This window comes from Streptomyces sp. NPDC017936 (assembly GCF_044328485.1).
Lineage (GTDB): Bacteria > Actinomycetota > Actinomycetes > Streptomycetales > Streptomycetaceae > Streptomyces.
Map to the genome: position 1 here is coordinate 1 of NZ_JBIRHK010000028.1, position 52,896 is coordinate 52,896.

Below are 52,896 nucleotides of genomic sequence, written 5' to 3' on the forward strand. Positions count from 1 at the left end.
GGGGTGCGCTTCCAGGACCCCGGCGAAAAAGACGAGGTCAACCCGGGCGGGGGTGAAGGTGTACCGCCTGTACCCCCTACTCCGGTTAACGGTGAAATCGGCTCTCGTATAGGGGTAACCGGAGCACACGGTACAGGCGGTACACGTCCTCAGACCGACCCCGGGGCGGACCCGTTCGCGGGTGATCCTTTCGCGGAAGCGGAACCCGATCACGCGCCCGTGGCCGCCGTCCCCGCCCCGTCCCCCGCGCCCGAGGCGGAGACCGCCCCGCCGCGCGCCGGCGGCTGCGTCGGGTTCGACCTCGAGACCCACTCCGCCGGCCGCCTGCACACGCACACCGACCTCGGAGGCGACCCGTACGTCCGCCTGTCCGGCTACGTCACCGAGGACGGCGAGGAGGTCGTGGTCAACTCTCCGGCGGAGCTGATCAAGCGGCTGGAGGACGCGGACGAGATCTACGGGCACAACCTGCTCGGGTTCGACCTGATGGCTCTCGCCCGGCACCACGGCGCCGATTACGACAGGCTGGCCGCCAAGACGGTGGACACCATGCGCTGGGCCATGACCGTGGACCCGCCCGGCGCCAAGGGTGAGAAGCCGTGGTCCGTCAAGGGTTACTACTCCCTGGACGGCCTCGCCGCCCGGCTCGGCCAGCCGGGCAAGACGGACAACCTGCGGGCCCTCGCCATCAAGCACGCCCCGGAGGAGGTCGACGGCCGCAAGCTGACCGACGACGAGCGTGCGGAGATCGGGTACGGCCGGATCCCCGCCGACGATCCGGAGTACCGCGCGTACTTCAGCGGCGACCTGAAGGCGACCCGGGGCGTGCGGCGCGCTCTGGGCGAGCCCTCGGACTACGTCCGGCGCGAGATGCGGGTGGCCCACCTCCAGCACCGCATGACGTTCAACGGCTGGCGTGTGGACGTCCCCGAGCTGTCCCGGCTGGTGCAGGCCGAGGCGGACAAGCGGCAGGAGTCGCTGGAGTGGCTGCACGAGAACTGCGGCGTGCCGCTGACCGAGACGGTCGGCCGGGGCCGGGGCAAGAACCGCGTCTTCACCGAGGTACCGCGCAAGTCCCCGCTGTCCTCCAACGAGGGCCGTGAGGCCATCATCCGGGCGTTCGCCGACCGGGGCCTGCCGTACTACCTCAAGACGTCGTCCGGGGTGCTCAGCACCAGCAAGGAGGCGATGGGTGAAGGCGCGTACCTGGTGGGCAAGGGCAAAGAGACCCGCGAGGTGCCCGCCCTGCTCAACCCGAACCGCCGCCCCTTCCACCCGGACGCGGACTGGGCCGCCATCGAGGAGATGGCCGGTCACATCGTCACCGTGACGTCCTCGGTGCAGAAGTACGCGGAGATCCAGAAGCACCTCGTCGGGGACCGGGTGCACCCGAAGGTCGGCGATCTTCAAGCGTCGGGCCGGTGGGCGTACATCAACCCGTCGGTGACCAACATGGGCAAGCGCGGCGGCAAGGTCCACCAGCGGCGCCCGATGATCGCCGACGACGGCACGCTGCTGATCGCATTCGACCTGGACCAGGTCGACATGCGCGCGGTCGCGGGACACAGCCAGGACCCGGCGTACATGGCGCTGTTCGCCCCGGGCATGGACGCGCACAGCATGGTCACCGATGCCGTGTTCGGCCGGGGCAACTGCGGGTGCACCGGACCGAAGCACACCTGCGAGTGGCGGGACAAGGCCAAGGCGTCCGGCCACGGCTGGAACTACGGCATGGGCGTCGACAGCCTTGTCCTCCGCCAGGGTGTCGAGCGGACGGTGGCCCAGCAGTTCGACGACCAGATGAACAGCCAGTTCCCGGGACTGTGCGCCTGGCGGACCGAGATCCGTGAGCGGGGCAAGGCCGGCCAGTTGCTGGACAACGGGTTCGGCCGGCTCATGCGCTGCAACCCCGACCGGGCGTGGACGCAGGCGCCAGCGCTCATGGGCCAGGGCGGCGCCCGGGACATCATGTGCGAGGCCCTGCTGCGGCTGGTGGACATGATCCCCGAGGCGACCGAGTGGCTGCGCTGCGTCGTGCACGACGAGGTGGTCCTGTGCGTCCCCGACCACATGGCAGACGGCGTGAAGGACGCGGTGCTGGAGGCGTTCACGTTCGAGTTCAAGGGCGTGCCGATCACGGCCGGGGCGAGCAAGGCGGCCTGGTCGTGGGACGCCTGCTACGAGAAGTGAGGCAGCCGTGACCACGATCGGACAGGAGCTGTGCCCGGCGTGCGGCCGGGTGGTGTGGCTGGTCAGGCTGCACACCGGGCCGGCGTACTGGCACGGGCCTGACCGGCAGTCCGACTGCCTCGAGCCCGGATTCGTCCGGCCGGACGAGGCCGAGGCGGTCCGGCGCATCCGGGAGCGCGAGCCGGACCTGGTGGCGAGGGCCCACCCGTGACGCGGCGCCGGGACAGCTCCCGAGGGGTTGTCCCGGCACCCTGGCCGTGGTTTAATTAAATCGAATGTCCCGGCGGTCGCCCGGGGCACGACCAAGGAAGGCAGGACCGGATGACGGACGAGGAGTACGAGGCCGCAGCGCGCGGCATCGACCGCATCGAGCGGGCCCGGCGGAGCATCGACCGCCGCCGGTACACCGACCGGGTCGGCAACGACTGGAAGCCGGGCGAGCAGGGTGAGGCGCACCCGGAGGTCGTCGGCACCTACGGCAAGGCCGTGCTGGACTACAGCGACGACGGCCTGCGGTTCCAGGTGAACGGCTACACCTACGACGGTCACGCCCTGTACCGGCGGGAGTTCGCGTCGCTGGACGCGGCGCTGCGCAACGGCTCCCGCGTCGCCAACGAGGGTCCGACGCCGGCCGAGCACGTGGAGGCCTGGAACGCGCACCACTCCATCGGTCGGGCGGTCCGCTACTGGACCGGCTTCCGGGAGGGCGCCGGCATCAAGGGGCGCACCCGCAGCGCGGCCACGGTCCTCGGCGGGCACACCGCTGTCGTCTGGGTCACCGGGCATGACGCCTGCATCGCCCTCACCCACGTCAAGCCGATCCCGGAGACGGAGGCCTGAGCCATGGCGAAGCAGAGTGAGGTCATCGGCCCCCGCACTCACGAGAGCAAGAGCTGGTTGCGGAAGATCGGGCGGTCCACCTACCGGTTCCGGCTCTGGGACAACGGCACGCACAAGCGCATGGAGGTCCACCGTTCCATCGGCGGCCGGGGCCGCCACTGGGAGCCCGTGCACGAGTGGATCCAGACGAAGGAGACGAGCCGGTGAACGCTCTGACCCCGAAGACCTTGAGCGAGCTGAGGCTGAGGCACGCTCAGCTCACCGACCGGGCCGAGACCCTGCGCGGAGCGCAACGGGCCTGCCTGCCGACCGCGCCCCGGTTCACCGCGCTGGGCCGGGAGATACGCGACGTGCAGGCGAGGGCCGACGACTACGCGGCCATCCTGGCCGCCGTCCAGACCAAGGAACTGAGGAAAGCGTCATGACCACCACGCTGGAGCGCCTGGCCACCGGGGAGAGGCACGACCCGGAGATCCTGCTGCCGAACACGTACAGCACCCTGCTGCACACCGTGGAGACGCGGTGCCCTTGCGGCAGCACGGCGTCCGTCCGTGACGGCCTGCTGGGCACCCACGAGCCGAGGAAGGTGTGGGACGCGAACGGAACCCAGATGCGCGCGGTCATCCGGGACGCCTACGGCGTCGGGGCCACCTGCCGCTACAGCGGCCGGACCGTCACCCTGGCCGCAGCCCTGGAGCGCGACAACGCCCTGACTCCGGCGGAGCGGCACGCCCGGGACGTCACGGTGGCCTGGCTGGAGGCGGGCATCGTGAACAAGGCGCCGGCCGGCTACGCCCTGCCCAAGCCGGTCGCCGCCCTGTTCGCCCTGGCGGAGGCCAACGGCTGGACCACGGCGCAGGCGTGGGCGCCCGGGGACGACGGGTTCCTCTTGAACCTCCGGGTGGGCCGGCCGGGCGGCTGGCAGTACGACCTTTCCTACTTCGTCGCCCCCGGCGTCGCGCGCCGGACCCGGTTCGGGCTGTGCCACACCCCGGAGCGGCTGAGCCCGCATGACACCCCGTCGCTCAAGGCCATCACGGCCGCGATCCGGGCCAACCCGGTGGAGGGCTGAGCGGTGAATAGGCGTGAGGCCCGGCGAGAGGCCAACTTCCGGGCAGGGCTCATCCTGGAGTCCGTGTTGGCGGCCGGCTGGTCGTCCGACCCGGACGTGGTGGAGCGGTACGGCCAGGATGTCGCGGATGTCATCGCGGAGGAGATGGAGAGCATCGCGCAGTCCCTGCGCAACCGGGGAGGGCGGGAGTAGTGGGCCGGGCCAGCGGCGGCGGCACCTGCCCCCTGTGCGGCAACTACGCCTCGTTCACCACCCGGGGCGCCCTGTACGTGCACCGGGGCGACGTGCGCGTGATGATCGGCCGGCGGATCCCGGAGGCGACGGCATGAGCGTCCATCTGGAGTGCGACCGCTGCGGGCAGCAGGAGCAGACGTCCAGCGTGATGCTGTTCGCAGGCACCTGCGGACCGGGGATCCCGACGGCGCGGCCCGAGTTGCCGGCCGGCTGGGTCCGGCCGCGACTGCCCAACGAGGACGGGTCGGCGGACTACCGGGAGCTGTGCCCCGGGTGCCGGACTGACCTGCTCAACTTCATGAAGGGCGTCGCCCTCCCCGGCCGGACGTTCCCGGCGGAGGAGGAGGAGTCATGAGCCGGCGGCCGGGGCCGCCCTGCGGCAACAACCCGAACGTCCGGCTCACCCCGGGCGACAGGGCGGTGGTGGAGGAGTTCCGGGCGTACCTGGCCGCGCGGAGCCGGCCGTGCCCCGGCTGCGGCCACCGGGGCCACAAGGGCATGGTCTGCCGGGCGCCCGGCGACGTGGACGAGTGCGGTTGTGAGGGGAGAACGGACGATGCTCAGGGATGAACGGCGCGGGACAGCGGTTCCGCCCCGGATACAGCCGACCGCCGTGTCCTGTGCGCTGTGCGGCAGCGTGGTGCGGGTGGGCGACGGCGGGCTGCTGGCCGTTCACCCGGGGAAGGAACTGGCGGCCGACGGCCTCCGGGTCGTCATCTGCAAGGCGTCGCGGTTCACCCCGGACGGGGCCCGGACGCTGGCCGTGCGCGAGGCGGCGGACCTGGACGCCCTGCGGATGCGTGCACACCCCTGACCCGTCGGCAGGCGAAGCCCCGGAGCCTTCCCGGCCCGGGGCTTCGCCGTGCTCCGGAACGATCATGGTCTGTTGCGGATCTACCATCGCCGCGACGTCGGACCATGAACGAAGGGGTGCGGATGACGGCGCGCTACGTGGAGACGAGGGACGTCCCGCTCACCGACCTCGCCCCGTTCCCCGGCAACGCGAGGCGCGGGGACGTCGCCCGCATCACGGAGTCCGTGGAGCGCAATGGCCAGTACCGCTCCCTGGTCGTCCGGCAGGGCGACGACGGCACGCTGGTCGTCCTCGCCGGAAACCACACACTCCAGGCACTTCAACGCCTCGGACACACGGCGGCCAGGTGCGAGATCGTCCAGTGCGACGACGGCACCGCCACGCGGATCAACCTGGTGGACAACAAGGCCGCCGACGAAGGCGACTACGACTCCGAGGCCCTGGCCGTGCTGCTCGCGTCCATGGACGACCTCGCCGGCACCGGGTACGACCCGTACGACGTGGACTCGGTCGCCACCGACGCGGCGGGCCCGGCATGGGAGGCGGGCCAGGCACGGGAGCTGGAGCAGGCGAGGGACGTACTATCCGCCGAACCGCAGGCGGCGCCATCGGGCCGCACACTCGCCCGGCACGTTCCGCTGGACGTGATCTTCTCCAACTCCCGGTTCTTCTGCGCGACCATGGCCGGGTACGAGATGGGGTTCCAGCCGGGCATCATCTCCACCGCCCTCAGCGCGGCGCGACTGCTGAACCGCCGCATGCCGAACCTGCGCCTTGGCTTCATGGACAACGAGTGGCATGACTACGACCACGCCAAGCACGTGGCAGCCGTGGCGGAGACGAAGCCGAAGTACGCCACCGTGCGCGATGTGATGACGAAGGCGCAGTGCGAGGCCGCAGGCGTCGAGTTTTACCCGCTGGAGCGGATCCTGGAGATGGCCTCCGAGGTCGCCGAGCACGCGGACCACGTGATCATCATCCCCAAGTACGACTGTCTGGACCGGATCCCCGAGGAGTACGTGGTCGGCTTCTCTGTGCCCACGTCCTACGGCGGCACCCCGATGCCCGCCGAGGCGCTGGCCGGCCGGCGCGTGCATCTGCTGGGCGGGTCCTGGGCCAACCAGCGCAAGTATCTCGCCATCCTCGGCGATGACGTGGTGTCCCTGGACAACAACCACCTTGGCCGCATCGCCGAGTTCGGATCCTTCTACCTGCCCAGCGGACAGGTGGCCCGCCTGCCCGACTTGCACCCCGACATGCCGCGCACCTGGCAGGCCGCGTGTGTCCTGTCGCTCGCGTCCATGCGTGACGACCTGAACGCCACTTTCGCCACCCGCATGGAGCCGCTGGTGGACGACGGCGCGCCCGAAGCCCCGCGACCGCGACCCGAGGAGTCCGCCGCATGACCAGGTACCTGGGCCGCAGCCACACCGCGCCGATCGACGCTGCGGACGTGGACGTCGTGGACGTCCACCCGGAGACGGGCGACGTGGAGTTTGCCACGGAAGAATTCCAGGCCGTGTGCCCGGTGACGGGCCAGCCGGACGTCTACGCCTTGACGATCCGGTTCGTGCCCGACGGCCGGTCGCTGGAGTCCAAGTCCCTGAAGCTGTACCTCTGGTCGTTCCGGGACCGGGGCCTGTACGCCGAGGATATCGCCGCGACGATCGCCCGGGACCTGTCGGGTGTCCTCGGGCGGGCCGTGCAGGTGAGGGCTGTGCAGCGCCCGCGCGGCGGCCTGACCCTCACCGCCTCCGCCCTCGTCGGCCCGCCCGCCTGAACCGACACGCACCGGAACGATCATGGTCTGTTCCGGTCTTAACATCGCCGCGACGTCGGACCATGGAGGGTGCAGCGATGCTCACGACCGTTGGAACCGAGCGGGTTCCCCTGGAAGACCTCGAGCCGTTCCCGGGCAACGCGCGCCGGGGCAACGTGGAGCTGATCCTGGACTCCCTGCGCGCGAACGGCCAGTACAAGCCGCTCACCGTGCGCCGCAAGGACGGGACGTTCACGATCCTCGCCGGGAACCACACCTTCCTCGGGCTGCTCCGCCACGAGGAGGACGGCCGCGACGCCTGCGCGGACTGGGAGCTGTCCAACGACCGGCCGTGCCAGCTCTGCATCGCCGTGGACAAGGACGACCCGACCGCGCTCGCCCACCTCATCGAGTGCGACGACGCCACAGCCCGGCGCATCAACGTGGTGGACAACAAAGCCTCCGACGAGGGCGACTACGACCAGCAGGCCCTCGACGCCATCCTCGCCACATTCGACGGCGACCTGGTGGGCACCGGCTACAGCGCCAGCGAGGCCGACCTGTTCGCCGCCACGCCGGCGGTGCCCGAGGCACCTCCGTCCCTGGACGACCTCGCCGAGCAGTACGGGGAGCCGCAGGAGACCGACCTGTGGCCGGTCATCCGAGTGCGCGTCCCGCCGGCCGTGCGCGACGACTTCATGGAGCTGACCAAGGACTGCGAGGACCCGTCCGACGACTCGGTGCGCTTCATGGCGCTGGTGCAGCGGGTGAGGAACGCCGCGTGACACCGCTGCGCTGCCTGCTCTCCTACGCCTTCTTTCGCAGCGTCGACCTGGCGGAGCTGGTGGGCGAGCTGCGCGCGGCCTACGGCGGGCCGGTGGAGGTGTTCGCCGACTCGGGTGCGTTCTCCGTCGCCACCACCGGCGCCACGGTGCGCCTGAAGGACTACGCGGCCTGGCTGGAGGAGTGGTCCCCGGTCATCACCACGGCGGCCACCCTGGACGTCATCGGCGACCCGGACGCCACGGCCCGCAACACCGAGGCCCTGCTAGGCGCTGGACTGCGCGTCCTGCCCACCTTCCACGTTGGCACGCCCTGGTCCGTCCTGGAGCGGCTGTGCAGGGCGTACCCGTACCTGGCCCTGGGCGGCATGGTCCCGCACACGAAGTATCCGCAGGAGGTGATGCGCTGGCTCATCCGGGCATTCCGCATCGCCGCCGACCACGGCGCCGTCTTCCACGGCTTCGGCCAGACGCGGGCGGCCACCCTCGCGGCCCTGCCGTTCTACAGCGCGGACTCCTCCACGTGGATAACCGGGGCGAAGTACGGGGGCATGGCCTTGTGGGACCCACGGCACACGGTGGTGATGCGGCTTCAGACCGGCGTGCCGGCGGAGGCCCGGAGGCACGCCCGACTGCTGCGCGACCACGGCGCGGACCCGGCGGTCGTCGGCCGGCCGGGCTTCGCCCACACCAGTCACCGCACCGCCGAGGAGCACCGGGTCGAGTACGACATGATGCGGGCGACGTCCATGCGTGCCTTCCAGCGCCTCGGGCAGTGGCTGGAGCAGCGGCACGCAGTCCCGGCCCCGCCCGGCTGGACGACCACCGGCACCTGCCTGTTCCTCGCCTTCGTGGACCGCAAGCAGCTCGTCCTCGCCGCGCGCACCCTCGGGGGTGAGCTGTGTTCCGTTTCCTGATGTCGTTCCACTACGGCCGGACCACCGACCTCCAGCGGATCGTGGACGCCTACGGCGGACCCACCGAGGTGTTCGCCGACTCGGGCGCCTTCTCCGCCGCCACCCTCGGCACGACGATCCGCCTCGCTGACTACGCGGCCTGGCTGAAGGACTGGCAGGGGGTCCTCACCACGGCCGCCACCCTGGACGTCATCGGCGACCCGGACGCCACCCAGCGCAACACGCTCGCGCTGGAGGACATGGGGCTCCGGGTGCTCCCCGTCTTCCACACCGGTTCCCCGTGGAGCCGGCTGGAGAAGCTGTGTGCGCGGTACCCGTACGTCGCCCTCGGCGGAATGGTCCCGTACACCCGGATGTACGGCGAGGTGATGCGCTGGCTGGTCCGGTGCTTCCGCATCGGAGCTGAGCACGGCACCGTCTTCCACGGCTTCGGCCAGACCAACGTCACCGCCATGGCTGCCCTGCCGTTCTACTCTGTCGACTCGTCCACCTGGTCCCTCGGCGCTCGCTTCGGCTCGCTACGTCTGTGGGACGAGGGCTCAGCACGCATCCGGCAGATATACGTGGGGCGCCCCGGCGAGGCTCGCAAGCTTGCCCCGTTGCTGCGCGGGCACGGCGTCGACCCGGACGACGTCTCCCGTCCGGGCTTCGCGTTGAAGGCAGGCAAGCCGCCCGAGCAGTTCCGCCGTGAGGACGTTCTGCTGCGCGGCACGCCGGCTGTCGCCTTTCATCGCCTCGGCCGGTGGCTCCAGCGCCGCCACGACGTCGCCCCGCCACCCGGCTGGACCTCCCGGGGCACCTGCTTGTTCCTCGCGGACACGACCGTCAGCAACTTCATTCCTGCCGCGTACGCCATCGCCGCCGACCTACGGAAGGACACTCCGTGATCAAACCCCTCGCCGTGCTCTCGTTCTCCGGGGGCATGGATTCCACGACCCTGGCCGCCCGCTACGCGTCCAAGGGCTACGACCTGCTCCTGCTGTCGTTCAACTACGGCCAGCGCCACCGCCGGCGCGAGCTGGAGGCGGCGGCCGGGATCGCCGGATACCTGGGCGCGGAGCACCACGTCGTCGACCTGTCCTCCGTCGCTCCGCTGCTGCCCGGCACGGCCCTGACCGACCCGGGCGTGGACGTCCCCGATGGGCATTATGCGGAGGAGTCGATGAAGTCGACCGTGGTGCCCAACCGCAACGCCATCATGGCGTCCATCGCCCTCGGGGTGGCCTCGGCCCGGGGTGCGGAGCTGATCGGTCTGGGTGTCCACGCCGGCGACCACGCCGTCTACCCGGACTGCCGCCCGGAGTTCGTGGAGGCGCTGCGCGAGATGGCGGCCGTCGCCCTCGCCGGGATGCACGTCCCGCAGATCGCCACCCCGTTCGTCCACATGACGAAGACGGAGATAGCTGCCTACGCGGACAGCATCAAGGCGCCGGTCCACATGTCCTGGTCCTGCTACAAGGGCGGCGAGGTGCACTGCGGGACCTGCGGCACCTGCACCGAGCGGAAAGAGGCGTTCGCCGACGCCGGCCTCACAGACCCGACGGAGTACGCGGCATGAACGGTGTGACGGTCCGGCACAATTTCGAGACGGCGCACCGGCTGCCGCACCTCGGCGGCAAGTGCTTCAACCTGCACGGCCACTCCTGGTGGGCGGAGATCACCGTGGCGGCGCCGGCGCTGAACGGCGAGGGCATCGTCGTGGAGTTCGGTGCCTTCAAGCGGGCCGTGCGCGAGTGGATCGACACCCACCTGGACCACGGCGCGATGCTCGGCACCGACGACCCGCTGCGCCCCGTGCTGTGCTCCATGGGCTGCAAGGTGTTCGAGTTCGAGGACGGCTGGCCCACCGTGGAGGCGACGGCGGAGCTGCTGGCGTCCGTCGCCTCGGGGATCCTCGCCACGGTGCCGCACGCCGACGGCGCCCGCGTGGTGAACGTGGACGTGCGCGAGACGGCCGTCAACGAGGCGTCGTGGACCGGGGAGCAGCCGTGAGCGGCCCGGCGCGGCCGTCCCTGGTCGTCTCCGAGATATTCGGGCCCACCGTGTCCGGCGAGGGCCCGACGCTGGGGCAGCGCTGCTCCTTCCTGCGCCTGGGCGGCTGCAACCTCACCTGCACGTGGTGCGACTCCGCGTGGACGTGGGACGCCTCCCGGCACGACCTGCGCGCCGAGCTGACGCGCATGGGCGCGGAGACCGTCGTCGGGCGGCTGCTGGACACCGGCGTGAGGTTCGTCATCGTCTCGGGCGGTGAACCCCTGCTCCAGCAGGGCTACCCCGGCTGGGGCGCGGTGCTGCGCGGCCTGACCGGCGCCGGCGTGCGGGTGGAGGTGGAGACGAACGGCACGGTGGAGCCCACCGGGGAGTCGGTGCGGCTGCTGGCCCGCTTCATCGTGTCCCCGAAGCTGGGGCACTCGGGGGTGGCCCGGGAGCGGCGCATCAACGGCCCGGCGCTCAAGGCGCTGGCCGCCACGGGGAAGGCGGTGTTCAAGGTCGTCTGCCGCGACGCCGACGACGTCGCCGAGGCGGAGGAGGAGCTGGTGGCCGCGCACGGCATCCCGGCCCGGCGGGTGTGGGTGATGCCCGAGGGGACCGACTCCGCCACCCTGTCCCGCCACCTCGCCGCCATCGCCGACCCGGCGGTGGCGGCCGGATTCAACGTCACCACGCGGCTGCACGTGCACGCGTGGGGAGATGAGAGGGGCCGATGAGCGAGACCTTCACCGAGGCGCTGCGCGCCTGGTTCGCCGGCCGGGGACTGGACCCCGACTCCGAGGCCCTGGCGGGCACGCCGGACCGGATGCTGCGGGCGCTGGAGGAGTTCACCGCCGGGTACGCACAGGACGCCGGCGCCCTGCTGGGGCGGACGTTCGACGTCGACCATCCGGGGCAGCCCATTGCCGTGACCGGCGTGGAGTTCACGAGCGTGTGCGAGCACCACCTGCTGCCGTTCACCGGCACGGCGGACATCGCCTACCTGCCCTCCCCGGGCGCACGGGTGGCGGGGCTGTCCAAGCTGCCCCGGGTCCTGGACGTGTACGCGCGCCGGCTCCAGACGCAGGAGCAGCTCACCAAGCAGATCACCGACGTGCTCGACAAGCACCTGGACACCCTCGGCTCCGCCTGCGTGATCCGCTCCGAGCACGGCTGTCTGGCCCACCGTGGGGCACGCAAGCCGGGCGCGGTGATGGTGACCGCCTCGTTCACCGGCGTCTACCTGAGCGACCGGGAGGAGCGCGCAGACCTGTTCGACATCATCGGTACGCCTTCGCGCGGTGCGCGGCGGGGCTGGTGAGCCGTTAATCGTTAGGGAGGCTAAGGACCATGGCGAAGGGTGACCCGCCCAACCAGCAGCCCAGCCACCGGGCGATGGTGGCGCAACGCCGGGCGAGAGCCATCGAGCTGAAGAACCGGGGCCTGTCCTGGCAGCAGGTCGCCGAGCAGATGGCCCCGGCCTACCTGGACTCCGACGGCCAGCCGTCGGCCGCCGCAGCCTGCGTGGACGTCTCCCGCGCGCTGAAGCAGGCCAACAAGGAACTGTCGATGGGGCTGGAGGAGTACCGCGAGGCGGCGCGGATGCGGCTGGACGGCCTGCGCCGCCAGGTCTACGCGGTCCTCGCCCGGCCCCACTACGTGCTGCACGCCGGGCAGATCGTCAACGGCCCCGACGGCCAGCCGATGCGCGACGACGGCCCCGTGCTGGCGGCCGTGGACCGGCTCATGCGCATCGAGGAGCGCCAGGCCAAGATCGACGGCACGGACGCCTCGGAGAAGCTCACCATCGCCCTGGACCGCCGCGTGGACGAGGAGACCACGGTGGTGGTGGAGGCCATCCTGGCCGGCGCCAACGCGGTGGAGATGGAGCCGGCGCAGCGGCAGCGGATGCTCGAGGCCGCCGGCGCGCACCTGCGTACGATCGAGGGCGAGGTCGTCGGCGAGACGGAGGAGTCGTGAGGCGAGGCGTAGCCGCTGCTCCCCACGGGTAAGTGGACCACCGGGAGCGTTGTCCACGTACCCGCACTGAGGAACCGCCCGGCGCCGCACCGGGCGGTTCTTTCGTGTCTCCGAGGCCGTTCGGCGATTTCCCTGTCCGTGGCTACTCTGCGGCCACGGATCACGGACCAAGGAGACAGGGGGCGCCGTGCGCGTTCTGCTGACCGGTGCGTCGGGCTTCGTCGGAAGCCACGTTCTGCGCCATCTGCTCGCCCACACGGACTGGGACATCGTCTGCCCGGTGTCGTTCCGCCACAAGGGACTTCCCGCACGCGTCGCCTCGGCGGTGTGCGACACCGACTGGGCCGACCGCGTGGACATCGTCCACTGGGACATGCGCGCCCCGGCCGACCCGTTGACGCTGCACCTGCTCGAGGGCTGCGACGTCATCATGAACGTGGCCTCCGAGAGCCACGTGGACCGCTCCATCGCCGACCCGGCCGGCTTCGTTCAGAACAACGTCGCGCTGATGCTCAACGTGCTCGAGGTCGCGCGGGCCATCGAGCCCCGGGTGCTGCTCCAGATGTCCACGGACGAGGTGTACGGCCCCGCCTACGGCGAGCACCGGCACACCGAGTGGGAGCCGGTTATCCCGTCCAACCCGTACAGCGCATCCAAGGCGGCGCAGGAGGCGGTGGCGGTCAGCTACTGGCGGACCTACGACGTGCCGGTGGTCATCACCAACACCATGAACATCATCGGGGAGATGCAGGACCCGGAGAAGTTCCTACCCATGGTGGTGCGCGGCCTGCGCGACCGTCTGCCGATCACGGTGCACACCGCGCCCGACGGCACCCCCGGCTCCCGTTTCTACCTGCACGCGCGCAACCTCGCCGACGCCTGGCTGTTCCTGGCCCGCCGGTACACCGAGGACGCGCCCGACGTGACGACGATGAGCGGCGAGACGTACCGCATCGCCACGGGGCCGGCCCGCTACCGCGACGGCGCCTCCACACGGCCCGAGAGGTACCACATCGTCGGCGAGCGCGAGGTGGACAACATCGAGATGGTGCACCTGGTCGGCCGGATCCTCGGGCTGGACGAGGGCGCCGTGGACGGCCTGATTCAGCGCGTGTCCTTCCACGCCTCGCGGCCCGGCCACGACCTGCGCTACGCCCTGGACGGCTCGCTGCTGGCCCGGCTCGGGTGGAAGCCGCCGGTGCCGCTGGAGGAGTCGCTGGCGCGCACGGTGCACTGGACCCTGAGGCATCCCGAGTGGCTGGCCTTGTGAGCACCCGGTTATGGCGCCGGGGTGTCTGGTCGGCCGACTGGCCCCGCAGTGGTTTAGATAAATCACTGTAGGGGGATTTAATTAAATGAGAGTGTCCCGGCCGTACCGGAGGATCCGACCCGGGCGACGCCGGACGACAAGGACCCCGGGCCAGTGGACGTGGCCCGGGGTCCACACCAATCTACGGAGGGAGCCGCCCGACCATGGACACCCCGCCCAGGCGGACCTTCGCCGTCCTCACCGACCGTCAGCGGCGCATCCTGTGGCTGCTGTCCACGGGGTACACCCGGGAGGACATCGTCCGGGAGATCCCCGGGGAGACGCCCGGCGGAATCAAGAGCGCCTGCACGCGCATCTTCCGTCTGCTCGACGCGGCCACGGCCGCGCAGGCCGTCCGCAACGGGTTGCTGAACGGACACATCGGCCCGTACGCGGACTGCGGCACCCTGGCCGCCTACCGCAAGCACATCAAGCGGGACGAGACCATCTGCGCGGCCTGCAAGCGCGGCAACCGCGAACGGGTGGAGGCCGAGGCCGCGCTGAAGACCCGCCGGGTCCGGCTCACAGAGCCGCAGACGAAACTGCTGCGGGCGTTCGCCGCCGGGCGCACGGTGGAGCAGTTGTGCTCCCGATGGGGTGTCAGCCAGCACCGGATCAAGGCCCTCACGGCGTCCGTCTACCTCGCCCTCGGCGTGGACCATCTGCCGCAGTCGGTGCGCCGCGAGGCCGCGCTGAAGGAAGCCCGGATGCGTGGGATCCTCGGCGTCCAGCCGCCGGACTCCGTCCCCAGCACGGCCCGCCCGGTCACCCTGTCCGACACACAGGTGAGGATCCTGGTGGAGCTGGAGGCGGGTGCGTCCCTCTCCGAGGCCGCCCGGCGCCTGAACCTGCATCCGGGCACCTGCTCGTCCCGGCTGAGCGAGGTCTACCGGCGCCTGGATGTGGCCTGGATGGACAAGGACACCCGCCGCACCGAGGCCCTGCGCCGGGCCCGCGCGCACGGCCTGCTGCCCGAGCCGGCGTCCACCTGAGTCGTTTGGCCGTTTCGTGACCTCGTCGTACCGTGCCCGGCCGGAGGTGGTCACCCATGGCCAAGCACCGCAGCATGTCCGTGTCCGGCGCCGCGATCCTAGGATCGACGGGCGCCGTCGTGACACTGCTCAGTACCGGCACCCCGGCCCAGGCGGCGAGCCTGGAGACCTGGGACAAGGTCGCCAAGTGCGAGTCCGGCGGCAACTGGTCGATCAACACGGGGAACGGGTACTACGGGGGACTTCAGTTCAGCGCGTCGACATGGGCGGCCTACGGGGGCCGCTCTTTCGCGTCCCGGGCCGACCTGGCGACCAAGGCGCAGCAGATCACCGTGGCGGAAAGAGTCCTCGCCGGACAGGGCCCCGGCGCCTGGCCCGTGTGCGGCGCCCGCGCGGGCCTCGCCCGGGGCGGAGCCGCGCCGGAGGTGAAGACGTCCACACCCAAGGCGAAGCCCAAGACGGTGGGCCAGGGCGTCGCGGCCAGGGCCGTGGCCTTCGCCCGGGGAGCCCTCGGCAAGCCGTACGTCTACGGCGCCACCGGCCCCGGTGCCTACGACTGCTCCGGGCTCACGCAGGCCGCGTGGCGCTCCGCCGGCGTCGCCATACCCCGCACCTCGCAGGCCCAGTGGGCCGGCCTCGCCCGCGTACCCGCTTCGCAGGTGCGGCCCGGGGACCTCGTCGTCTACAACGGCGCCCGGCACGTCGCGCTCTACATCGGCGACGGGAAGATCATCGAGGCGCCGCGCCCCGGCAAGGCCGTGCAGGTCGCGCCGTGGCGGTCCGGTTGGTACGCCTCGCACTTCACCGGCGTCGTCCGGCCGGCCGGCGTCTCGGTCGTCGTCCAGGTGGTGCCCGAGGGCCGGGACGAGAAGCCGGCCGCGCCGAAGCGGGACAAGGGCCGGGACGCCGGCTCGTCCCTGGCGGCGAGGATGGCCACCGGCCGCTACACCGTGCGCCCCGGTGACAACCTGTCAGCCATCGCCGCCGTCCACGGCTTCCCCGACTGGCGCCGGCTGTACGACGCCAACCGGGACAAGGTCTACGACCCGGACCTCGTCTTCCCCGGCCAGGTGCTGCGGATCCCGGACAACAACGGCGAGGCCGCGTAGACTCGGGCCGCTGGCTCCAACCGGCATCGAGCCCGCCTCCCCGTCCCCGTGGAGGCGGGCTCTGTCACGCTCCGGAAACCGCGCGCCGCCGCACAGCCGACAATGGCGGGCATGGTGGACCGGATGCTGAGCCGCAGTGCGGCGGAGAAGCTGCTGATGCACGCGGCCACCCTCACGCAGCCGCGATGGACCCCGCTGCCCCACCAGGTCCCGCCGCCCGGCGACTGGTACGGCTGGCTGCTCCTGGCGGGCCGTGGCGCCGGCAAGACGGACGCCTGCGCCCGGTACGTCCACGAGCACGTCATGGGCCCGCCGTGCCTGCCCGGCCCCGTCCCGCACTGGGTCGGCATCATCGCCCCGACCCTCGGCGACGCGGCCACGTCCTGCTACGCCGGTCCGTCGGGCCTCCGGGTGCACAGCCCCGAGGCGAGGATGGTCACCGTCCAGGGCGGCACGGTCATCCGGTGGCCGAACGGGTCCGAGGCGAAGGTGTTCGGTGCGGACGACCCGGGCAGCATCGAGCGCCTGCGCTCGGGCGGCAACCGGTGCCTCGCCTGGCTCGAGGAGATGGCCGCGTGGCGGTACCTGGACGACACCTGGGACCAGATGCGTTTCGGTCTGCGCACGGGGCCGAGGCCCCACTGGGTCGCCTCAACCACCCCCAAGCCCCGGGCGTTGATCAAGAAACTGTCGTCCGGAGGGGTGCCCAACGTCGTCCTGTCCCGGGCGTCGATGTACGACAACCCTCACCTGCCCCAGCACATCCGGGACGCGCTCGAGGACGCCTACTCCGGAACGCAGATCGGCCGGCAGGAACTCCACGCCGAGATCATCGACCAGGACGAGAACGCGCTGTGGACCCGCGCCATGATCGACAACCACCGGGTGCGCCCCAGCGACCTGCCGCCCCTGGTGCGCAAGTCGGTCGGCGTGGACCCGTCGGGCGGCCGGGGCGAACAGGGCATCATCGTGGTGGGCAAGGCGATGGTGGAACACCTGCGGGTGGTCAACGGCCGGGAGCGCCCCGCACAGCTCGCCCACGGCTACGTCCTCGCCGACCGCACCTGCCACCTCTCCCCGGACGGCTGGGGCCGCCGGGCCGTGCAGGCTGCCGTCGACCACGAGGCGGACGACATCTGCGTGGAGACCAACTTCGGCGGGGACATGGCCGTCAACACCATCCGCGCGGCGGCCGACGCCATGGGCATCAACATCCCCATCAAGGTGGTGCGCGCGACGCGGGGGAAGAAGGTGCGCGCGGAACCCGTCAGCGCGCTGTCCGAGCAGGGCCGTTGGCACCTGGCCGGGGAGTTCCCGGAGCTGGAGGACCAGATGTGCACCTGGTACGACGAGCTGGACTGGTCCCCGGACCGGCTGGACGCGATGGTGTGGCCGGCCTGGCACCAGCGGATCGTCAAGCCGACGATGACCGGCACGACGTCGTCCAAGGGCCTGGCGACGGCCACGCGCACCATCGGGTGAGATGGTGAATCGGCGGATCTGCCCTACCCTGCCCTGGTCTATCTCGGGAGGGACGCCGTGCGGCACTTCCGCTACTGGGGAGCGGTCTACATCCTCGCCCTGCTGTTCGCCGGGTCGTGGGCCGGCCAGGCATGGGCCATGCAGCCGGAGATCCACGACAAGGGCTGGGTGGAGTTCTGGTCCGCGACGTTCGAGAACTGGCAGAGCGAGTGGCTGCAACTGGTGTTCCAGGCAGTCCTGCTGCTCGGCGCCAAGCACCTGATGTTCAAGGCCGACGCCCGGGACCTGGAGCGCATCGAGGCAAAGCTGGACCGGGCGCTGGCCCGGACCGAGCGGTGAACCGGAGGTAATCATGGGCAAGGTCTACGGGCGGGAGCCGGCGGTGTGGCTGGCCGCAGTCGGCGCGGTGTGGCAGATCCTCTCCGCGTTCGGGCTCGGGTTCGACGCGCAGCTTCAGTCCATCATCACGGCCGTCGTCGCGGCCGTCCTCGGCGTCATCGTCGCCGTGCAGGTCGGTGACGGGATCATCGCGGCCGTCAACGGCCTCGTGGTCGCCGGCGTCTCGCTGGCCTCCTACTTTGCGTTCGAGTGGGGCGCCGAGACGCAGGCGCAGGTCGTCGGCGCCGTCATGCTGCTCGTCGCCTGGGTCGTCACCAGGCCCAACGTCACGGCGCCGGTCCCGGCAGTCGTATCCCCTCCCGGCAAGCTGGTGGCTTGACGCAACCCGGCCACCTGGCGGAACGTCTCCCCTACGGCGGGGCGCTCGGCCTGGTGGCCACCTCCAACTCGTCGCCCGACAGGGCGTCCCGTCCACGGACCCTGGAGCCCAGACCGTGCCCACTTGGCTGCTCATCGCCTGCATGATCCTCGCCGCCTACCGCGCCTCCCGCCTCGCCGTGAAGGACACGTTCCCGCCGGTGCTCTGGCTGCGCGACCGCCTCGCCGGCGGCTGGCGCCCCCTGACCGAACCGGAGCAGGAGAAGTGGGCGCCGGGACGTCCACGGGAAGAGGAAGGGTTCATCCGGCATCCTGCGCTGGGCACCCTCGCGGTCATCGACGGTGAGCTGAACAGGTACGTGCGCCGGGCGAAGTGGAGCCCGCACTGGCTGGCGGAGCTGGTGAGCTGTCCGTGGTGCGTGTCCGGATGGCTGTCCGCCGCCCTCACGGCCGCCGTGGCGTTCACCGTCGGCGTCCCGGCCCCGTTCCTCGTGTGGGGCGCGGTGTGGGCCGGCGCGGCCCTGCTCGCCTCGCGGGAATGGGCCTGAGAGACGCCGCACGCAACGAAGCCCCGCCCGTTCCCGGGCGGGGCTTCTGTTTCCCCGCCGACGCGGGGACGAGGTCGAGCACTGAAACGGAACACCCCCGCGTACGCGGGGAGCAAGAGACGCTGCTCTACTCATGCGGTCCATCCCCGCTGACGCGGGGACTGCCGGTCGCCCGGCGGGACTCACTATGGCACACGGCGCGGATACCCCGCAGGCGAACCGCGCGGATCACGCCCGGCTTGTCGGTGGCAGCCGATAGCCTGCGGCCCATGGACGTCACCAGGAACCCCGACGGCAGTCACCAGCCGCCCTACAACCCGGAATGGCCGCCGCACCTCCAGCTCGAATGGGTGGCGGGCGTCGCTGCCGAGGAGACCGGGCTGCGCATCAACGTCATCAATCTGGGTGACGACAAGTACGCGCTCCACGTCGGCAGCAGCGGACAGTCCCCGATGTCCCTCTCCGACGCGTACGCCTTCCTGGACGGCGTCCAGACCGGAGCACGGGAGGCCCGGCGATGAGCGCTAAGTGGACCGACCAGCGCCTGGTGCGCGTGGACCGGAGCTACGACCTGGAGCGGGCCAGCGATGGGTTCTCCCGGTTCGGCGAGTATCTGCGGCTGAACGCCAGCCTGTTCCGCGACGCCTGGCGGGACGAGCCGGCGCCTGTCAAGGACCCGGCGGAGTTCGCTGTGCACGCCTGGCGGGTGGCGACCTCACCGGTGATGGCGCCAGGCTATGTCCGGTGCCGTCCGGACCTGCACGGCGTCACCCTGCACCGGGATGACTACGATCACGCGCTGTACGCCGAGGTCCGGGTGCCCCTGCGCCACCACCACCTGTACGCAGGCGAGAAGAAGTTCCCGTACGCCTGGCAGGACTGGGAGGCCGAGCGCTACGACGCCCCGTTCCCGGAGCTGGAGGAGCCGCGCGAGACCAAGCGGCCGGCCGTCCTCGCGTCGGCGGTCGTCCGCGTGCCGGGCGGGGAGTGGAGCGGCCTGGTTACCCCGTCCGCCTACGAGGGCCGCACCCTCACCAACGAGGCCATGGAGACCGTGTCCATCGTGGTGCAGTACGTCAACGAGGACGCCGGCCCGATTGTGGAACGTCTGCTGAGTTGAGCCCCGGCTGTCGGTGGCAGCCGATAGCCTGCGGACCATGACGACCGAGGAACCCCGGGGCGCCCGCACGCACGCCGTCCCGCTGCCCGAGGCCCGCCGGGTGAAGCGCGCCATCGACTCACTGGAGACCGGGCTGGACGTCCGCAGGCCGGCTGGCGCGCAGCATCCGATGGGGGACGCGGGCTACGCCGCGCAGTACCTCGGGATGCTCAAGGGCCTCGTGGCGCAGGTCGAGGAAGGGCTGCGCGGCGGGCCGTTGCAGACGGACGTGCAGAAGGGGTGGTTCGCCGCCTACGAACGTGACGTCCCGTCGATGCTGGCCAACACGGCCGCACAGCTCCGGAGTCTGTCCGAGTTCGCCCGGCAGGGCATCGTGCAGGTGCCGCACGCCTCGCAGCAGATGTCCGTCGCGGCCGCAGCCCTGCTCGCCGCGCATCATGCCTTCGCCGCCGCCTCCGAGATCGCGGTGGGTGTCGGCTCCCCGGACTTCCACGACGACGAGGTGATCAAGCAGTCGGAAGAGATGTACGCGGCGGCCGACATGCTCACCGACTACGTGACGCAGAAGCGGGCCGAAGGGTTGTAGTCCGGCCGGGCCTATGATTTAATCAAATCAAGGAACACCGACCAAGGAACGGGGACCACCATGAGCATCCTGCACACCACCCACGGCACGTGGCGGACGCTGAAGACCACGGAGCAGGTCTTGGGACTGGTGCACGTCGAGGGCTACAGCGTCGAGGAAGCCGTGGAGGAGATCCGCGACGATGCGGCGCGCGGTCAGGCCACCGCGTACAACACCCTGAGCCCGCAGCGGAAGGCCGAGGCCATCGCCGCGAGCACCGCCATGACCGAGCTGGGTATCGAGATCGCGCGGAGTCTCCTGAAGGGCGAGCAGGCGGACGCGCTGGGCGTCGTGAGTGAGGCCCGGAAGGTCGCCGAGCAGCACCTGAAAGAGGCCGGCCGGACGGTCCCCACCCTCGGGACCGAGGGCTGACCGTCATGAGCAACCTGAAGATGAACCGCACACCCCGTGTCCCCGCAGCCGACGCCGTGGAGGTCGGCAGCCTGCTGCGCGACCCGGCCGGCCGGAGGTACGTCGTGGTCCGCAAGAATGGCCGCGACTACTGGACCGCCGAGCTGGACGACGTTCAGTGCTACGTGGACGGCCAGGGGATGTACGACGAGGTCGCCGCGCCCGAGGGCTGGGACGAGGCCAGCTACCCGCAGACCGTGGCGGGCACAGCGGCACCCGAGATCGTCGCCGCCCTGCGCGCGGCTGTGGAGTACGAGGAGAAGCTGCGCGCCATCATGGTGCACGTCCCGCCGTCGCAACACCGCCGCCTGTACAACGCGTCGCAGGACGTGCACAACTGCACGGCGTACATCGCCCGGAATCCCGAGAGCGCCGAGCGCTTCCGCGACCTCCGTGCCCGCGAGTTGCGCAAGGTCGTGGACATCACCGGTACGGAAGCCAACGCGGCCATTGCCGTCGGACTGGACGGCGAGACCGTCGCCCGGTTCCTGGCCGGACAGGACTGACCGCCCCCGCTGCACGAAGCCCCGGAGCCTCACGGCCCGGGGCTTCGTCATGTCACAGGAACCTGTCCACCAGACCCTCGTAGACCTTCACGGCCGCCGCCGCGTGCGTGCGCTTGAGCGCCTCGTCGTCCCTGCGGCGGATGTACCGCATCGTCGTGGAGAGGTGACTGTGGTCGGCGAAGCGCCGGATGTCGTCCGGGTCCACGCCCTCGTCGTACATGTGGGTCAGCTTGCTCGCCCGCAGCACGTGCGGGGTGAGGTCCCGGCCGGGCAGGACGCCGGCCGAGCGGCCGAGGCGGTTCAGCAGCCGGTCCACGGCGTGCCGGTCCATCGGCCGGCCGTCGTCGTCCAGCAGCAGCGGGCCCGACTCGCGGCCGTCCCAGCACCGGGCGCCCAGCTCGCACAGCAGCGGCGGCAGCGTGAACACCCTGCCCTTGCCGCCCTTGCGGGTGAGATCCAGGCGGCACTTCCCGCCCGCCTCCTTCAGGTCGTGCATGCCGGCGGCGCAGCACTCCGACACCCGGCCAGCCAGCGTGTAGATGAGAACCGGCACGAGGGCCTGCCGCGCGGTGGTCGCCTGCGCGACGACGGCCTGGAACTCGGGCACCTCGAGAACCGGTGTCATCGCCGTCTCGTCGTTCTGGTCGATCACCGGACGGTCATGCTTGGTGATCGGGTTGATGATGTTCAGGCGGGTGCGGAACCGGGTGTACTCGATCAGCGAAGTCAGCGAGGACGCCAGGCGGTTGACCCGCCGCGCGCCCAGGCCGATGTCCTCCGTCCACGCGCGCCAGGCTGGGATGACGTCCGAGGTGATCGCCCCGAGGTACCACGGCTCCGTCCCCACCAGCTCCCGGCCGGCGCGCGCCCAGTGCCGGACGTCGTCCGCGTACTCGCGCCGGGTGCCGTCGGACGTGAACCGCTCGGAGGACAGCCACCCCACGACGTGCTCGAACGTCTGCGCCTCGCACAGCCCGTGCAGCAGGTCCAGCCGGTGCACGCGCGGCCCGAGCCGGCGGGTCCTCGGGTCCCGGGGCGCGACCGTGCCCAGCCGCTCACGCAGCCGCATGACCGCGCGCAGCGCCGGGTCGTCGGCGGCGAGGGTTCCGGGTTCCGTGGTCGTGATCGTGGTGGTGGTCACGGGCGAGGAGCCTACCGGAGCTCAAGATCATTTAGAGCGCCAAACACACGTTTTGCGCTTCGCCAGGAGCGGTTCTGCGGGAACGGCGTTCCGTGGCACCCTGCGGGTTGCACGGTCGGCGGCATCTATGATTTAATTAATTCATCGGGCGGAGAACCCGACGACCAAGGAACGAGGAGATGGCTGTGAACAGTGCACTGATTGCCAACGAGGTCCAGAACGTCGCGCCGTCTGGGCTGCGCGAAGGCGACGAGTTGCGCGACCCCGCCACCTACGAGCCGTTCGGTATCGTCACCAAGACGACGCGGAAGCGCACGGGGCACGTGACCGTCTGGTACCGCAACGTCAAGCAGGACGTTACGTATCTGGACCTCCCCAAGTCCGTAAAGCAGGTCAAGATCAGCCGACGCTGCCAGGACTGCCACGGCAACGGCTGCGCACCGTGCGAGTACAGCGGCCACCAGGCCCGTCGGTCCTGACGTCCCGCTCACCGAAGCCCCGGAGCATCGCCGCTCCGGGGCTCCGGTCATTCGGCCGTATCGCCGAGTTGCGGCACACTCGCGCCCCATGACTGGACTGACGTTCAACCGGGCCGGCTACAGGATCGTCACCGACCTGCCCGAGGGGATGCGACCGTGGCGCGACCGGCCCACTGCGTGGGAGAACGTCTCGCCGTCCACCGGCACGTACCACCTGAACGCGGACGGGGTGTACCTGTACTACCCGACCGCGAGCAGCCCCGGCCTGGACCACCCGGTGGGCCAAGCCCAGTTCGGTCTCGGCTGCGTCACCAGCTACCGGGCGGAGGCCGACCCGGCGCGCCGCGCCGTGTTCCTCACCCGGGCCAAGGCGCAGGCGGAGCGGCTCATCGCGCGGCGCACCGAGGCGCGCGGAGCGTGGTGGTTTCCGTACGGGTTCGACTTCACGCACACCGTGCACAGCGGGGTGTCGTACACGGCGCCCTGGTACTCCGGGATGGCGCAGGGCGAGGTGATCTCCCTGTTCGTCCAGCTCGCAGGGCTGGACGAGGTGTGCGACGAGGACCGGGACCGGTACATGGCGGCGGCCGCCGGGGCCCTCGCCTCGCTTCAGGTCGCCGACGACGGTTACCCGTGGGCGGTCAACGTGGACGCGGACGGCTACGTGTGGATCCAGGAGTACCCGGGCGCCGATCCGGGGACCGGCGACTACACGTACAACGGCATGGTGTTCGCCATGTTCGGGCTGTGGGACTACGTCGCGGCCACGGGCGACGAGGACGCGGCGGCCCTGTACGACGGGTGCGCCACGACGCTCGCCCGGTACTTCCCCAGCCTGCGGAACGTCCGGTGGTACTCCCACTACTGCCAGACGCACCGCATCCCCGCGCCCACCTACCACCAGCACCACGTCCGCCTGTACCAGCAACTGCACTGGCAGACCGGGTCGGCGGACCTCGCCGACGCCACGGACCGGCTCATCGACGATGTCCCGGCCCAGGGTGTCGGCGGCACGGTGCAGTTCGCCGCCGGCTCACACACGCTGTACCGGCTGGACACGGCGGCCGACGGCTCGTGGGTGGAGGCCAAGGCCGACGCGGAGCTGGAGCGCAAGACGGTGACGTTCAGCCGTTCGACGCAGGCGCCGGCGTCGATGCGCCGCCGGATCCAGGGCCGGGGTGTGTACTACCGGATCAGCGCGGGGACGTACAGCGGCTGGTGGGTGGGCGAGTCGTGGACGACCGCGTATCTGCGCGGGCAGTACGTGCCGACGGTGTACCGGCCCGCGAGGACGGTCACCTTCCCCGGCGGCGGGACGACGGTGGACGTGTTCCAGGTGGAGGCGGACGGCACGGTGTCCGGCATCAAGACGGCGGTGTACTGGAGCCCCACGGACGCCCTGGTGAGCCGGCGGGCCGTCGTCAACGGCCGGGCGATGTACCTGATCACCGGCGGGTCGCTGGACGGCTACTGGGTGCCGGCCTCGGCGGTGACGGCCGACGCCTCCGGGCCTGCGGCCGGCTGAGCTGAGGGGGTTGCCCCGTCGGCGTACTGATGGTTTAATTAATTCATCGGGACGGAGTGCCGGACCGACAGACCAAGGAAAGCAGGAAGCCATGACCGCCAAGTTCACGATCAAGGGCATCACCGACGCGACCGACACCTGCGAGTGCTGCGGCACCCGCATCAAGCGGGCCGTGGCGCTCATGCCCCTGGACGTGGACGGCAACGAGTTCGGCGAGGTCACCTTCTACGGCACCACCTGCGCCGGCAAGGCGCTGGGCCGCAAGACGGCCTGGATCACCAACCAGGCCACCGCCGCGCAGCGCGAGCGGGAGGCCGAAGTCGAGAGGGCCCGGGAATGGCTGGCCGCGTACGGTCCGGTGGAGTTCGGGTCCACCAGCGAGAAGCGCCGGGTGTTCTGCACTGAGCGCGGCAACACGCTGCGCGAGGGTGAGTCGGTCAGCCGGGTCGTCGCCGGCCTGCTGGCCACGGCCCGGCTGACCCTCGCCGCCGCGTACTGATCCGCACGACGGAGCCCCGGGCCACACGGTCCGGGGCTCCGTCGTGTCCGGGTGCCGGGTCAGTCGTCGAAATGGGTCTTGGACCCGGCCGTGGACGTGGTCGTCCCGAGGGAGCGCAGCACGGCGTGGTCCTCGGCGGCCGGCGTGCCATCGGGCAGGACGTTGAGCTGGAGTTCCGGGTCGTACGTGTACGGCACGGACGGGTCGGGGGCCGCCGGCCGTGCGTGGCGGAGTGCGAACGGCTCAGTCATCGGTGTCCTCCCCGGTCGGCTGCTCGGGCTGCGGCGTGGGGCTGAGTTCTCTCAGGGCCAGGCGGAGACCTTCCGGCCCGTGGACGTACGGGCCGCCGGTACAGGTGCACCGGGTCCCCGTCGTCTGCTGGTCGTCTGCCATGCGACCAGCGTCCTCCAGCAGGCCGGGGTCGGGAAGGGCTCCCGGCACGATGCCCGGATCCCGGCGGTACCTCGTGTGCAGGCTGCGGTACATGCGGCCGATTGTCCCCGACCGGGCGCGCGGCCGGCGGGTGATCCGTGAAGACGTCACCCGCCCGGGGCAGGCGGCACGGCGAAGCCCCGGGGCCACCACACCCCGGGGCTTCGCCGTGCTGTGCGTTCAGACCAGCCAGTGCCGGCCGCCGGCCGGGCCGAACGCCTCGGTGTAGACGCGGTGCAGGTAGCCGCCCGGCTCCCACCGGGAGCCTTCCACGCTGTGGACGACGGCGTGCCCGGACCAGGTGACGACGTCGTCCAGCTCCGGGTACGCCGCCGCGAGCAGGCGCCCGGTCATCTCCACGACGGGCGGAGCCGCGAGGGTCTCCGCCTGATCCTCGCCGGCCGTCTCGCGCACGGCGGCCCGGATGGCGAGCACCCGCACGGCGTCCTCCGCGCAGCCGGCGACGTCGGGCATCTCCTCGTCGGCGTCCCATGCCTTGCGGATGTCGGCGGCGAGGCGGGCAGTCGTCTCGACGTCGGGCAGGGTGAGCGTGGCGTGCATGGCGGTCCTCCCGGGCGACGGTTCGCTTACAGGTACACCCTGCCCCGGGGACCGGGGTGCCGACGGCGCCCTGACAGGGCGTCATTCCGGTGTCATTTCCCGTCCGTTCGGGTACACCAAGGGCATGGCCACTACACAGAACCTGGCCCTGCGCGCGGTGCGCGAGGGCCTGCTGCTGAGTCAAGAGGAGTTCGCCCGCGCGCTTCAGCGGGCCGGGGCGCGCACCGCGTCCAAGAGGCTGGTGCAGCGCTGGGAGCACGGGGACATCGCCTGCCCGCAGGCGGCCCACCGGCGGGCCCTGGAGCAGGTCACCCGCCGGTCCGCCGAGGAGCTGGGGTTCCGCGTCTCCGGGACGGACGAGGACGCCGGCGCCGACGTCCGCCCGGCCGGCGAGCCGGCCGCCGCACCGCTGCACAGCCTGTCGGGCGTGTGGCTGTCCCGCTACGAGTACCCGTCGTCCGGCCGGGGCGGGACGTTCACCGGACTGCACTACGTGGTGCTGCTCCAGCACGGCGCCCGGCTGACCGTGCAGTCCCTGCCCGGGGCGTCGTACAACCCGAACTCGCCGCTGTCCATGGACCTCACCGTGGACGGGGTGACGGTCACCGGGACGTGGACGGAGCAGACCGCCAAGGACGGGTACTACAAGGGGGCCCGGTACCACGGCGCCATTCAGATGCTCGTGGACCCGACCGGCCGGCGCCTGGAGGGCATGTGGGTGGGCTTCGGCAAGGACTTCAGCATGAACACCGGCCCGTGGTCGTTGTCGTTCCGCACGGCGAACCGGTCCCGGCAGTCCCTCGCCCAGTACCACCGGCCGCCGGCGGCCGACGAGCGCTGACCACGAACCGGCTGCGATCCGGGGGTTGCACACTCAGCCCTTCGATGGTTTAATTAATTCATCGGGACGGAACGCCGGGCCGACAGACCAAGGAAGAAGGAACCGACCATGAACGCCAGCCACCTCGCAGACGCCCAGGACATCCTCGCCGAGGTCGCCCGTGGCGAGCACGGCGTCTCCGCCGACCTTCGGTGGGCCGCCGGCCGGGTGGCGAGCCGTCCCACGGCCGGCGAGTTCCTGCGCGACGCCCTGGACAACGGTGAACTGAAGGGCGAGCTCCGACAGGCCGTCCGCACGCTGATCAAGGCCGGCGTGATCGCCTGACCGTTCCGCCCCAGCGAGCCCCGGGACTTCCCCTCCCGGGGCTTATCTGTGCGAGTAGGTGATACGCGCCAAACCGCGTATGGTGCGCCCCGTTCCCCGACATCCTCGGGTCGCGGGTGCACAGGGGTGCGGGAGCCCCGCCGGCTGTGGTGGACGGCGGGGCTCCCGTGCGTTCCTCCCCGTTCGCCGTGAAAACGGCTATTCGGGTGATCGCGGCTACCATGCCCCACGATCCGATCCGGGGAGGTTGGCCGATGCCGTGGTACGACGTGTTCCGAGGCCGCACGGTCCACGCACCCGTCCCGCTGCCCGCCGCCGAGCCGGACGCCCTGACGGCCGCCGCCGCCGAACCGCGCGGCCCCGAGACCAAGTTCCTGCGGCGCACCGAGAAGTGGCAGGAAGAGGTCTGGCGGTTCCACGAGACGCTGGGAGAGTTCAACTACGGCATCTGGTGGCTGTCCAACATGCTCTCCCGGGTGCGCCTGCGCGCGGCCCGGCTCCAGCCGGACACGGACGAACCGGAGATCGTCACGTCCGGGACGGCGGCCGAGCTGATGATGCGTCTCGGCGGCGGCGTCGCCGGTCAGGCGCAGATCATGCGGCGCCTGACCGCCCAGCTCTCCCTCCCCGGCGAGGGCTACCTGGTCGGGGAGACGGTGGGCAAGGTCGAGCGCTGGCAGGTGCGGTCCGTGGACGAGATCCGCGTGCAGAGCCAGCAGTACCAGGTGATCGACGAGGAGTCCGTCACCACCGGCCAGGACTGGCGCAACCTCGCCCCGGACCACCACGTCGTGCGCGTGTGGCGCCCTCACGACCGCTTCTACCACCTCGCCGACTCGCCGGCCCGCAGCGCGCTGGAGACCCTGCGGGAACTGGAACTGGTCAACCGGAAGATCACGTCCGAGTACCTGTCCCGTCTGGCCTCCGCCGGCGTACTGCTGATCCCGGACGAGCTGTCCTTCCCCGTGCGCGAAGAGTTCTCCGAGGATCCCAATCCGCTGATGTCCGAGTGGATCGAGATTGCGGCGACGGCCATCCAGAACCCGGGCACCGCGTCCGCCGTGGTGCCCATCCCCCTGGTCGGCCCGGCGGACGCGCTCGACAAGGTCAAGCACGTCGACTTCACACTGAAGATCGACGAGAAGATCATCGAGAAGCGTGACAGTGCGATCAAGCGGCTGGCCACCAAGCTGGACATGCCGGCTGAGGTGCTGCTGGGCATGGGCGACGTCAACCACTGGAGCGCCTGGCAGCTCGAGGAAGGGTCGCTGAAGACCCACATCGCCCCCACCGCCGAACTGATCTGCGACGCCCTCACGCGCGGCTACCTCCAGCCCCGGCTGGAAGCGTCCGGCGAGGACCCGGCCGCGTGGGTCGTCTGGTACGACATGAGCGAACTGGCCTTGCGCCCCGACCGGTCGGGCAACGCCACCCAGGCGTACGACCGTATGGAGATATCCGGCGCGGCACTGCGCCGGGAACTCGGCTTCAGCGAGGACGACAAGCCGGAGGACGAGGAGCTGCGCGAGCAGGCGCTGAAGGTCATCATCCACACCCTGCCGTCCGGCGCCGCGTCCGCCCTCTCCCAGCTCCTCGGGGAGGAGGTGCCGCAGATCGTCCCCGTCTCCCCGCAGGACCCCGGCACGGCGGAGGCGGTGCAGAAGGGCGACACCCCGCCGCCCGAACCCTCGAGCGGCCAAGGCTCCGCGCCGGGAAGCGGCGGCGAGCCGGCCGCGCCGGCGCCCGGCGGCGAGCAGGGCCCGCCGGGCACCCGGGACAACCCGCCGCCCGAGGCGGCCCGCGCGCAGTTGCTGGTGCAGCAGGCACGCACACAGCACATGCTCCGCGTCGGCGCGGCCGGCCGGTGGGACCTGCTCCACCCGGGCCTGTGCGGGGACCACGAATACTCCTGCCCGTTCACGCACGCGGTCGCCACGGCGGCGCCGTCGGTGCGGCCCGGGAGCAGCGGGACGTACCTGTGCCACCTGGACGCCTTCGGGCGCCTCGTGCTGGACGGCCGCAATCCGTACGCGGACACCACCGCGATGATCTCCACGTCCCTGCGGCCGAGGGAGGTGAACGGCCATGCCCCCGCACACTGACCGGATAGACCTCGGCGACGGACACACCGCCGAGTGGGAGGGCTGGTACCCGGACCGCGAACTGAACCCGCAGCTTGCCGGAATCCCGGACGTGGACAGGTGGGGCCTGGTCATCTTCCACAAGAACCCCGCCGGACAGGACTGCGCGGGATTCGTCACGCTGGACGGCGAGGTGCAGCGCCGGGTGGAACCCAACCGGGCCAACCGCTGGACGGTGGAGAGTTGGGACCCGCTCACGCTCTCCCCGTCGGTGCTGTGCTCGTGCGGGGATCACGGTTTCATCCGGGAGGGGCGGTGGGTGCGGGCATGACAACATCGCGCACGCACCGCTGCGGCATGGTCGGCCGCTCGGGCCTGACGGCCGCCGCCGACGGCTCGCACACCCAGGGCTGCATGATCGCCCTCATGCCGACGCCCGAGGACGCGGAGCGCCTCGCCATCCCCGGCGGCGAGCCGGCGGAGGAACTGCACTGCACGCTGTTCTACCTGGGGAAGACGGACGCACACGACGACGACGCGCGCACCGCGCTGGTGGAAGAAGTGCGGAGGCTCGTGCGCGAACTGCCCCCGGTCACCTCCAATGTCTTCGGCGCCGCCCACTGGAACGGGAACAGCGATGAGCCGTCCTGGGTGTGGTCCGTGGGGGACATGCCCGACGGGGTGTCCCTGGCCGCCGCCCACGAGATGGCCGAGGAAGCCGTGTGGGCCACGGCCCTGGACGTCCCCGCACAGCACACCCCCTGGGTGGCGCACATCTGCGCGGCGTACAGCAGCGACCCGGCGCTGCTCCCCGGGCTCGAGGACCAGTTGGGCCCGGTGACGTTCGACCGCGTCCGGGTGTCCTTCGGCGACGAGGACCACGACATACCGCTGACCGGGGACCCGGTGACGGCCGCCGCCGGGCCGCTGCGCCGGGAGCCGACCGAGCTGGAGCTGTCCTCGCGCGCCGACTTCGCCTCCGTGCACACGGAGTGGGAGGCCGCGACGGCCGGGGCCCTCCGGGCCTTGAAGTCGACGACGGCCGCGTGGCGCCTCGACCTGCGCGAGCAGATCACCCGGGACCTGGCGGACGGGAGCATCGACGGCCTGCTGGAGCTGACCCTGGATCGGCAGGCTGCGACGCCCGTCCTGCTGGGCCTCATGGAGGAGTACGCCGTCAAGGCCGGCCGGGCCTGCCAGCGCGAAGCCGAGGCTCAGGGCGTGCGGGTGCCGAACTGGGCCCTGCCCGACGGCGACGAGGACGCGGTGGTGGCGGCCCTCGCGGGCCGGAAGCTGCTGGCCTCCGTAGCTGAGTTCACCAGCGACCTCATGTCCGGTGCGCTGCTGACGGCCGCCAAGCGCAAGCTGTCCGGCCTGCTGCGCTCCAGCCGGCCGTCGGAGCAGATCGCCGCCGAGGTGGACCGGGAGCTGTCCACTGTCGACGTGGGCGCGGCGGCCGGCGCCGCCATGACGGCCGCTCAGAACGCCGGCCGGCACGCCGTGCTGGACGCCGCTCCCCCGGCGTCCAGCTATGTGGCCTCCGAGATCCTGGACAGTCGTACGTGCGGGCCGTGCAAGACCATCGACGGCCGCACCTTCGCCACCCTGGACGACGCCGTGGCCCAGTACCCGGTGATGGGTTACCGGGACTGCACCGGTGCCCGCTACGGCAACGCCTGCCGTGGCTTCATCGTCGCCGTCTGGCAGCAGGTCCGGGACCCGGCGACCACGGCGAGTGCCGCAACAGAACCGGCCGCACTGGACGCGGCGGAAGGAGAGCAGGTCATGACGACCGAAGCAGCGACCGAAGCGACCGAGACCCTGAAGAAGGGCGACCCCAGCCCCGGCACTCCGAAGGACAAGCGGCTGAAGGAGAACCAGGCGGCGGCCGAGGAGCCGCAGTGCCCTCCGGGGATGGAGCCGGGCCCCGACGGTGAGTGCGTCAAGGTGAAGGAGCAGGCGGCCGGGGTCGCCGAGGCCCTGGCGCACGGCGCGGCGGCCGACGCCGAAGAGGTGGGCGGCCGGCCGCTGTCCGAGATGGGTCAGGGGGACACCGCGCCGTGGCGCGGCCCGCTGACCGTGGAGGGCATCGAGACCGGCGACGGCCGCGAATTCAAGCCCGAGGCCCTGACGTGGGCCGACCTCCCGCTGCCGCTGCGCTGGAACAAGGAAGACTCCCACGGCGGCGAGCCGCACACCGTGGCGGTCAACGTGGGCCGCATCGACAAGGTGTGGCGCGAGGACGGCGGCCTCATCATGGGCGAGGGCGTCCTGGACCTGTCCACCGAGGACGGCCGCACCGTCCACGGGAAGATCCGGGGGCAGTTCCTGCGCGGCGTGTCCGTGGACGTCGACTCCATCAAGGACGCCGACATGGAGCTGGTCTGGCCGGCCGACCCGGACTCCGACGGCGAGGGTCCCGACCCGTTCGACATGCTTTTCGCCTCGCCGGAGAAGGTCGTGTTCAACCGGGGCCGCATCCGCGCGGCCACGCTGGTGGACATCCCCGCCTTCGCGGAGGCGTACATCGCCCTGCTGGACGAGGACGGCGCGGTCGTCGCCGGCGGCGAGCCGATCGGCGCTGTGCGCGAGACCCGCGTGCCCCGGGCCCGCGTGGCCTCGGTGGAGGCCCCGGTGCGCCCGCCGGCCGGCTGGTTCGCCAATCCCGGCCTGTCCGTGCCGACCGGCATCACCGTCACGCCAGAAGGGCGCGTGTACGGCCACGCGGCCCTGTGGGGCACCTGCCACATCGGGCAGGCCGGGGTGTGCGTGACGCCGCCGCAGGAGGAGTCGCACCCGTACTTCATGACCGGCAACGTGTGGACCGAGGACGGCGGCTCCGTCCAGGTCGGGCAGATCACCGTGGGCACCGGGCACGCGCCGCTGTCCTACGGCTACCGGGCTGCTTCCGACCACTACGACAACACCGGTGCCGCCGTGGCGGACGTCGCGGTCGGCAACGACGGGCACGGCATCTGGGTGGCCGGGGCCATCCGGCCCGGCACCGAGGAGTCGCGCATCCGTGAGCTGCGCGCGGCCGGCCAGGTGTCCGGTGACTGGCGGCGCATCGGCGGCTCGCTGCGCCTCGTCGGCCTGCTCGCCGTGAACGTCCCCGGCTTCCCGGTGCCGAAGCTGAAGACCCACCTGACCAGCGGTCAGCAGCTCGCCCTCGTCGCGGCCGGTATCCCGCAGCTCCACGACGGCCTGTCCGAGGCCGAGCTGGACCAGTGGGCCTACCGCCGTGTCCTTCAGTCCCTGTCCCGCAAGGTGCACCGAGAGGAGTGATCAGCATGTGCGGCTGCAACAAGCCTGCCCCGCCTCCGCCGCCCCCGCCGGAGCCCATCGGCGGCTGACCAGGCGCAACGGCCGAATCGTCAGGGTCTCTGTGACTTTTGGCGATTCGGCCGATTGTATGTACCGTGCGCGCCGACTTGATCGCGGCCGTATCCCCGGAGGTTGACGTGCCGGAACCCGAACTGTTCACCGCGCCCGACGACCTCTCCCTCGTGGGTGAGGCCGACCTGCGGGAGCTGGAGTCGACGGCGGTCACTGAGTTCGACCGCATCGCCGGACTCAGTGACCTGACCCACGCGGACGTCGCGTACTCCCAGCGCCTCGCCGCAGACCTGGACCGCATCCGCGCCGAGCTGCGCGTGCGCGCGGTCCGCGCGGAAGAGATGGCCACCACCGAGCAGCAGGAGCGCCTGCGTCAGATGGCGCTGCTCCGCCAGACAGTCCACGGATCGGAAGGCGAGGGCGGCGAGAGCGCCGACGGTGAGGGCTCGGTCCCGGCCGTCACCGCCGGCGGCCGTGTCGACATGGCCGCGCTGACCGAGGCGACCGCGCGAGGCGTGGCCTCCATCCTGCTCGGTGAACAGGGCGGCAGCGAAGCGGTGCGCCGCCGGGTCGCCTCCCTCAGCCAGGTGCGCGAGCGCGCCCCGCAGGCCCGCGTCCCCGCCGCCACCATGGCCGTGACCGCGTCGGTGGACATCCCCGGCGTCGCGGCCGGGCAGACCATGCCCACCCTGGAGGCCCTGGGCGAGGCGTTCCGCGCCAAGGCGAAGGCGATCCCGACCACGCAGTACGGCGACCGGGGCGCCCCGCGTCACCTCGTCGCCTCCGTGCGTAACCAGTTCGACCACACCGTGGACGACCGCACCTCCGCGTCCACCATCGAGGAGCTGTGGCACTCGATGACGCAGGAGGGCGGCAAGGCGGAGGCCCTGCTGGCCGGCGGTGGCTGGTGCGCGCCGAGCGAGACCAGCTACGACTTCTTCAACATCGCCGACACCCCGGTGGGTCTCGTCGACCTGCCGACCGTCGGCATCTCCCGGGGCGGCATCCGCTTCCCCGTGAGCCCGTCCATCGGCGACGTGTTCTTCACCAACGCGGGCTCCAACCCCGCGTCCGGCTTCGGCGGCTTCGGCGTCACCTTCTCCAACGCCTCCGACCCGTGGCTGTGGACCGAGGCCGACGACATCGCCACCGTCACCGGCTCGGTGAACAAGCCGACGCTGCGTGTGCCCTGCCCCACCTTCTCCGAGGAGCGGCTGGAGGCGTACGGCATCAGCCTCACGGCGGGCAACCTGACCGACGACGCGTATCCGGAGGCGACGCAGAACTTCATCCGGCTGCTGCGTGCCGCGTACGCGCACGTCATCAACGCGCGGATCATCTCGCTGATGGTCGCGCGATCCACCTCCGCCATCACCCTCGGCGGCAACGTCCCGGCTACGCAGACGATCCTCAACGCGGTCGAACTGGCGGCCATCGACTACCGCGCGAAGTACGCCATGCGCGAGGACGCGGTGCTCGAGGTCGTCCTGCCGCGCTGGGCCCTCGCCGTCATCCGGGCCGACCTCGCCTGGCGGACCAACGTGGAGCGCGAGTCGGTGTCGGACGCGCAGATCACCGCGTGGTTCACCGACCGCTCGGTGCGCCCGCAGTTCGTCTCCGACTGGCAGGTGCGAGGCACGGGCCAGTTCGGCCGCACGTCCGCCAACATGACGGCCTGGCCAACCAGCGTCGACATGATGATGTACGCGGCCGGCACGTTCCTGCACGGCAATGGCCTCCAGCTCGACCTCGGCGTCATCCGCGACAGCGTGCTGAACGCCGAGAACGACTTCACCGCCCTGTGGGCGGAGGAGGCGCACCTGGTCGCCAAGGTCGGTCACGAGTCGCGGCTGTACCGCGTGAGCTACCAGGTCAACGGCGCGGGCAGCGCCGGCCTGACCGCAGCCGCGCAGCTCTGAGCCCGGACCGCAGTGACATCGGAGGGAGCGTGACGTGGCGGGTATCCGGGGCATAGTCGACGGGCCGGACTTCGTCGCGCTCCCCAACGTCTTGTGGGACGCGGCGCAGCACCCGTCCCCGGGCGGCCCTCACTGGCAGCAGGGAGTCACCTGGACGGACTGGTGCGGCGGCGCGGGCACGACGTACGCGGACGAGTGCATCGCCGTCACGGGCACCGGCGGCGCCCCGCCCGCTCCGCCGGCGTGGGAGACCACCGCATCCGGCGTGGACCGGGGCGCGACCGCCTTCACGGTGTACGCGGCGTTCGATTGCAGCCTGATCGGACTGCCGGACACGGACCAGGCGGCCGAAGCCCTCGCGCGCTCCGAGGCGTTCCAGGTCTCGAGGGCGTTCTGGACCGGGACGGCCGGCGGGCAGGCGACGGTGTGGCCGCACCTGGCCGCCGACGCCGTGCTGGACGACCCGCAGGGCATCCGCCTCCAGACGGCCGCCGACGAGGTACTGGCGGCCGCCGACGACCCGGCCGTAGTCGTCGGCGCCCTGGACGCGGCGCTGGCGGAGCAGTACGGCGGGCAGGGCGTGGTGCACGTCCCCGTCGCCGCGCTGGCCACGCTCAAGTCCCGGGCGCTGGTGCGCAAGGACGACGACACCGGGCTGCTGCTCACCCCGGGCGGGCACCGGATCGTGGCGGCGGCCGGCTACACCGGCTCCGGGCCGGACGGTGCGGCGCCTGCGGCGGGAACCGTGTGGCTGTACGCCACCGGCGCCCTGTTCGGCTACCGGGGCGACGTCGTGGTGCGGGACTTCCCCGCCTCGTTCGACCGGGCGAAGAACACCGTCCGCAAGCAGGCGTCCCGCACGTACCTGTTCGGCTGGGAGTGCGCTCACCTGGCCGCCCCCATGACTCTCGGCGTACCCACGTAAGGGGTGTAATCAGATGGCAGCAACCGTGGCGTCCGCCGCTACCGCGATCAAGGGGACGCACTACCGCATCGTCAAGCTGGATGCCTGCGGCAACCCCGTCACCGGCACCGGCTCGCTGGTCGTCGTCTCCAAGGGCTTCGTACAGGTCACCATGGAGCCGCAGTACGAGGACGGCGAGGAATTCTTCGAGCGCACGGCCGACGGCACGCCGTGCGTGAACCAGAAGGACGACCCGGTCCTCAAGCGCATGCAGCTCCAGATCCAGCTCTGTGAGATCAACACGTCCGGGCTGTCCTACCTGGCCTCCGCTCGGGAGCTGACCGTCAACGGCGCCGGCGTCACCGGCACCGGCTTCGCCATCGCCGAGGGCTCGCCGACGAACAGGTACAGCCTGGAGGTGTGGCAGCGCGTCGCCGGGTCCGGCGCGTGCGACCCGTCCGGACTTCAGCGCTACATCTACAACGCCTGGCCCAACGTCGGAGCCTCCAAGGTGGGCACGTACACCATCGAGAACGGCCGCTCCACGCTCCAGGTGACGAGTGAGACGCAGGCCGCGTCCATGACGCCGACCACCGGGTGGGGCGACGGGCCGGGATCCGTCTCGTGGCTGCCGTCCGGCGAGAGCGTGCACACCGGCGAGCACTGGCTGTGGAACATCACCACGACCGCGCCGCCGACGCCGCAGGTCAACCCGCTGACCCTGTCGTGATCCTGACGGGAGAGCAGCGCTGGGTCTGCCCCAACTGTCCGGCGACGGCCCGGACGGTCGGGGCGGACAACCGCTTCCACCCCTGCCCCGGGCTCGCCGGACTGCTCGCCCCGATGGTGCTGGACGGGGTGCGTTGCGAGATCCGGGCCGTGGTGCGCGAGGACTACGTGTCCGGCGAGGACGTCCGGCTGGACGGCGAGGGGCGGCCGGTCATGGCGGTGGTGACGACGCGGGACGACGGACAGGACTGCACGGTGTACGCCCCGACCGCGCTCCTGCGGAGGTGCTGAGACGTGGCGTGGACGGACAGCAGGGTCTTCCGCGAGTGGGTGCGCGGCCCGATGATGCAGGCGTCCGGGACCGGGTACACCGGCCTGGACTCCGACACGGTGAAGGCGGCCCTGTTCGACAGCACGGTCACCCCGGACCGCGACGCCGACGTCTCCGCCACCGGGTACGGCACCGGCACGTGGACGGCCGCGCGTGAGGTGTCCGGGGGCGCCAACTGGCCGGTGGGCGGACGGGCTCTGACCGGCAAGACGTTCACGGTGCCCGATCCGGGCGTGGCCGTGTTCGACGCGGCAGACCTCTCCGCCGCCGGCGCCGTCTCCCTGTCGGGCGTGCACGGCTGCCTCGTCTACGACGACTCCATCACCGGCGGCACCGTCGCCGACCAGGGCGTGGCCTACCTGTACTTCGGCGGCGCCCAGTCCGTGACCGCCGGAACCTTTTCGATCATCTGGAACAGCGGCGGCATCGTGCGATTCAGCGCGTAAGGAGGGGGCGGCCATGGCCGACGAGCCCTGCGAGGACTGGCCCGTCCACTGGACGTGTGAGGTGTCCTCTTACGCGCCCGAGCTGACCGGGTACGCCGTCGGGGCGGCCACACGCATCCTGTGGGCCCTGTCCGGCCGGCGCTTCGGCCTGTGCACCGCAACGCTGCGGCCGTGCGCCGAGGACTGCGGCGACCACTCCGCCTGGCCCCTGTGGGACTGGCGCGCGGGCTACACGATGCCTTCGTGGGACTTCTACCGCCTGCCCTACTGCGCCGGCGGCTGCCTGGGCGGCTGCGCCTGCACGCACATCCCCTCCCTGCGCCTGCCGGACACGGTGCACAGCATCGTGGAGGTGAAGCTGGACGGCACGCCCATGGCGACCGGCACGTACCGCCTCGAGCGCCGGCTGCTGACACGCGTGGACGGCCGGGCCTGGCCGCGCTGCAACACCCTCGCCCTGCCCGATACGGAGCCGGGCACGTGGTCGGTGTCGGCCCGCTTCGGCGAGGACGTGCCCGACTCCGGGCGCCTGGCCATGGGCGAGATGGTCTGCGAGATCCTCAAGGCGGGCTCCGGCGTGGACTGCCGTCTGCCCCCGGGCGTGACCCAGCTCGTCCGCCAGGGCGTGACGATCCAGTACCCGGACGTCGGTCAGTTGCTCAAGGACGGCCGCACCGGCCTGTACCTGGTGGACCTCTTCCTGGCCTCCGAGAACCCCGACGGCCTGTCCCGCCGGGGCCGCGTCTACGACGTCGACCGCATCCTGGGGAGGCGCTGGCCGTGATCACCGGACCGGCCCGCTGGTACACCGTCGGCCGCCATCTCGTGGACGCGGTGCGCGACGGCCTGACGTCCACGCCGGGCCGGGCCGGCATGGTCCCGGGGGACATCGCGTGGGACTCCTGCGACTGCGGCGGCATGCTCGCCGTCACCCTCGCCCGCGCCTACCTGTCCGAGGTGTTCCCCGAGGAAGCCGAGACGGTCAACGGGGCGTGCACGGCCCCGTACGAGGTGGGCCAGTACACCGTGGCCGTGGTGCGCTGCGCCCCGCAGCCCGAGGGCGCGGAGATGGCCCCGAGGGCGGACGAGCTGGACACGGCGGCCGGCCTGCTGCTCCAGGACACCGCCGAGATGCTGGATGCCGTGTCGGCCGCGCTGTGCCGTCTCCAGGGGGACGACGAGGTACTGGATTACCTGGTGTCCCCGGCGGAGCCGGTCGGCCCCGAAGGCGGCTGTGTCGGCGTGACCCTGACCGTGCGCGTCTCGCTGGTGCGGGGCTGACGTGCCGGCCGCGAAGATTGAGGTCCGGATCAACCCGGCCGCCCCGGCGCAGATCGACCGGGCCGCGCTGGAGCTGCTGATCAAACGGGCCCGGCGGGTGCAGCGCAACGCGCGCCGGATGGCCCCTGGCAAGATGGGCCGAAAGATCAACGCCGTGGTGGTCGGCAAGCACGTGCGCGTGGAGTCCAGCCACCCGGCGACCATGTACGTCATCAAGGGCACCCGGCCGCACCAGATCCGTCCGCGCACCCGGCAGGTACTCAAGTTCACCACCAAGCGCGGCACGGTGTTCGCCCGCGTGGTCAACCACCCGGGCACCAAGCCGAACGACTTCCTCACGAAGGCGCTGAGGATGGGCTAGCCGCACAGCTCCGGAACGATCATGGTGTGCGCTGCCCTTATCGTGCGCGCCATGTCCGAGATCAGGGATTTCTCCAAGAAGCGGAAGGACATCACCTTCCGCGTCGATGACGACATCTTCCACGCCGCGCGGGGTGTCCCGGCGGAAGTCCTGCTCGACTTCGCCAGCGAGTTCGCCGGCATGGAGACCAGCGCGACAGTGGACCAGCAGCTCGGCGCCTTCCGCTCGATGCTCGAGGTCGTCCTGCTGCCCGAGTCGCTGAAGCGGTTCCAGGAGCGCATGCGCGACCGGGCGAACCCCATCGAGATCGATCAGGTGGAGGACATCGTCACCTGGCTGATGGAGCAGTACGGCCTGCGCCCTACCGAACTGCCCTCGTCCTCGCCCAGTGGGCTACCCGTCCAGGTACCTGGCACTACCTCGACGGTCAGTACGCAGGGCGCGGTGTCGATCTCCGCAGCCTCCCCCTCGATCGCTTCCTGAACCTCGTCTACTACGAGATGTGCCAGCGGGTGGAGCCGGGGGAGAACGAGCCGGCAGAGGCCGCGTACCAGCGCCTCGACGCCGACCTGGAAGTCCGCCTGTGGCGGACGCCGGGGCAGGCCGCGCCCGAGCCGGTGGAGGTGGAAGAGGGTGCGCCGTGGTGGTGGCACGGCGACGAGGACGCGAGCCAGTCGTTCCTGGCCGCGCAGGGAGTGGTGCTGTAGATGGCCGGGATCCTGATAGCCACCGGCTTCGTCCGGATCGACGCCGACACGTCCCCGGCCATGAAGGCCATCAAGGGTCTGGGGGCCATCGGGGCGTCGGCGCTGTCCACCACGATCCTTCCGGTGACGGCCGCCGTGGCGGCGGGTGTCGGCGCCATGACGGCGACCCTGGCATCCGCCGGAGCGGCGGGCGGCGCCTTCGCGGCGGCCGTCGTCCCGCAGTTCCAGAAGATCACCGAGGCCGGCGAGAAACTCAACTCCGCCGAGGAGGCACAGGAGAAGGCGGCCATCGCCAAGGCGCACGCGCAGAAGCTCGCCAAGGCGATGGGCGTCGAGTACGGCCAGCAGATCGAGATCACCTCCGACATGACGGAGGACGCGAAGACCAAGGCGCAGGAGTACAACCGGGCGCTGAGCCAGGTCACCACCGCCAACGAGACGGCGCGCAAGTCCCAGGCCATCTACAACGAGAAGATGGCCGCGATGACGCCGGCCACCCGGCAGACGGCCAAATCGTTCGAGGGCCTGAAGGACGACATCGACAAGTGGTCCGACTCCCTGTCGGGCACCACGATGCCCCTGTTCACGGCCGGTATCGAGAAGCTGCGTGCCCTGCTGCCCCGGCTCACCCCGTTCGTGCGCATCGCCGCGCGGGAGATCAAGCAGTTCACGTCCTCGTTCGGCGAGGGCCAGGCAGGCAAGGTGTTCGACGCGTTCGGTCGGAACCTCCAGGCCAACGCCGGCTCCGCGCTGGGCAACCTGCTGACGTCCATCCGGAACATCACGGTGGGTGTCGTCGGCATGATCAACGCGTTCATGCCGGTGCAGTCCGACATGTCCGGCGGCCTGGTCGAGCTGACGCAGCGGTTCGCCGACTTCGGCGCCGGGCTCAGCGAGTCCGAGGGGTTCGCCACGTTCATGGAGCGGGCGACCGGCGCGGTGCCCGCCATGCGGGACATCGGCGCGGCCATCGCCGACATCGTCTCCGCCGCCGGGCCGCTGAGCGGCATCGGCCTGCGGGTCCTCCAGGTCTTCGCACAGCTCATCGCGGCCACCCCCGAGCCGGTGCTGAAGGCCATCATCCCGGCCATCCTCGCCGTGAACCTGGGGCTCAAGGTGTACGCCGTCTACCAGGCTGCCGCTGCGGCGGCCACGTGGCTTTTCTCGACTGCGGTCACGACGTCCACCGGGGTCACTTACGCCAACCGCATCGCGCTGGTCTCTTCGTACGTCGTGATGGGGATCTTCAAGGCGGCGATGATCGCCAGTGCCATCGCTACGGGCCTCTACACCGCAGCCACCACCGTGGCCACCGCCGTGACAACCGCCCTGGGTGTCGCCATAGCCTTCGTCACCTCGCCTATCGGCCTGGTCATCGTCGCCGTCGGCCTGCTGGTGGCGGCCATCGTCGTCCTCTGGAAAAAGAACGAGACGTTCCGGTCCATCGTCACGGCGACCTGGAACGGGATCAAGGACGCCGCGCTGGCTGTCGGCCGCTGGTTCGCCGGGCCCTTTGTCGACTTTTTCAGGGCGGCCTGGGACCTCGTCTACACGTGGTACATCCGCCCCATCATCTGGTACTGGACGGAGGCCGTACCCAACGCGGCCAAGTTCTTGTGGAGCCTGGTCGTCCGGTACTTCAACCTCATGCTGTCCGGGGTGCAGGCGGCGTGGGGGTTGTACCAGCGGCTGATCATCCGGCCGTTCCTGTGGTTCTACACCGAGGCCATACCCGGCGCGGCGAGGTACCTGTGGAACCAGGTGGTGCGCTTCTTCAACCTGCTGGGCTCCGGCGTCTCCGCCGCGTACGGCCTGATCCGCGCCCGCGTGTTCACACCACTGGGCAACTTCTTCACCGTCACCATCCCCGGCTGGGCGTCCTCGCTGCGCACCCGCGTGGTGGCCGCCTGGAACGGTCTGCTGGCCGGGCTGTCCGGCATCTACACCGGCGTCCGCAACCGCGTCTTCTCACCCATCGGCACGTTCTTCACCAAGACCATCCCCGGGTGGGCGCTCACCCTGCGTGACAAGGTGAAGGGCTACTTCGCGCAGATGCGTGACGGGATCGGCACCATCTGGTCCGGGATCCAGTCCAAGACGAAAACCCCCGTGAACTGGGTGCTTCAGAACATATGGAACAAGGGTCTGGTCAGCATCTGGGGCAAGATCGCCGGGTGGATCGGTCTGGACAACAAGCTGAAGACGGTCAAGCTGCTGGAGTCCGGCGGTACCGTCGGTAACGGGCCCATCGGCGTCTTCAACCGGCCGACCGCCATCGTCGGCGAGGGGAACCCCTCGTACCCGGAGTTCGTGATCCCCACCGACCCCAAGTACGCCACGAGGGCGCGCGGTCTGTGGCAGGCGGCCGGCGCGCACTTCATGGAGGACGGCGGCATCCTCGGCACCATCAAGGGCGCCATCGGCAGCGCGGCGGGCAAGGTGACCGACCTCGGCAAGGCCGCGATGGGCTTCCTGGAGGACCCGGCCGGACAGGCGAAGAAACTCCTCATGGCGCCGCTGGCGAACATCGCCCGGTCCATCGGGTCGAGCCAGTGGGCGCGCATGGTGGCCCGGTTCCCACGCATGGCCGTGGACGGTCTGCTCAAGGCCGTCAAGTCGGTGGGCTCGGACCTGCTCGGCGCCGTCGGCCTCGGCTCCTCGGGCGACCCGGGCGGCGGCTCCGGGGTGGAGCGCTGGCGGGGCGTCGTGCAGACGGTGCTGAAGATGGTCGGGCAGCCGGCCGCGCTGACCAACACCACGCTGCGCCGCATGAATCAGGAGTCCGGCGGCAACCCCAAGGCCGTCAACCTCTGGGACATCAACGCCAAGAACGGCACGCCGTCGGTCGGCCTCATGCAGGTGATCCGGCCGACCTTCCAGGCGTACGCGGGCAAGTACCGCAACACCGGGCCGTTCATGTACGGGGTGTCCATCGCCCCCGTCCCCAACATCTACAGCTCGATGAAGTACGCCCTGTCCACGTACGGCAGCCTCGCCCGCGCCTACAACCGTCCCGGCGGCTACCGCAACGGCACGGCCGGCACGGCCGGCGGACTGCACCTGTTCGGCGAGGCCGGGCCGGAACTCGGCTTCTCCCCGTCCGGCTGGCGGGTGCTGAACGCGCGGCAGACGGCCCCGCTCCTCGGAGGCGCCGGGACGACCGTGGTGCACCTGACGGTGGAGAACCACGGGGTGATCGGCTCCCGACAGGAGACCGAGGACTGGCTGACGGAGACCCTGGACCAGCTCCGCCGCAAGAACCGGCTGCCCCGGTCGCTGGGAGGGACCGCGTAATGGCCATCGCGTTCCGGTCCGCCGGCGCCCGGACGAAGGCGGACGTCACCCTCTCCGGCTCCCCGGTGTCCGTCGCCCTGCCCGCCGGGCACGTCAGCGGCGACGTGCTGCTGCTGTTCGTCCTCACCGACGCCAACACGAATGTGACGTTCGAGCCGGCCGGCTGGACCCGCCTGTTCTACATCACCGCCGGGTCGTCGGTCTCCACGCCGTACACCGCCCGGCCCCGGCTGAAGGTCTTCTACCGCGTCGACACCGGCTCGCTGGGCTCCTCGGTGAACCTGGAGTTCAGCACCGCGTCCTGGCCCGCCGGTGACCCGTACGTCCTCGCGTTCACCGCCGCCTACTCCGGGGCCGACACGACGGGGCCCGTGGAGACGTGGGCCTGGCGCACGGACGCCGGATCCACCGCCGCGCAGGCCCACCCGCAGCTCACCACGACGACGGCCGGCGACTGGCTGGTGACGTACCGGGCCGTCTCGGCGGACAGCCCTTCGCCCACGTTCACCTCGTCCGTGGGCACGGACGCGGAGCGGGTCGACGACTCCGACGGCTTCGGCGAGCTGGCCGCCGCGCTGTACGACTCGAGCGCGGCCTTGGCCGCCGGGGCGCAGACCGTGCGCACCACCACGGCCAGCCGTGCGGCCCTGTACGGCTCGCTGATGGTGAGCATCGCTCTGAAGCCCTCTGCGGCGGCCGGAGCGGCCACACCGTCCCCGTCGGACGCCTCTGTCGTCGCCGTGGCCCCGAGCCCCACCGTGGCCGCGCAGAACGGTCCGTGGGACCTGTGCGGCGAGGGCCTGCCGCACTACAGCGTGGCCGTGGACTGGGAGGGCGACGGCACGTTCACCGGGACGGGGGACGACGTCACCGGCGATATCACCGGGGACATGACGGTGACCTACGGCCGGGACCAGGCCCGCCAGCTTTCCCCGGCGGCCATCGGCAGCGCCGCCTTCTCCGTCGTCAACGCGAACCGCGACTACTCCCCGGAGAACACCACCTCACCCCTATACGGGGACCTCGGGCCGGCGCGCAGGGCGCGGGCGGTGGTCGAGTGGGGCGGGAGGACGTACCCGCTGTTCTGGGGCCGCATCGATGACTTCACCGTCAAGGCGGACCGCTCCGACCGCTCGGCCGACTTCACGCTGCTGGACGAGACCAGCCTGCTCCAGGGCGCGAAGGTCACGGCCGGTGTGCAGCAGTCCATGCGTACCGGCGCGCTGGTCCACCTCGTACTGGACCTCGCCGGGTGGACGGGGCCGAGGGACATCGACCCGGGCGCCACCGTCGTGCGCTACTGGTGGGCCGACAACACCGAGGCGTTGGCGGCCATCAAGGATCTGGTGCTGAGCGAGGGGCCGCCGGCGGTCGCCTACCAGGCACCCGACGGCACGTTCGTCTTCCGGGACCGCCACCACCGGCTGCTGCGCGCGAGGTCGCTGGAGTCGCAGGGCACGTTCTCCGCCGGGGCGCTGGACTGCGCGGCCCCGGCCGTCACCGGCGGGTACAGCTACACACCGCCGTTCACCTACGCGCACGGCTGGCGGGACGTCATCAACGTCGCCACGTTCGACGTGGAGGAGCGGGTGCTGTCCGCAGTCCTCGAGACGGTGTGGTCCAGCCAGGACACCTACAACCTGTCCATCGGCGAGTCACTGCCCCTCACGGTGAGCGGGTCGGATCCGTTCCTGAACGCGATCACCCCGGTGGCGGGCACCGACTACCAGGTGACCGGGCCGGGCACGGTGCGGGTCACGCTCAGCCGGACGTCCGGGGCCAGCACGACGATCACCCTGGCGGCCGTCGGTGGCTCCGTCACGGTCTCCGCGCTCCAGCTCCGGGCGCGGCCCCTGGTGGTGGAGCGCACGGTGCACGTGAGCCGCAGGGACGCGGCCTCGGCGGCCGTCCACGGGGAGCGCAACTATCCCGAGTCCGCGCCGTGGGCCGGCGCGTCGGACGCGGCTGCCATCGCGGCCATGGTGCTGCTCCAGTACGCGCAGCGGCGCCCCACGGTGGACCTGAGGGTGGTCACACAGGATCCGGCCCACTTCCTCCAGGTGCTCCAGCGCACGGTGTCCGACCGCATCCGCATCCGCAACGACGAGACCGGCCTGGACGACGACTTCTACGTGGAGCGGATCTCGCACACGGTCCGCCGGCGCAACGCCCCCGGCCGGCCGCCCGTGCACGCGGTCGTCCTCGGCTGCGAGAAGGACCTGACGGAGGCGGCCAACCCGTTCAGGTTCGACGTGCGCGGGGCGGGGTTCGACCAAGGCACGTGGGACCCGGTGGTGGCCGACAACGTGGACTCGGTGTTCGTGTTCGACGACCCCGTGCGCGGCCGGTTCGACGCCGGCGCGTTCGGCACATGAGGGAGGCAGCCGTGGAGACCGTGGTGGCGAGGGCGTACGTCTACAGCGGGGAGTGGGTGGCGGACTGCCCGGCGCCGCACTGCGCCAACGTGGAGCACGTGTGCCGCCCATCGAGGGCGCGCGGTCCGAGGGACATCCCGGTGGACGTCTACGTGTGCTCGCACTGCGGGACGCAGGCGCCGGTGGCGTGGCCGGATGACCGCTTCGGGATCCTCGCCGTCCTCTCCCGGCGGCCCGTTCCGGGCACGCGCAACTGGTACCCGGCGGACCACCCGGTGGCCCTCCGGTTCGGCATCCCCCACGGGCAGAGCGTGCGGGAACTGGAGGACGAGAACGAGGAGCACGGGGTGCGGTGACCGGGCGGGCCCGGCCCGGGAAAGACGCCTCGAGTTGTTAGGCAGAATAAGGGTTAAGCCCGAAAATCCGCAGGTGAGTGAAGCGCGCACGGTCCTGTACCGCCTGTACCGTGTGCGTCGGTTAACGAGAATTCTCCTACGTATAGAGGTTAACGGGAGCACACGGTACAGGCGGTACAGGAATCCGTGGGGTCCCGTTGGAGGGTGGTTGTAACCATGGCGTGGTCCGCACCCATGACCGCTGTCGCGGGGTCCGTTTTCACCGCAGCCCAGTTCAATCAGTACGTACGGGACAATCTGAACGAATGCCCCGCCGCCAAGGCGACGACCCAGGGATCGATCTTCGTCACCTCGGACACCAACCGCGTGGCCGAACGCATCCCGGCCGTCGGCATCCTCAACACGTCCGGCACGACCACCAGCACCGCCTACGCGGACCTCGCCTCCACCGGGCCGTCCGTCAGCGTCACCACCGGCGTGAGCGCCATCGTGCTGCTGACCGCGAACCTGAGCAACAACACCGTCGGCCAGAACGCGTACGCCTCCTACGAGGTGAGCGGGGCGACCTCCGCCACCGCCACCGACGACCGGAGCGTGTTCCTGACCGCCGCGTCGGCGGGCCAGACCCTGCGCGCGACCCAGGCGTACTTCGAGACCGGTCTGACCCCGGGCACCAACACCTTCAACTGCAAGTACCGGGTGACCGGCGGCACGGGGACGTTCACCAACCGCCGCATATCCGTCATCCCGTTCTGACGGGCCGGACATGGACGGCCTCGCCACCTTCCTCACTCCCACTCTCGGCGCCGGCGGCGTCGTGCTGCTGGTCGTGCTCATGGTCCTGCGCGGCGCCCTGGTGCCCCGCTCCACCGTGGACCTGGTCGTCGCGGACAAGGACCGGCAGATCGACGTCTGGCGCTCCCTCGCCGAGGGCCGTCAGGAAATGATCAGCCTTCAGCAGACGCAGCTCGACCTGCTGATGGGCACCGCGCAGACCACCGAGCGTGTGCTGGACGCCGTCTCCGAGGCGGCCCGCATGGCCCGGGAAGGGGGTGGCGGACGTGCGCTGGCGCAGACACCGGAAGACCGCCCCTGAGGACGAACAGGCGGCCCAGGACGTCCAGGTCGCCCGAGAGGCCGCCGAGCGCCTGGCACAGGACCTCGTGGAGGCCCGCCGGCGCACGTCGGAGATTCTGGAAATCTCGCGTACCCTGCACCGGCTGGGCGAGAGAAACCACTTCGCCCCATTGATCCGTGATGCGCTGGGGGGCAAGTTCCGATGACGGCCGGTGAGGCGGTGAACCTCTGGGGCAGCATCCTCGCCCTCGCGGGGTCCCTCGCCTTCGTCGCCGTCTACAGCCTGCTCGCACGGTGGTGGCGGGACGCCGTCGGCCGGCTCCTCGTCATCAAGGCCCTGGCCGTCGCCGCGTTCATGGCCATATCCATCAGCGTGACCCTGCTGCGGGGGGACATCGAGGCCCTGCGCACCGTGCGCGGCATCCTCGCGGGCCTGTTCGGGACGCTGATGCTCTACCAGGCGTGGCTCGTCGGCCATATGCAGACCAAGGGGGCGCACATGACGTCCGGCTCTCACGAGAGGCACGGGAACCCATGACGACCAGGACCGGACCGCAGACCTACCCGGGCGCCTCCACCGCCTACTGGTACGGGGACGACTACGACGGCTCCGCGATGGAGGTCAACGTCGTCGTCCTGCACACCACCGAGGGCGCCACCCTCCCCGGCTACGGCGGCGGCGCCTCCGCGCCCACCCTGACCGCCGTCCCCGACTTCGCCGCGAAGCGGCTGCGCTGGTACCAGCACTTCGGCATCGACACCTCCGCCCGCGCCCTGCTCAACCTGCCGGGCGGGGTGGAGACGAACACGGCCAACGTCTGCCAGGTGGAACTCGTCGGCACCTGCGACCCGGCCACTCACGCCCGGTGGGCCAAGGCGGGTATCGCCCACATCTACTGGCCCGAGGCACCGGAGTGGGCGCTGCAAGGCGTGGCCGACTTCCTCCGGTGGATGAACGCCGAGCACGGCGTGCCGCTCACCGGCCCCTCGCAGTGGCCCGCCTACCCGTCGTCCTACGGGGCGACGAGTGCCCGCCTGACCTTCAGCCAGTGGCGCACCTTCACGGGCGTCTGCGGCCACATGCACGTCCCGGAGAACCTCCACGGCGACCCGGGCTCCATCGACTTCGCCCGGCTGCTGACCCTCGCCCGGGGCACGGACGAGCCGGCCGCCGAGACCCCGACCCCGGAGGACGACATGCCGCAGATGCTCAACGAGTCCAACGCCAAGGACGTCGCCCTGAAGTCAGGTGTGTGGACCGGCCTCGCCCTGACCGACGCCGTCCTGCACACCGGCCCCCGGCTGCACGACACCCTCGTGCACGTCACCCTGGACGACGCCGCCGCGCCGGAGACGAAGGTGGAGGGCCGGTTCTACCTGACCGACACCTCCGGGTCGTCCCCGAGCGCCTACCAGATCGTCACGCGGCGCGGCGGCGGCGGACACCAGTTCGCGCTGTCCGGGGTCATACCCGCCGACCGCCACCTGCGGTTCGAGATCCGCGTGACCACCCCCGACGGCTCCCCGGTCACGCTGCTGCACCGCACCGTGTCCGGCCCGTACTGGGCCGCAGCCTGATCACCGAAGGGACGAGGACCATGTCGCAGGAAGCGCGCATGCGGGCCGTCATCGACGCCGCCGTGGCGGAGGCCACCCGGCCGCTGGAGGAGCGCCTGGACGCCCTGGAGGCCCGTGTGGCGGCCGTACAGGACGGCGGCGGCGCACCGGACGCCACGGAGCCCAAGAGGCCGTCCACGGGCCGTACAGCCAAGGCCAGGGCGGCCACGAGCAGCAAGGCCGGGACGGACGAGAGCACGACGGCCGGGACGGACGAGAGCACGACGGCCGGGCAGTAGACCCGGCGAGGACCAGGGAGCGAGGAACCGAGGAATGCGCGTCGTCACCTACCCCGCCGACACCGGCGGCTGCGGGTACTTCCGGATCATCTGGGCCGCTGAACTGCTCGCGGCGGCCGGCCACGACGTGGAGATCCGCCCGCCCGTAGACCGGGGACTGAAGCTGAAGATCGGCCCGGACGACCATGTCGCCGACGTCCTGGACGTGGACGACGTGGACGTCCTGGTCTTCCAGCGCCTCACCCACCAGTGGATGTCGGAGGCCGTGCCGCTGCTGCGGGCCAAGGGCATCGCCGTGGTGGTGGACGTGGACGACGACCTCGCCGCGTGCCACCCACGCAATCCCGCGTACGAGTCGATGCACCCGCGCTTCGCCGGCCGGGCCGTGGGCCGGGGACAGATCCACCGGCACTCCTGGCAGCACCTCGCCGCCGCATGCCGTGAGGCGACGCTGGTGACCGTTTCCACGCCGGCGCTGCTCGAGCGCTACGCCCGGCACGGGCGCGGCCACGTGATCTACAACCACCTGCCGGACATCTACTACGGCCGGCCGCGCGCCGACTCGGGCATCCTCGGCTGGCCGGCCGCGCTCGCCTCGCACCCGGACGACCCGGCCGTCCTCGGCGGTGCCGTCGCGCGCCTGGTGTCCGAGGGTGCGGACTTCCGCGTCGTCGGCGACCCGACTGGCGTCGGGGCCGCGTTCGGTCTCACCCGGGACCCGCAGGGACGTACAGGCATCGACCCGGCCGGGTGGCCGGCGGCCGTGGCGGAGCTGGGCGTCGGGATCGCCCCGCTGGCGGACACCCGGTTCAACACCTGCAAGTCGTGGCTGAAGCCGCTCGAGATGAGCGCGCTCGGGGTGCCGTGGGTGGGCTCGCCCCGGGCGGAGTACGCCCGGCTGCATCGTATGGGCGCCGGCATCCTCGCCGACACGCCCCGGCGCTGGTACCGGGAGATGCGGCGCCTGGTGGACTCCCCGTCGCTGCGCGAGGAACGGGCGGAGGCGGGCCGCGAGGTCGCCGAGGGCCTGCGGCTGTCCGCCAACGCCTGGCGGTGGTGGGAGGCGTGGGAGAGGGCGCGCGAGGTGCAGAAAGCGTCCAGGGTGTGCGCGGCGTGAGAAGGAATTGCCACTGAGGCAAAGTTCACCTAATTAGGCCGGGCGGCCACTCACTGAGCGGACCGCCCGGCCATTACGTTACTTCTACTGACGGCCCTCCCTGTTGCGAGCAGGGAGGGCCGTCAGGCCGCCGGCCGCGCCTGGGCGCGGGGGCGGGGCTGTGCGGCTGAGCTGGTCAGCCAGGACAGGCCGCAGGCCAGGCAGAGCGCGTCGTCGCTCCCCGCCATGTTGATGACCCTGCGGGACTCGCACGACGGGCACTTGACCCGGTCTTTCTTGGCACGCAGACGCCGGCGCTCGGCCGTGTCCGTCCCACCCCAATACCCACGCTGACCGTAAGTCAATGCATAGCGCAGGCATGTCGCCCGAACGGGGCACGGGTTGCAGTAGGCCCGCGCCTCCTCCAGGCCCTCGGGGTTCTCCTTGTCGGGGACGAACACTTCCAGCGGGGCGCCGTTGCACAGTGCCTCATCCTGCCAGCGGACCTCCGATGCTGCCCAGCCACTCGTGGCTCTCTGTACCACCATGGATCTCCTCGGACGCAGGGACACGTTCAGTACTGAACTATTGCCGTATGCACCCGGGATGTGGAGGGTGCACACACACATAAATGCGACCAGCACATAAAGTGAGAGACGTGTCTCCGATTGTGATGCGCCGCAGCTCAGGGACGGTGGCTTTCACAATTCGTCCACGTATTTGATCTTCATGGGCCCAACTCCGTTGCGGTTCGCGGCAGTTGCCCAGGGCAAGCCGGAGGCCCCGTCCCGGTCCCCCGGAACGGGGCCTCCACACCCACCGTGCAGAAGATCACTCAGCGCACAGTTCTGGCCAAGATTTCAGTCCGGGGCGCCCGCCCCGGTTCCCGGCCACGGCACGGGACTGCCCGCCTCGAGCCACGCGACCAGCTCCCGCAACGGCAGGGACCGCGCCAGCTCCGCCTCGGCGGCGTGGCGGGCGACGTCCGCGTCCATCTGCGCCCGGGTCTTCCAGCCCCGGGAGACCAGCCAGCCGTCGTACGCCTCGCCCAGGTCGCCCGTCGCGCCGGCGTCCACGTAGGAACGGGCGAACGAGGTTGCGTAGGGCTCCAGGGCGCCCAGGCGTCCCGCGCGGTCCGCCCAGAACCGCACCGCGCGCTCGCGCTCCTCTTCCTGCTCCACCGTGCTCATTCCGGTGCCCCCTCTCCTTCGGCCGTCCCGGCCGCTCGTCGCGTCTTGTCCGCCATCTCCTCGGCGCTCATCCGGCCGGTGACGCCGTCGTGGTACCCGGCCGTCCACGTCAGGTCCGGGTGCGGCCCGTCGCCCTTGCGCACCACGTTCCGCCCGATGGCGTTGAAGCCGTGCGGGATGGTCACGCTCTTGGGGTTGACCCGCAGCACCTCGTACCAGGTCCCCCGGTACCGCACGAAGTCCCCGCGCTTGAAGTCGGCCCGGGAGAAGACCTTGGCGCCCTCCGCCTCGTGCCGCTCGACCACGGCCCGCCAGTGGGCGAGCTGCTCATCGATCTCCGCGCGCTGCCGCTCCAGCTCCCGCGCGTAGTCGGACCCCGGGGTGCAGCGGGACAGGGACCGCTCGACGCGCCGGCGGTCGGCCTCGAGACCGTCGATACGGCGCAGGGTGCGCCCCAAATCGTTGCGGCGCCCGGCGTAACCGGCCGCCGTCTCGGCCCGCGACGCGTTGTGCTCGGCGCGCTTGCCCCCGTCGATGTGGCGGCGCATCCCGGAGTCCATCCGCGCCAGGGCCCGGCGGTGGGCGCCCTCGGAGTGGTGGCCGCGCAGGACGGGCTGTCCCGGCGGGATGTGCTCGGCGACGGCGTGGGCCGACCGGTAGCCCGCATCCGACGCGGCCTGCGCGCGGCCGGCCCGCTCGGCGTACCGCTCCGCGCGGTCCTCGGCGCGCTGCTCCCGCTCCGCCTCCGCCTCGGCGAACGACCGCGCGGTGCCCTCGTCGACCGTGACCTCAACGGTCCAGCCGGCCGCCTCCAGGGCCGCCTTCGCCCCGTTGATGCGCCACATCTGCGCGGCCCGGTCCCGGGAGCGGGTGATGCCCAGGCACCCCAGCGAGGGGAACCAGCGGAATCCGAACGGCCGGGCGAGGTCCAGGACGCCGTCGCCCTTGGAGGAACCTTCCAGCAGAGTGCCGTCGGCTCGGGTGTGAGTGATGGTGATAGTGCCCATGAGGGCCTCCCCTGTTCCTTGGTCCAGTGGTACCGGCGCCCCGTCCAGGGGGTGGGTGGACGGGGCGCCGCCGGCCGCAGCCCGGTGGGGGACAGGCCACGGCGTACCGGCACGGAGTGTGCCGGAGAACATGCGGATCGCCGAACGGCCTGGTCAGACCGTCAGTTCCGCGTCCAGGCGGCGCAGGTGGACGGCGATGTCTTGTCGCGCCTCGGACGAGAGCATGAGGGCGACGCCCCCGGCCCTGCCGCGTGCCCCGACCCGTACCCGGGCGGTGCCGAACGGCAGGACGCAGTCCAGCCGCGCCCACGTGTGCGTGCTCCAGACGGTGGCCCGCTCGTCGCCGAACACGGCCAGGTGCCGGCCGTACAGCGTCCCCGGGCGGTCCCCGAGGGCGACCGGCTGCGCCTCGCCGGCGAACCACGCGCCCAGCGGGAGCAGCCACGACCGGTCCAGGATCACGCTGCTGTGTGCCCCGGAGTCCCGGTGCCACACGGTCAGAACGGCCTTGCCGTCGTCACCGGTCGGCGCGAGCCGCAGCGCGGTCCCCCGGACGTTGCCGGGAATCTCGAATGCGTCCATGAGTCCCGCTTTCCTTGGTCGGGTGCCATGAGGGGTGGCGTGCTCCCGGCCGGTCACGATCCGGCACCTCCGGGCCGTGTGGCCCGACGGACATCCGTTATCCCACGGGAGCGGGTTGGGGCCGAACGGCCCCGGGGCGGTGCGGGTCAGCCGTCCAGCTCGACGCCGGGCCAGTAGGCGACGACGCCGAAGCCCATCGAGTCGGTGTGGGTCTTGCGGGCCAGGTCCAGCGCGTCCTCGCCCCGGCCGTCCTCGGACAGCCCCAGCGCGAGGGAGACCAGGAACTCGGTCAGCTTGCCGGTGTCGGGCAGGTCGATGGCGAAGCAGGTGCCGCCGTACATACCCCGGCCGCTGTACGCCTCGCGGATCGTGTAGTCGTCCTCGTACAGGTCGATGTTCTCGGCGGCGGCGATGATGTCCTCGCGGGAGAGCTGCATGGTCGGTTCCTCATTCCTTGGTCTGCCGGGCCGGCGTCCCCGTCCCGATGACTTAATTAAATCATAGGGTCCCGGGGTCGGCAACCCCGGGGCCCAGATTCCGCGTGACCTGCGGTCAGCTCGTTACGCGGATCGGCATGTGCAGGAGACGGAACCCGTCGCCGGCGACCGACGCGCCGTCGGTGAGGAGAAACGGCTTAGTCGGCGTCTGCGCGTGCAGCACCAGCGTGTCCCCGGCGAACGTGCCGAGGGCGTCCAGCAGAAACAGCCCGTTGACGATCAGGGGCCCGTCCAGCGCGCGGCCGGCCAGCAGCTCGCCGGCGGTGGCGATGCCCCGCACCTTCGGCTGCT

Annotated in this window: 70 protein-coding genes (1 of these 70 only partly in view); 60 read left to right on the forward strand and 10 right to left on the reverse strand. The window is 71.2% G+C overall.

Annotation, left to right across the window (positions count from 1 at the left end; translation table 11 throughout):
• Positions 1 to 219 precede the first annotated feature (219 nt).
• The 33 genes from ACH4F6_RS37555 to ACH4F6_RS37715 all read left to right on the forward strand — a co-directional run bounded on the left by ACH4F6_RS37555 (position 220) and on the right by ACH4F6_RS37715 (position 21,378).
• On the forward strand, positions 220 to 2,190 hold the full coding sequence (locus ACH4F6_RS37555) for a DNA polymerase (protein WP_397964977.1): 1,971 nt from the start codon (positions 220 to 222) through the stop codon (positions 2,188 to 2,190).
• Between the two features lie 7 nt (positions 2,191 to 2,197).
• Positions 2,198 to 2,401 (forward strand): hypothetical protein, encoded by a 204-nt coding sequence (locus tag ACH4F6_RS37560; RefSeq protein WP_397964979.1) that lies wholly within the window; start codon positions 2,198 to 2,200, stop codon positions 2,399 to 2,401.
• A 110-nt stretch (positions 2,402 to 2,511) separates the two neighbouring features.
• Positions 2,512 to 3,030 (forward strand): hypothetical protein, encoded by a 519-nt coding sequence (locus tag ACH4F6_RS37565; protein WP_397964980.1) that lies wholly within the window; start codon positions 2,512 to 2,514, stop codon positions 3,028 to 3,030.
• A gap of 3 nt (positions 3,031 to 3,033) precedes the next feature.
• A complete protein-coding gene (locus ACH4F6_RS37570; RefSeq protein ID WP_397964982.1) occupies positions 3,034 to 3,237 on the forward strand; it encodes a hypothetical protein in 204 nt (67 codons plus the stop codon).
• Positions 3,234 to 3,455: a hypothetical protein gene (locus tag ACH4F6_RS37575; RefSeq protein WP_397964984.1), complete on the forward strand. Its 222-nt coding sequence runs from the start codon at positions 3,234 to 3,236 to the stop codon at positions 3,453 to 3,455. The genes ACH4F6_RS37570 and ACH4F6_RS37575 overlap by 4 nt, the downstream gene beginning before the upstream one ends.
• The gene (locus tag ACH4F6_RS37580) at positions 3,452 to 4,102 is read left to right on the forward strand and encodes a hypothetical protein (RefSeq protein WP_397964986.1); all 651 of its coding nucleotides are present in this window, start codon (positions 3,452 to 3,454) and stop codon (positions 4,100 to 4,102) included. Before ACH4F6_RS37575 ends, ACH4F6_RS37580 begins: the two co-directional genes overlap by 4 nt.
• 3 nt (positions 4,103 to 4,105) lie before the next feature.
• Complete coding sequence (locus tag ACH4F6_RS37585; protein WP_397964988.1) at positions 4,106 to 4,294, forward strand: hypothetical protein; 189 nt, start codon at positions 4,106 to 4,108, stop codon at positions 4,292 to 4,294.
• Complete coding sequence (locus tag ACH4F6_RS37590) at positions 4,294 to 4,431, forward strand: hypothetical protein (protein WP_397964989.1); 138 nt, start codon at positions 4,294 to 4,296, stop codon at positions 4,429 to 4,431. The genes ACH4F6_RS37585 and ACH4F6_RS37590 overlap by 1 nt, the downstream gene beginning before the upstream one ends.
• The gene (locus ACH4F6_RS37595; RefSeq protein ID WP_397964991.1) at positions 4,428 to 4,691 is read left to right on the forward strand and encodes a hypothetical protein; all 264 of its coding nucleotides are present in this window, start codon (positions 4,428 to 4,430) and stop codon (positions 4,689 to 4,691) included. The genes ACH4F6_RS37590 and ACH4F6_RS37595 overlap by 4 nt, the downstream gene beginning before the upstream one ends.
• Positions 4,688 to 4,906, forward strand: a complete 219-nt coding sequence (locus ACH4F6_RS37600; RefSeq protein ID WP_397964992.1) for a hypothetical protein — start codon at positions 4,688 to 4,690, stop codon at positions 4,904 to 4,906. Before ACH4F6_RS37595 ends, ACH4F6_RS37600 begins: the two co-directional genes overlap by 4 nt.
• Before the next feature lie 43 nt (positions 4,907 to 4,949).
• Complete coding sequence (locus ACH4F6_RS37605) at positions 4,950 to 5,150, forward strand: hypothetical protein (protein ID WP_397964994.1); 201 nt, start codon at positions 4,950 to 4,952, stop codon at positions 5,148 to 5,150.
• Between the two features lie 122 nt (positions 5,151 to 5,272).
• Positions 5,273 to 6,556 (forward strand): DUF6610 family protein, encoded by a 1,284-nt coding sequence (locus tag ACH4F6_RS37610; protein WP_397964995.1) that lies wholly within the window; start codon positions 5,273 to 5,275, stop codon positions 6,554 to 6,556.
• Positions 6,553 to 6,930 (forward strand): preQ(1) synthase, encoded by a 378-nt coding sequence (gene queF, locus ACH4F6_RS37615; protein WP_397964996.1) that lies wholly within the window; start codon positions 6,553 to 6,555, stop codon positions 6,928 to 6,930. The genes ACH4F6_RS37610 and queF overlap by 4 nt, the downstream gene beginning before the upstream one ends.
• Positions 6,931 to 7,007: 77 nt before the next feature.
• Entirely contained in the window at positions 7,008 to 7,694 is a 687-nt protein-coding gene (locus ACH4F6_RS37620; protein ID WP_397964998.1) for a ParB/RepB/Spo0J family partition protein, read from the forward strand.
• Positions 7,691 to 8,608 (forward strand): hypothetical protein, encoded by a 918-nt coding sequence (locus ACH4F6_RS37625; protein ID WP_397965000.1) that lies wholly within the window; start codon positions 7,691 to 7,693, stop codon positions 8,606 to 8,608. Before ACH4F6_RS37620 ends, ACH4F6_RS37625 begins: the two co-directional genes overlap by 4 nt.
• A complete protein-coding gene (locus ACH4F6_RS37630) occupies positions 8,608 to 9,495 on the forward strand; it encodes a hypothetical protein (RefSeq protein ID WP_397965001.1) in 888 nt (295 codons plus the stop codon). Before ACH4F6_RS37625 ends, ACH4F6_RS37630 begins: the two co-directional genes overlap by 1 nt.
• Positions 9,492 to 10,166: a 7-cyano-7-deazaguanine synthase QueC gene (queC, locus tag ACH4F6_RS37635; RefSeq protein WP_397965003.1), complete on the forward strand. Its 675-nt coding sequence runs from the start codon at positions 9,492 to 9,494 to the stop codon at positions 10,164 to 10,166. Before ACH4F6_RS37630 ends, queC begins: the two co-directional genes overlap by 4 nt.
• A complete protein-coding gene (locus ACH4F6_RS37640) occupies positions 10,163 to 10,600 on the forward strand; it encodes a 6-pyruvoyl trahydropterin synthase family protein (protein WP_397965005.1) in 438 nt (145 codons plus the stop codon). The genes queC and ACH4F6_RS37640 overlap by 4 nt, the downstream gene beginning before the upstream one ends.
• Positions 10,597 to 11,316 (forward strand): 7-carboxy-7-deazaguanine synthase QueE, encoded by a 720-nt coding sequence (locus ACH4F6_RS37645; protein WP_397965007.1) that lies wholly within the window; start codon positions 10,597 to 10,599, stop codon positions 11,314 to 11,316. The genes ACH4F6_RS37640 and ACH4F6_RS37645 overlap by 4 nt, the downstream gene beginning before the upstream one ends.
• Positions 11,313 to 11,900, forward strand: a complete 588-nt coding sequence (gene folE, locus ACH4F6_RS37650) for a GTP cyclohydrolase I (RefSeq protein WP_397965009.1) — start codon at positions 11,313 to 11,315, stop codon at positions 11,898 to 11,900. Before ACH4F6_RS37645 ends, folE begins: the two co-directional genes overlap by 4 nt.
• Positions 11,901 to 11,929: 29 nt before the next feature.
• Positions 11,930 to 12,559, forward strand: coding sequence for a hypothetical protein (locus ACH4F6_RS37655; protein ID WP_397965011.1), 630 nt, complete (start codon positions 11,930 to 11,932; stop codon positions 12,557 to 12,559).
• A 187-nt stretch (positions 12,560 to 12,746) separates the two neighbouring features.
• Complete coding sequence (locus ACH4F6_RS37660) at positions 12,747 to 13,829, forward strand: dTDP-glucose 4,6-dehydratase (protein WP_397965013.1); 1,083 nt, start codon at positions 12,747 to 12,749, stop codon at positions 13,827 to 13,829.
• 203 nt (positions 13,830 to 14,032) lie between these two features.
• Positions 14,033 to 14,860 (forward strand): hypothetical protein, encoded by an 828-nt coding sequence (locus ACH4F6_RS37665; RefSeq protein WP_397965015.1) that lies wholly within the window; start codon positions 14,033 to 14,035, stop codon positions 14,858 to 14,860.
• 56 nt (positions 14,861 to 14,916) lie between these two features.
• Positions 14,917 to 15,969: a transglycosylase family protein gene (locus ACH4F6_RS37670; RefSeq protein ID WP_397965016.1), complete on the forward strand. Its 1,053-nt coding sequence runs from the start codon at positions 14,917 to 14,919 to the stop codon at positions 15,967 to 15,969.
• Positions 15,970 to 16,080: 111 nt separating this feature from the next.
• Positions 16,081 to 17,451: a terminase large subunit domain-containing protein gene (locus tag ACH4F6_RS37675; RefSeq protein WP_397965018.1), complete on the forward strand. Its 1,371-nt coding sequence runs from the start codon at positions 16,081 to 16,083 to the stop codon at positions 17,449 to 17,451.
• A gap of 57 nt (positions 17,452 to 17,508) precedes the next feature.
• Positions 17,509 to 17,790 carry a hypothetical protein gene (locus ACH4F6_RS37680; RefSeq protein ID WP_397965020.1) on the forward strand — a complete coding sequence of 94 codons (282 nt, stop codon included), beginning with the start codon at positions 17,509 to 17,511 and terminating at the stop codon, positions 17,788 to 17,790.
• 13 nt (positions 17,791 to 17,803) lie between these two features.
• A complete protein-coding gene (locus ACH4F6_RS37685; RefSeq protein WP_397965021.1) occupies positions 17,804 to 18,169 on the forward strand; it encodes a hypothetical protein in 366 nt (121 codons plus the stop codon).
• Between the two features lie 115 nt (positions 18,170 to 18,284).
• Positions 18,285 to 18,716, forward strand: coding sequence for a DUF1360 domain-containing protein (locus ACH4F6_RS37690; protein ID WP_397965023.1), 432 nt, complete (start codon positions 18,285 to 18,287; stop codon positions 18,714 to 18,716).
• 269 nt (positions 18,717 to 18,985) lie between these two features.
• Positions 18,986 to 19,237: a hypothetical protein gene (locus tag ACH4F6_RS37695; RefSeq protein ID WP_397965025.1), complete on the forward strand. Its 252-nt coding sequence runs from the start codon at positions 18,986 to 18,988 to the stop codon at positions 19,235 to 19,237.
• Positions 19,234 to 19,836: a hypothetical protein gene (locus tag ACH4F6_RS37700; RefSeq protein ID WP_397965026.1), complete on the forward strand. Its 603-nt coding sequence runs from the start codon at positions 19,234 to 19,236 to the stop codon at positions 19,834 to 19,836. The genes ACH4F6_RS37695 and ACH4F6_RS37700 overlap by 4 nt, the downstream gene beginning before the upstream one ends.
• A gap of 37 nt (positions 19,837 to 19,873) precedes the next feature.
• Positions 19,874 to 20,422, forward strand: coding sequence for a hypothetical protein (locus ACH4F6_RS37705; protein WP_397965027.1), 549 nt, complete (start codon positions 19,874 to 19,876; stop codon positions 20,420 to 20,422).
• Positions 20,423 to 20,482: 60 nt separating this feature from the next.
• Positions 20,483 to 20,833 carry a hypothetical protein gene (locus ACH4F6_RS37710; RefSeq protein WP_397965029.1) on the forward strand — a complete coding sequence of 117 codons (351 nt, stop codon included), beginning with the start codon at positions 20,483 to 20,485 and terminating at the stop codon, positions 20,831 to 20,833.
• 5 nt (positions 20,834 to 20,838) lie between these two features.
• Positions 20,839 to 21,378: a hypothetical protein gene (locus ACH4F6_RS37715; RefSeq protein ID WP_397965030.1), complete on the forward strand. Its 540-nt coding sequence runs from the start codon at positions 20,839 to 20,841 to the stop codon at positions 21,376 to 21,378.
• A gap of 52 nt (positions 21,379 to 21,430) precedes the next feature.
• Here ACH4F6_RS37715 and ACH4F6_RS37720 read toward each other — a convergent pair whose 3' ends face one another.
• Complete coding sequence (locus tag ACH4F6_RS37720) at positions 21,431 to 22,519, reverse strand: tyrosine-type recombinase/integrase (RefSeq protein ID WP_397965032.1); 1,089 nt, start codon at positions 22,517 to 22,519, stop codon at positions 21,431 to 21,433.
• Positions 22,520 to 22,704: 185 nt separating this feature from the next.
• Between ACH4F6_RS37720 and ACH4F6_RS37725 the strand changes: the two genes are divergently transcribed.
• The 3 genes from ACH4F6_RS37725 to ACH4F6_RS37735 all read left to right on the forward strand — a co-directional run bounded on the left by ACH4F6_RS37725 (position 22,705) and on the right by ACH4F6_RS37735 (position 25,022).
• The gene (locus tag ACH4F6_RS37725) at positions 22,705 to 22,998 is read left to right on the forward strand and encodes a hypothetical protein (protein WP_397965034.1); all 294 of its coding nucleotides are present in this window, start codon (positions 22,705 to 22,707) and stop codon (positions 22,996 to 22,998) included.
• Positions 22,999 to 23,086: 88 nt separating this feature from the next.
• Complete coding sequence (locus tag ACH4F6_RS37730) at positions 23,087 to 24,523, forward strand: D-glucuronyl C5-epimerase family protein (RefSeq protein WP_397965036.1); 1,437 nt, start codon at positions 23,087 to 23,089, stop codon at positions 24,521 to 24,523.
• Positions 24,524 to 24,614: 91 nt separating this feature from the next.
• Entirely contained in the window at positions 24,615 to 25,022 is a 408-nt protein-coding gene (locus ACH4F6_RS37735; RefSeq protein ID WP_397965038.1) for a hypothetical protein, read from the forward strand.
• A 59-nt stretch (positions 25,023 to 25,081) separates the two neighbouring features.
• On the opposite strand, the gene tgmA is transcribed toward ACH4F6_RS37735, so the two are convergent.
• From tgmA to ACH4F6_RS37750, 3 genes are all read right to left on the reverse strand, one after another.
• Positions 25,082 to 25,273 (reverse strand): putative ATP-grasp-modified RiPP, encoded by a 192-nt coding sequence (tgmA, locus tag ACH4F6_RS37740; protein ID WP_397965039.1) that lies wholly within the window; start codon positions 25,271 to 25,273, stop codon positions 25,082 to 25,084.
• Positions 25,266 to 25,415 carry a hypothetical protein gene (locus ACH4F6_RS37745; RefSeq protein WP_397965041.1) on the reverse strand — a complete coding sequence of 50 codons (150 nt, stop codon included), beginning with the start codon at positions 25,413 to 25,415 and terminating at the stop codon, positions 25,266 to 25,268. The genes tgmA and ACH4F6_RS37745 overlap by 8 nt, the downstream gene beginning before the upstream one ends.
• Before the next feature lie 219 nt (positions 25,416 to 25,634).
• On the reverse strand, positions 25,635 to 26,015 hold the full coding sequence (locus ACH4F6_RS37750) for a hypothetical protein (protein ID WP_397965042.1): 381 nt from the start codon (positions 26,013 to 26,015) through the stop codon (positions 25,635 to 25,637).
• 124 nt (positions 26,016 to 26,139) lie between these two features.
• Between ACH4F6_RS37750 and ACH4F6_RS37755 the strand changes: the two genes are divergently transcribed.
• The 24 genes from ACH4F6_RS37755 (at position 26,140) to ACH4F6_RS37870 (ending at position 49,350) form a co-directional block, all read left to right on the forward strand.
• Positions 26,140 to 26,856 carry a helix-turn-helix domain-containing protein gene (locus tag ACH4F6_RS37755; protein ID WP_397965044.1) on the forward strand — a complete coding sequence of 239 codons (717 nt, stop codon included), beginning with the start codon at positions 26,140 to 26,142 and terminating at the stop codon, positions 26,854 to 26,856.
• A gap of 108 nt (positions 26,857 to 26,964) precedes the next feature.
• Complete coding sequence (locus ACH4F6_RS37760) at positions 26,965 to 27,180, forward strand: hypothetical protein (RefSeq protein ID WP_397965046.1); 216 nt, start codon at positions 26,965 to 26,967, stop codon at positions 27,178 to 27,180.
• A 254-nt stretch (positions 27,181 to 27,434) separates the two neighbouring features.
• Positions 27,435 to 29,282 carry a proline-rich domain-containing protein gene (locus ACH4F6_RS37765; RefSeq protein WP_397965047.1) on the forward strand — a complete coding sequence of 616 codons (1,848 nt, stop codon included), beginning with the start codon at positions 27,435 to 27,437 and terminating at the stop codon, positions 29,280 to 29,282.
• On the forward strand, positions 29,266 to 29,592 hold the full coding sequence (locus ACH4F6_RS37770) for a DUF6527 family protein (RefSeq protein ID WP_397965049.1): 327 nt from the start codon (positions 29,266 to 29,268) through the stop codon (positions 29,590 to 29,592). Before ACH4F6_RS37765 ends, ACH4F6_RS37770 begins: the two co-directional genes overlap by 17 nt.
• On the forward strand, positions 29,589 to 32,546 hold the full coding sequence (locus ACH4F6_RS37775) for a hypothetical protein (protein WP_397965051.1): 2,958 nt from the start codon (positions 29,589 to 29,591) through the stop codon (positions 32,544 to 32,546). The genes ACH4F6_RS37770 and ACH4F6_RS37775 overlap by 4 nt, the downstream gene beginning before the upstream one ends.
• A gap of 176 nt (positions 32,547 to 32,722) precedes the next feature.
• A complete protein-coding gene (locus ACH4F6_RS37780; RefSeq protein WP_397965052.1) occupies positions 32,723 to 34,516 on the forward strand; it encodes a major capsid protein in 1,794 nt (597 codons plus the stop codon).
• Between the two features lie 34 nt (positions 34,517 to 34,550).
• Complete coding sequence (locus ACH4F6_RS37785; RefSeq protein WP_397965054.1) at positions 34,551 to 35,441, forward strand: hypothetical protein; 891 nt, start codon at positions 34,551 to 34,553, stop codon at positions 35,439 to 35,441.
• A gap of 13 nt (positions 35,442 to 35,454) precedes the next feature.
• Entirely contained in the window at positions 35,455 to 36,150 is a 696-nt protein-coding gene (locus ACH4F6_RS37790) for a hypothetical protein (protein ID WP_397965055.1), read from the forward strand.
• On the forward strand, positions 36,147 to 36,440 hold the full coding sequence (locus ACH4F6_RS37795; protein ID WP_397965057.1) for a hypothetical protein: 294 nt from the start codon (positions 36,147 to 36,149) through the stop codon (positions 36,438 to 36,440). The genes ACH4F6_RS37790 and ACH4F6_RS37795 overlap by 4 nt, the downstream gene beginning before the upstream one ends.
• 3 nt (positions 36,441 to 36,443) lie before the next feature.
• Complete coding sequence (locus ACH4F6_RS37800) at positions 36,444 to 36,926, forward strand: hypothetical protein (protein ID WP_397965058.1); 483 nt, start codon at positions 36,444 to 36,446, stop codon at positions 36,924 to 36,926.
• 13 nt (positions 36,927 to 36,939) lie between these two features.
• Positions 36,940 to 37,710 (forward strand): hypothetical protein, encoded by a 771-nt coding sequence (locus ACH4F6_RS37805; RefSeq protein WP_397965060.1) that lies wholly within the window; start codon positions 36,940 to 36,942, stop codon positions 37,708 to 37,710.
• Complete coding sequence (locus ACH4F6_RS37810; RefSeq protein ID WP_397965061.1) at positions 37,707 to 38,207, forward strand: hypothetical protein; 501 nt, start codon at positions 37,707 to 37,709, stop codon at positions 38,205 to 38,207. The genes ACH4F6_RS37805 and ACH4F6_RS37810 overlap by 4 nt, the downstream gene beginning before the upstream one ends.
• Position 38,208: 1 nt before the next feature.
• Positions 38,209 to 38,568: a hypothetical protein gene (locus ACH4F6_RS37815; RefSeq protein ID WP_397965062.1), complete on the forward strand. Its 360-nt coding sequence runs from the start codon at positions 38,209 to 38,211 to the stop codon at positions 38,566 to 38,568.
• Between the two features lie 51 nt (positions 38,569 to 38,619).
• Entirely contained in the window at positions 38,620 to 39,051 is a 432-nt protein-coding gene (locus tag ACH4F6_RS37820; protein ID WP_397965064.1) for a hypothetical protein, read from the forward strand.
• 17 nt (positions 39,052 to 39,068) lie between these two features.
• Positions 39,069 to 39,275, forward strand: coding sequence for a hypothetical protein (locus ACH4F6_RS37825; RefSeq protein ID WP_397965066.1), 207 nt, complete (start codon positions 39,069 to 39,071; stop codon positions 39,273 to 39,275).
• Complete coding sequence (locus tag ACH4F6_RS37830; RefSeq protein ID WP_397965067.1) at positions 39,276 to 42,569, forward strand: transglycosylase SLT domain-containing protein; 3,294 nt, start codon at positions 39,276 to 39,278, stop codon at positions 42,567 to 42,569.
• A complete protein-coding gene (locus ACH4F6_RS37835; protein ID WP_397965069.1) occupies positions 42,569 to 44,944 on the forward strand; it encodes a hypothetical protein in 2,376 nt (791 codons plus the stop codon). The genes ACH4F6_RS37830 and ACH4F6_RS37835 overlap by 1 nt, the downstream gene beginning before the upstream one ends.
• Positions 44,941 to 45,300 (forward strand): hypothetical protein, encoded by a 360-nt coding sequence (locus ACH4F6_RS37840; protein ID WP_397965071.1) that lies wholly within the window; start codon positions 44,941 to 44,943, stop codon positions 45,298 to 45,300. The genes ACH4F6_RS37835 and ACH4F6_RS37840 overlap by 4 nt, the downstream gene beginning before the upstream one ends.
• Before the next feature lie 234 nt (positions 45,301 to 45,534).
• Positions 45,535 to 46,056: a hypothetical protein gene (locus tag ACH4F6_RS37845; RefSeq protein ID WP_397965072.1), complete on the forward strand. Its 522-nt coding sequence runs from the start codon at positions 45,535 to 45,537 to the stop codon at positions 46,054 to 46,056.
• A 10-nt stretch (positions 46,057 to 46,066) separates the two neighbouring features.
• Complete coding sequence (locus tag ACH4F6_RS37850; RefSeq protein WP_397965074.1) at positions 46,067 to 46,396, forward strand: hypothetical protein; 330 nt, start codon at positions 46,067 to 46,069, stop codon at positions 46,394 to 46,396.
• A 183-nt stretch (positions 46,397 to 46,579) separates the two neighbouring features.
• The gene (locus ACH4F6_RS37855) at positions 46,580 to 46,915 is read left to right on the forward strand and encodes a hypothetical protein (protein WP_397965076.1); all 336 of its coding nucleotides are present in this window, start codon (positions 46,580 to 46,582) and stop codon (positions 46,913 to 46,915) included.
• Positions 46,912 to 47,955, forward strand: a complete 1,044-nt coding sequence (locus tag ACH4F6_RS37860; RefSeq protein WP_397965077.1) for a hypothetical protein — start codon at positions 46,912 to 46,914, stop codon at positions 47,953 to 47,955. Before ACH4F6_RS37855 ends, ACH4F6_RS37860 begins: the two co-directional genes overlap by 4 nt.
• A gap of 20 nt (positions 47,956 to 47,975) precedes the next feature.
• On the forward strand, positions 47,976 to 48,233 hold the full coding sequence (locus ACH4F6_RS37865; protein WP_397965079.1) for a hypothetical protein: 258 nt from the start codon (positions 47,976 to 47,978) through the stop codon (positions 48,231 to 48,233).
• Positions 48,234 to 48,267: 34 nt separating this feature from the next.
• Positions 48,268 to 49,350 (forward strand): hypothetical protein, encoded by a 1,083-nt coding sequence (locus tag ACH4F6_RS37870; protein WP_397965081.1) that lies wholly within the window; start codon positions 48,268 to 48,270, stop codon positions 49,348 to 49,350.
• Between the two features lie 122 nt (positions 49,351 to 49,472).
• Here the strand turns inward: ACH4F6_RS37870 and ACH4F6_RS37875 are convergent, their stop codons facing one another.
• The 6 genes from ACH4F6_RS37875 to ACH4F6_RS37900 form a co-directional block, all read right to left on the reverse strand.
• Positions 49,473 to 49,877, reverse strand: a complete 405-nt coding sequence (locus ACH4F6_RS37875) for a WhiB family transcriptional regulator (protein ID WP_397965082.1) — start codon at positions 49,875 to 49,877, stop codon at positions 49,473 to 49,475.
• A 312-nt stretch (positions 49,878 to 50,189) separates the two neighbouring features.
• Positions 50,190 to 50,519 carry a hypothetical protein gene (locus ACH4F6_RS37880; RefSeq protein ID WP_397965084.1) on the reverse strand — a complete coding sequence of 110 codons (330 nt, stop codon included), beginning with the start codon at positions 50,517 to 50,519 and terminating at the stop codon, positions 50,190 to 50,192.
• Positions 50,516 to 51,526 carry a DUF3560 domain-containing protein gene (locus ACH4F6_RS37885; protein WP_397965085.1) on the reverse strand — a complete coding sequence of 337 codons (1,011 nt, stop codon included), beginning with the start codon at positions 51,524 to 51,526 and terminating at the stop codon, positions 50,516 to 50,518. Before ACH4F6_RS37885 ends, ACH4F6_RS37880 begins: the two co-directional genes overlap by 4 nt.
• Before the next feature lie 153 nt (positions 51,527 to 51,679).
• Entirely contained in the window at positions 51,680 to 52,108 is a 429-nt protein-coding gene (locus ACH4F6_RS37890; protein ID WP_397965087.1) for a hypothetical protein, read from the reverse strand.
• A 146-nt stretch (positions 52,109 to 52,254) separates the two neighbouring features.
• Positions 52,255 to 52,545: a hypothetical protein gene (locus ACH4F6_RS37895; RefSeq protein WP_397965088.1), complete on the reverse strand. Its 291-nt coding sequence runs from the start codon at positions 52,543 to 52,545 to the stop codon at positions 52,255 to 52,257.
• A 115-nt stretch (positions 52,546 to 52,660) separates the two neighbouring features.
• On the reverse strand, positions 52,661 to 52,896 hold the 3' end of the coding sequence (locus ACH4F6_RS37900) for a hypothetical protein (protein WP_397965089.1). It continues 970 nt past the right edge of the window; the window shows 236 of its 1,206 coding nt (coding positions 971-1,206); its start codon lies beyond the right edge, outside the window — the gene reads right to left on this strand; it ends in the stop codon at positions 52,661 to 52,663.

Bases quoted from the DNA above. Each gene is read 5' to 3' on its own strand.
- ACH4F6_RS37565 (WP_397964980.1), top strand. From the start codon at position 2,512: ATGACGGACGAGGAGTACGAGGCCGCAGCGCGCGGCATCGACCGCATC.
- ACH4F6_RS37570 (WP_397964982.1), top strand. From the start codon at position 3,034: ATGGCGAAGCAGAGTGAGGTCATCGGCCCCCGCACTCACGAGAGCAAG.
- ACH4F6_RS37580 (WP_397964986.1), top strand. From the start codon at position 3,452: ATGACCACCACGCTGGAGCGCCTGGCCACCGGGGAGAGGCACGACCCG.
- ACH4F6_RS37595 (WP_397964991.1), top strand. From the start codon at position 4,428: ATGAGCGTCCATCTGGAGTGCGACCGCTGCGGGCAGCAGGAGCAGACG.
- ACH4F6_RS37600 (WP_397964992.1), top strand. From the start codon at position 4,688: ATGAGCCGGCGGCCGGGGCCGCCCTGCGGCAACAACCCGAACGTCCGG.
- ACH4F6_RS37610 (WP_397964995.1), top strand. From the start codon at position 5,273: ATGACGGCGCGCTACGTGGAGACGAGGGACGTCCCGCTCACCGACCTC.
- queF (WP_397964996.1), top strand. From the start codon at position 6,553: ATGACCAGGTACCTGGGCCGCAGCCACACCGCGCCGATCGACGCTGCG.
- ACH4F6_RS37620 (WP_397964998.1), top strand. From the start codon at position 7,008: ATGCTCACGACCGTTGGAACCGAGCGGGTTCCCCTGGAAGACCTCGAG.
- ACH4F6_RS37630 (WP_397965001.1), top strand. From the start codon at position 8,608: ATGTCGTTCCACTACGGCCGGACCACCGACCTCCAGCGGATCGTGGAC.
- ACH4F6_RS37640 (WP_397965005.1), top strand. From the start codon at position 10,163: ATGAACGGTGTGACGGTCCGGCACAATTTCGAGACGGCGCACCGGCTG.
- folE (WP_397965009.1), top strand. From the start codon at position 11,313: ATGAGCGAGACCTTCACCGAGGCGCTGCGCGCCTGGTTCGCCGGCCGG.
- ACH4F6_RS37655 (WP_397965011.1), top strand. From the start codon at position 11,930: ATGGCGAAGGGTGACCCGCCCAACCAGCAGCCCAGCCACCGGGCGATG.
- ACH4F6_RS37665 (WP_397965015.1), top strand. From the start codon at position 14,033: ATGGACACCCCGCCCAGGCGGACCTTCGCCGTCCTCACCGACCGTCAG.
- ACH4F6_RS37670 (WP_397965016.1), top strand. From the start codon at position 14,917: ATGGCCAAGCACCGCAGCATGTCCGTGTCCGGCGCCGCGATCCTAGGA.
- ACH4F6_RS37675 (WP_397965018.1), top strand. From the start codon at position 16,081: ATGGTGGACCGGATGCTGAGCCGCAGTGCGGCGGAGAAGCTGCTGATG.
- ACH4F6_RS37685 (WP_397965021.1), top strand. From the start codon at position 17,804: ATGGGCAAGGTCTACGGGCGGGAGCCGGCGGTGTGGCTGGCCGCAGTC.
- ACH4F6_RS37695 (WP_397965025.1), top strand. From the start codon at position 18,986: ATGGACGTCACCAGGAACCCCGACGGCAGTCACCAGCCGCCCTACAAC.
- ACH4F6_RS37700 (WP_397965026.1), top strand. From the start codon at position 19,234: ATGAGCGCTAAGTGGACCGACCAGCGCCTGGTGCGCGTGGACCGGAGC.
- ACH4F6_RS37705 (WP_397965027.1), top strand. From the start codon at position 19,874: ATGACGACCGAGGAACCCCGGGGCGCCCGCACGCACGCCGTCCCGCTG.
- ACH4F6_RS37710 (WP_397965029.1), top strand. From the start codon at position 20,483: ATGAGCATCCTGCACACCACCCACGGCACGTGGCGGACGCTGAAGACC.
- ACH4F6_RS37715 (WP_397965030.1), top strand. From the start codon at position 20,839: ATGAGCAACCTGAAGATGAACCGCACACCCCGTGTCCCCGCAGCCGAC.
- ACH4F6_RS37730 (WP_397965036.1), top strand. From the start codon at position 23,087: ATGACTGGACTGACGTTCAACCGGGCCGGCTACAGGATCGTCACCGAC.
- ACH4F6_RS37735 (WP_397965038.1), top strand. From the start codon at position 24,615: ATGACCGCCAAGTTCACGATCAAGGGCATCACCGACGCGACCGACACC.
- tgmA (WP_397965039.1), bottom strand. From the start codon at position 25,273: ATGACTGAGCCGTTCGCACTCCGCCACGCACGGCCGGCGGCCCCCGAC.
- ACH4F6_RS37745 (WP_397965041.1), bottom strand. From the start codon at position 25,415: ATGGCAGACGACCAGCAGACGACGGGGACCCGGTGCACCTGTACCGGC.
- ACH4F6_RS37750 (WP_397965042.1), bottom strand. From the start codon at position 26,015: ATGCACGCCACGCTCACCCTGCCCGACGTCGAGACGACTGCCCGCCTC.
- ACH4F6_RS37755 (WP_397965044.1), top strand. From the start codon at position 26,140: ATGGCCACTACACAGAACCTGGCCCTGCGCGCGGTGCGCGAGGGCCTG.
- ACH4F6_RS37760 (WP_397965046.1), top strand. From the start codon at position 26,965: ATGAACGCCAGCCACCTCGCAGACGCCCAGGACATCCTCGCCGAGGTC.
- ACH4F6_RS37765 (WP_397965047.1), top strand. From the start codon at position 27,435: ATGCCGTGGTACGACGTGTTCCGAGGCCGCACGGTCCACGCACCCGTC.
- ACH4F6_RS37770 (WP_397965049.1), top strand. From the start codon at position 29,266: ATGCCCCCGCACACTGACCGGATAGACCTCGGCGACGGACACACCGCC.
- ACH4F6_RS37775 (WP_397965051.1), top strand. From the start codon at position 29,589: ATGACAACATCGCGCACGCACCGCTGCGGCATGGTCGGCCGCTCGGGC.
- ACH4F6_RS37790 (WP_397965055.1), top strand. From the start codon at position 35,455: ATGGCAGCAACCGTGGCGTCCGCCGCTACCGCGATCAAGGGGACGCAC.
- ACH4F6_RS37805 (WP_397965060.1), top strand. From the start codon at position 36,940: ATGGCCGACGAGCCCTGCGAGGACTGGCCCGTCCACTGGACGTGTGAG.
- ACH4F6_RS37820 (WP_397965064.1), top strand. From the start codon at position 38,620: ATGTCCGAGATCAGGGATTTCTCCAAGAAGCGGAAGGACATCACCTTC.
- ACH4F6_RS37825 (WP_397965066.1), top strand. From the start codon at position 39,069: ATGTGCCAGCGGGTGGAGCCGGGGGAGAACGAGCCGGCAGAGGCCGCG.
- ACH4F6_RS37830 (WP_397965067.1), top strand. From the start codon at position 39,276: ATGGCCGGGATCCTGATAGCCACCGGCTTCGTCCGGATCGACGCCGAC.
- ACH4F6_RS37835 (WP_397965069.1), top strand. From the start codon at position 42,569: ATGGCCATCGCGTTCCGGTCCGCCGGCGCCCGGACGAAGGCGGACGTC.
- ACH4F6_RS37840 (WP_397965071.1), top strand. From the start codon at position 44,941: ATGAGGGAGGCAGCCGTGGAGACCGTGGTGGCGAGGGCGTACGTCTAC.
- ACH4F6_RS37845 (WP_397965072.1), top strand. From the start codon at position 45,535: ATGACCGCTGTCGCGGGGTCCGTTTTCACCGCAGCCCAGTTCAATCAG.
- ACH4F6_RS37850 (WP_397965074.1), top strand. From the start codon at position 46,067: ATGGACGGCCTCGCCACCTTCCTCACTCCCACTCTCGGCGCCGGCGGC.
- ACH4F6_RS37855 (WP_397965076.1), top strand. From the start codon at position 46,580: ATGACGGCCGGTGAGGCGGTGAACCTCTGGGGCAGCATCCTCGCCCTC.
- ACH4F6_RS37860 (WP_397965077.1), top strand. From the start codon at position 46,912: ATGACGACCAGGACCGGACCGCAGACCTACCCGGGCGCCTCCACCGCC.
- ACH4F6_RS37865 (WP_397965079.1), top strand. From the start codon at position 47,976: ATGTCGCAGGAAGCGCGCATGCGGGCCGTCATCGACGCCGCCGTGGCG.
- ACH4F6_RS37870 (WP_397965081.1), top strand. From the start codon at position 48,268: ATGCGCGTCGTCACCTACCCCGCCGACACCGGCGGCTGCGGGTACTTC.
- ACH4F6_RS37875 (WP_397965082.1), bottom strand. From the start codon at position 49,877: ATGGTGGTACAGAGAGCCACGAGTGGCTGGGCAGCATCGGAGGTCCGC.
- ACH4F6_RS37880 (WP_397965084.1), bottom strand. From the start codon at position 50,519: ATGAGCACGGTGGAGCAGGAAGAGGAGCGCGAGCGCGCGGTGCGGTTC.
- ACH4F6_RS37885 (WP_397965085.1), bottom strand. From the start codon at position 51,526: ATGGGCACTATCACCATCACTCACACCCGAGCCGACGGCACTCTGCTG.
- ACH4F6_RS37890 (WP_397965087.1), bottom strand. From the start codon at position 52,108: ATGGACGCATTCGAGATTCCCGGCAACGTCCGGGGGACCGCGCTGCGG.
- ACH4F6_RS37895 (WP_397965088.1), bottom strand. From the start codon at position 52,545: ATGCAGCTCTCCCGCGAGGACATCATCGCCGCCGCCGAGAACATCGAC.